Origin of the sequence: Pyxidicoccus sp. MSG2 (genome assembly GCF_026626705.1) — a bacterium.
In the GTDB taxonomy this organism is placed as follows: Bacteria; Myxococcota; Myxococcia; order Myxococcales; family Myxococcaceae; genus Myxococcus.
On sequence record NZ_JAPNKC010000001.1, the window covers coordinates 7894153 to 7951823 of the forward strand.

A 57671-nucleotide genomic window follows, 5' to 3' on the forward strand; every position below is an offset into this window, starting at 1 on the left:
CGACGCGTACGGGCCGGGAGGGTCCACCACGACGAAGGTCTTCCCGTCGCCGTAGTACATGGCGTTCTGGTTCGCGTCCTCCTGGGGCGCCATCACCACGTAGTGCCCCTTGCCGTCGGTGCATACGGAGGTGGCCTCCATCAGCATCTTCTGGCCGAGGTTCTCCTCCTTGCCCCAGGGGGGCGTGACGGGGTCGGCGGCCAGGGAGGCACCACACGCGAGGGACATCGCAACCGCTGCGAATCGCTTGAAGTTCATCGGGAAGGCTCCGGCTACAGGTTCTTCTTGAAGAACTTCGTGGCGTACGCGTCCTGGTTGCTGGCGTCCTTGTTCGTCTGCCAGATGACGCGGTCGGCCTCGACCTTCGTCTCCAGCGCGGGTCCGAAGCGGCAGCTGACCTGCTTCACCTTCTCGCGCACGGTCTGCTTCGCGACGTTGGAGACCTCGCACAGGCTCTTGAGCGATGTGAGGGGGGACTCGCAGTAGCTGGCGATGCTCAGCTCCTTGAGGAGGTCGTCGTTGACGCTGCTCCAGTCGATGGCGGCCGACACCGAGGTGCCGCACGCGTTGTTCATCTCCAGGAGCGTGTCGGCGTAGGCCTTGTCGTGCCGGGCCTGTTCACCCTTGCGGTCGAACGCCATCAGCTTCGCCAGCGTGCCGTCCGCCTGGAGCTTCTGGTACGTCGCGTAGACCTCTTCCGGCTTCAGGGCCGCCGTGCGCTTCTCGTCGAAGGTGACGCGGATGGCCTGCTGACGGCCGGGCACGTACAGCTCGTAGCGCTGGTCGCGCACGTACAGGGTCGTGTAGTCGCGGCCGTGCCACTGCGTCTTGAAGTTGTACTGCTCGGTGCTGCTGGTGCTCCAGTCGTTCAGCTCGTACGGGAAGACCTTCCCGTCGAACTCGGAGCCCGTGCCGCGCACGCGGAGGATGTACTTCTTGGCGGCTCGCGGCGCGAGCGGGACGACGGCGACTTCCTCGCCCTCGGTGCCGGAGTAGACCTTGCCTGCTTCCACGGGCGCCGCGGCCAGGCCGGTGGAGGCCCCCAGCGCGACCGCCGCGACAATCACTGCGACCATGTTTCTCAAGCGAATCACCTCGGGATGCGGGGAGGGCCTCCTTGGAAAAGGCCCTTTGGGTCAGAGAGCGGGATCGGTGTCGTGCTGCTGGCAGAACTGACGGAGCTTCGGTTTGTCCGAGGCGGGAACCTTCGACCATTCCTGCTTCGCCACGGTCAGGTTCCCCTGCAGGCAAGCGGCGCGGACGATGATGGAGTACGAGGCCAAGGGGATGATGCCGGGCTTCGCGCGCTGGCTGCGCTTGGCCAGGCGGATGGCCTCCTCGGCGTTGCCGGCCTTCAGCGCCTGCGCCGCCTCGTCCAACACCGCCTGAACCTCGGCCGGCAGCACCTCTTTCTTCGACACGGGACGGGTGGTGTCCGGCTTGTCCGTCGTGGTGGTCGCCACGGTGGGCGGTGTTGTCGTGGGCGGAGGCTGCACGGCGGTCTGCGTGTTGTTATCGGCGCCAGTCGCGGCGGGTTGCGTGCCATTGGACGTGCCGACGGCGGCCTGAGTTCCATTGGGCGTGCCCGTCGTGGGCTGCTGCACGGCGGCTTGGGGAGACGGGTTCTGCGTGCTGATGGCCGGTGCCGTGGGCGGCGTCACGGGGCGGCCCATCCACCAGACGAGGCCACCTCCCGCCGCGAAGAGCGCCACGGCGGCGGCAATCATCGGTGCCCGGCTCTTCGCCACCAGCTGCGCCACGGCCACGGGGACAGGCTGCGGCGCGGGCGCCACGGACACGGGCGCGGCGATGGGCTGCGGCGCGGCCTGCGCCGGCGGCGTCACCGCGGTGATGGGCTGGGCCGGCCGCGGGGGCACGGCGGGGACTTCCTTGGAGATGAGCGTGGGCTCCAGGCCCGGCGGGTCCAGGAGCGGCGCGCCCATGCGGCCTGTGCCACTTCCCACGGGCGCTTCGGGCTGCACCATCCCCATGCGGCCGGTGCCGCTTCCCACAGGCGGCTCGGGTTGCACCAGGCCCATGCGGCCAGTGCCCGAGCCCCCATTCCCGACCTCCACGACGCCCATGCGGCCGGTGCTGTCGGGGACGACCTTCACGCTGCCCGGGGCCACCGTGGCATCGAAGCCCTCGGCCGCGTCCTGCGAGGGCAGGGCGATGCCCGAGGGGGCCTTCGGCACCGCGCGCGGCATGGGCTGGGAGCCCGATGGCGGGGAGAGCGTGTGCAGCGGGCTGCCCGTCAGCGCCTCCACGAAGGAAGTCACATCCGGAAAGCGGTCCTCGGCCTTCTTCGAGAGCGCGCGGTCCACCGCGGCGATGGCGTGCGCGGGCGCCTCCGGGCAGAGCGGGGCGAGCGGGTCGGCCGGCTCGTACACCACGCGGAAGATCATCTGCGCGAGGCTGCCCGCGCCGAACACGGGCTTGCCGGTCATCATCTCGTAGACGATGCAGCCGAGCGCGAAGATGTCCGTGCGCGCGTCGATTTCGCGGTTCTTCCCCATCGCCTGCTCGGGCGACATGTACTGCGGCGTGCCGATGATGGTCGCTTCCTGCGTCTGCAGCGTCTCCGAGGAGAGGACCTTGGAGATGCCGAAGTCGAGCAGCTTCAGGCGCTGGCCCACCACCCCGCCTGAGTCGGTGGGCACCAGGAAGACGTTGGCCGGCTTGAGGTCCCGGTGGACGATGCCCGCGCCGTGCGCCGCCTGGAGCGCCGAGCCCATCTGCCGCGTGTAGGAGAACACCTCGGGCAGCGTCAGCGGCCCGCGCTCCAGCCGGGACTGGAGGCTCTCTCCGCGCAGGAACTCCAGCACCAGGAACGGGGTGCCGTCCTCCAGCGTGTCGTAGTCCAGCACCTCGACGATGTTGGGGTGGCCCAACCGGGAGGCGATTTCCGCCTCGCGCCGGAAGCGGGTGAAGATCTCCTGCGTCAGGTGGTCGCCGCCGCGCAGCACCTTGACCGCCACCTGCTTGCCGGGAAGCCGCAGGTGCTGGGCCAGGTACACCGAGCCCATGCCACCCCGTCCCAACACGGAGGCAATCTTGTAGGTGTTGCGCAAGACGGTGTCGGTACGGAGGTCACCGTCGGAGGGTCGCGTCATGGGTTCGGGGCTCGTGGGGTGTGACGGAATGCGGATTTTCCGCCATTCCATCCTCCCACCCCACCGGGAGGCAACCCTCCTGACGTCGTATCGGACCCGGGAAGGGGAATTGACTCGGGACGGAACCCGTGAGGGTGGGGCCGGTGTCCAAGACTCCTGGTTTCCGGACAGGGGACACGGGACGGCTGCGGAAGCGCTGGTTCCTTTCCGCCAGCCTGCTAAGGAGGCAGGCGTATGTCGATGGACAAGCCCCCGGCCACGCTCGAGGTCCGCGTCCGCCGAATCCACCGCAGGGACCTGAATCGGACCTGGGAGTTCCTCAAGCTCGTCTTCCGCGACGTCAATCGCGAGACGGTGGAATACCAGCGCCCCCGCTCCAAGCGGCGCTTCATGGAGGTCTACACCTCCGAGTGGATCGAGCAGCTTCTCTACGAGGTGGACGGGGAGATTGTCGGCTACTCGGAGTGCGCCTTCGAGGCCACGGGTGACGACAACTGGGTCAACCCGCGCTGGTTCGAGAAGCGGGGCATGCGGCCGCTCTTCGTGGAGGAGCTGGCCGTGCACCCGGACTACCAGGGGCGCGGGGTGGGCAGCTTCATGATGGATCAGCTCCAGCACCTGGCGCGCACGCGAGGCTGCACGCACCTGGTGCTGGAGGTGGCGGAGAACAACGAGGCCGCGCTGGCGTGGTACCGGGCGCGCAGCTTCTACAAGCTCGATGCCGCCATCTTCATGGCGCAGAAGGTGCCCGGCGAGCCGGACCTCCTGCCCCCGCGCCGGCTCAAGCGGCGGCAGCAGGTGGCGCCAGAGGCCGAGGCAAGCCCCAACACCGGCCCCATGCCGGAGGCGGCCCCCGCGAAGCCGGGGAGGCGCAAGGGGCGCGCGGCCGCGAAGAAGAGCGGCTGAGGCTCAGGGCTTCACGGGCGCGGGAGCCAGCGTGCGGGTGAAGAAGCGCACCGCGTCGGCGGCCAGCTCACGGTGGAGCTTCAGGCGGTCCACGCCGGGCGGGTCCATGCACAGCTCCTGCGCCTCCGGCGCGGACTCGGGCGTGCAGGGGGCCATGAAGACGTAGTGCCCCGCGCGCGGGATGAGCGTGTACTCGGGCCGCTTGGGCAGCGACGCGCGCACGTGGCCGGCGTGGTCCGCCACCGGAAGCACCTCGTCCTTCTCTGCGGCGTACAGGCGCACGGGCACCTTCACGCCCTTCAGGCCCGCCTTGTCGAAGAAGACACCCACCGGCGCCATCGAGAAGATGGCGCGGACGCGCGGCTCCGCCGTGTCCTTCAGGTCCGAGCGCGTGACGCGCACCTTCGACAGCATTCCGCAGAGCACGGTCTGTTTCTTCGCGCGGCAGTACTTCTCCAACCGGCCGAAGTCCGGCACCGCGCCCGCCAGCAGCAGCGTGGTGTAGCCACCCGCGGAGAAGCCCAGTGCGCCCACGCGGCTCGCGTCCACCGAGGGGCCCAGCGTCGCGTCCGCAAGCACCCCGTCCAGGAGCGCCTTCACTTGCAACGCACGTCCGAGCCACACCGCGTCCGTGCCGGCCGCCGGGCCATCGACGTCCTTGTAGCTGGCGCCGGGGTGGTCGAGCGACGCGACGATGAAGCCCTCGTGTGCGAGCGCCGTAGCGAGGTCATGGTGTCCCCAGCGGCTGCCGCCATGTCCGTGGGAGATGAGCACCAGCGGGTAGCGGCCGGGGACGGGCTCCAGCTCCCGGCCCGCGTCGACACGCCATATCTCCAGGGGGAGCGGCTCGGCGGTCTGCGAGGACGGGTAGAAGACGAGGCCCGTCATGGCGCCCCCGCCCACGGGGTCCTTCAACGCGAGCTCGCGGAAACCCACGCCCGCGGCCTGCGCGGCGGCGGTGGTTCCCAGCAGGAGGGCGAGGAGCGCGAGGGCTCGGGGGAGGGGAGGGCGGTGCGGTCTGGAAGTACTCATGCCTCCATCACGCGCGGAGGACGGAGCCATTGCAAGTGCCAGGTGCGGGCGACTCGCGCGCACCGCGGTGATGACGAACGCCCGTGCTCCTTTCCTCGCGGGGGAGCACGGGCGGTGGGGACTGCTTCGGAGACGTCGCGACGTCAGGCCGGCAGCGGCACGGAGGGGCCGCGCGGCTCGGGCTCCGCGACGGGGGCCGTGCTCGCGGCGGCGGGCATGTGGGGCGCCGGGGCCACGGGCAGTTCGCCCACCGTCTCGCCGTGCTGGCTCAGGTCGAGCCCCAGGTCTTCCTGCTCGCGGGTGACGCGCAGCGGGACGAAGAGGTCCACCAGCTTGTAGAGCAGGTACGAGCCCACGAAGGAGAAGACCGACACCAGCACCAGCGCCAGCATGTGCATCAGGAAGGTCCGCGTCTCCCCGTAGATGAGGCCCACGTCCTTCGCCAGCACGCCCGTCAGCACCATGCCCACCACGCCGCCCAGACCGTGGCAGGGGAACACGTCCAGCGTGTCGTCGATGGCCGTGCGGCTCTTGAAGTGCGCCGCCGCGTTGCTCACGAAGCTCGCCACCAGGCCCACGACGATGCTCTGGCCCACGGTGATGAAGCCCGCCGCCGGCGTCACCGCGACCAGGCCCACCACCGCGCCCACGCAGGCGCCCACGCCGCTCGGCTTGCGGCCGCGCAGCCAGTCGAAGGCCATCCACCCCAGCATCGCCGCCGCCGAGGCCGTGTTCGTGGTGGCGAACGCCAGCGTGGCCGTCGACGAGGCCGACAGCGCCGAGCCCGCGTTGAAGCCGAACCAGCCGAACCACAGCATGCCCGTGCCCAGCATCACGAAGGGGACGTTGGCCGGCGTCTGCGGCGCGTTCTCCACGTGCACCGTCCGCCGCCCCAGCACCAGCGCGCCCGCCAGCGCCGCGAAGCCCGCCGACATGTGCACCACCGTGCCGCCCGCGAAGTCCAGCACCCCCCACTTGCGCAGGAAGCCCTCCGGGTGCCACGTCCAGTGCGCCAGCGGCGCGTAGATGACCAGCGTGAAGAGCACCATGAACAGCACGTACGCCTTGAAGCGCACCCGCTCGGCGAACGCACCGGTGATGAGCGCCGGGGTGATGATGGCGAACTTGAGCTGGAACAGCGCGAACAGCAGCAGGGGAATGGTGGGCGCCAGGTCCGGGTGCGTCTCACCGCCCACGCCGCTGAACATGAAGAAGGTGCGAGGGTCGCCAATCAGCCCGTGGAAGCTGTCACCGAAGCTCAGGCTGAAGCCCACCACCACCCAGAGCAGGCTGATGACCGCCATGGCGATGAAGCTCTGCAGCAGCGTGGACACCACGTTCTTCAGCCGCACCATGCCGCCGTAGAAGAAGGACAGGCCCGGCGTCATCAGCAGCACCAGCGCCGTCGCCGTGAGGATCCACGCGGTGTCCGCCGCGTTGATGGGTCCCCCCTGCCGCGCCTGCGCCGCCGGACTCACCAGCAGGCCCGCCACACCCACACCCACCAGAAGGGCCACCGCCAACCACTTCTTCATTGCGCCTCCCCACGGAAGACTGACGCAATGCACTATGGACCGGCACTTGGATAATTTCAATCCCGGGTTGCCTTAATGGGCACGACTTTGGCCTAAATCCGTCGGGATTTGTGCTTCTGAAGGGGCTTTGCCGCTGATTCGCTCGCCTGCTCGGCTACTTCACCTGGACCTTGCCGTCCTTGATGTCGAGGTTCTCCCCGCCCTTGAGGACCACGTTGCCGGCGTCCGTCTGCACCGTGCAGGGGCCGGAGCCCTGGATGGTCACCGAGGCCGTCTGGCTGTGGCCGAACGTCACGCTGGTCTTCACGCCGCTGCACACCGCCGACCACGTGTAGTCGCGCGAGTCGCGGTTGTAGTAGCGCACGGTGACGGCCGCCCACGCGGCCGACGACGCGAGCAGGGCCGTCACGAGAGTCACCGCGGAGAGCTTCTTCTTCATGGCGTCATCCCCCTGGATGGGAAGCGTAGCGTCGCGCACCCTTGCCGCGTGCGGCGACGGTTGTCCACGCAGTCATACGTCCCATCCCTGACATCCGCCTGCTCGTGTGCCCAGACTCCGCGTGGAGCGAAATTTCCGGGCCTGCCAGCTTCGCGGGAAGGCTGGCGCCGCGGCGATCAGGGCGTGGAGGCGTCCGAGGGCGCGAGGAGCTGCTTCGCGGGGAGGGTGCGCTCCAGCTCCTCGGGGTGGAGGCGGAACCAGCGGGCGATGAGCATCACCTCCTGCGCCTCGTGCGCGCGCAGGCCGAGCGTCTCCGGCTCCGGGCGCTCGAAGATTTCGCGGGCCCGTGCTTCGAGGGCGTCGCGCTCCTCGGGAGTTTCTGGCGCGGGCTGTTCGGCGCGCACGCTGCCCCGCCGCACGACGTAGGTGTAGTCGTCGCCGCCGTGGCCGGGCACCGTGTAGACGAAGGAGAGCTGCTTGAGCGTCCGGCCCAGCTCGACAATCCAGCCGCGCATCAGCTCCAGCCGCTCCGCGCGGTCTCTCAGCTCGGCGGCGTATTCGAACTGGAGGCGGCGGGCGGCCAGGGCCATGCGCTCGCGCAGCAGGGTGAGCGGCGTGTCGGACGTGCCCTCCAGGAAGGCCCGGGCCTGCGCGACGCGCGCGTGGTACTCCGCGTGGCTGCAGCCTCCCGCGCACGGGGCGAGGCAGCGTGAGAGCTGGCCGCGCATGCACAGCGGCTCCAGCTTCACGGGGAAGAGCTGGAACTGGTCCGCCAGCCGCATCGGCGTGTCGGCGGGACAGTCGCGCAGCTCGAGCAGGTCACTCACCGCGCGCACCACGTCGGAGATGGAATCGCGGCCGTGGAAGGGGCCGAAGTAGTCGCCGCTCTCGCCGTTGGCTCGGCCCACCACGCGCAGCCGGGGAATGGCTTCACGCGTGAGGTGGATGAAGCAGTGGCCCCGGTCCCGCTTGTGCTCCACGTTGTAGAGCGGGCGCTGGGACTTGATGAGCCGGAACTCCTGCAGGAGCGCGGCGAACTCGCTGGCCGTGTAGTCCCACTCGACGCGGTGCGCGTGGGAGATGATCTCCGCCGCCTTCTCCCTGTCGTCCGCGCGGAAGTACGACAGCAGTCGCGTCCGCACCCGCACGGACTTGCCCACGTAGAGCAGCTCTCCCGAGGGCCCCAGCATCCGGTAGACCCCGGGGCGATTCTCGGCGTGCTCGCGGACGTGGGCGAGGAGTGAGTCGACGCGGGAGTCCATGCGCGGAAGGAGACGGGCCCCCAAGGTGAGGGCCGAACGCCCCACGGTACACCGCTCGCGTGGGCTGTTGGCGGATGCGCCCGTGAGGCGTGCCGGTGCATGGCCGGAGGGCGGGCGACCCGGCTGTCCGACGGTTTGTGAAGTTTTGTCACGGCACTTGTCTCACTCACTTAACGGCGTTAAGTGTAGGGGCGTCGTTAACCCCCACCGCCCGTGGTCTCGCGCTTCCGCGCCTGGGGATTCGTCCGTCCCGCGCCTGCCGGCGCGTGGAAGCAAAGGAGCTACCTTCATGGTTCGCGCCCCGTCGCCGACCCTCTCCGCCGCGCTGCTCGGCGGCTTCGCGGTCCTGCTCTCCGGCCTGCTGTCCACGGGCTGCTCCGGGTCGGCTTCCGCGGCCCCCACACCTGTTGCCTCGGGCGAGGCTCCCGTGCGGGTGCGGCTCGCGCCCGTCGTCACGGAGGAGGTGGCCCGCCCCGTCCGCGCCAGTGGGACGCTGGCCGGCAAGCAGGAGGTGCGCCTCTCCACCAAGGTGGGCGGGGTGGTGCAGGCGGTGTCCGCCGACGAGGGTCAGAAGGTGAAGCGCGGCCAGGTGCTCGCGGCGCTGGACCTGTCGGAGATTGGCCCGCTGGTGGCCCAGGCCCGCGAGGCGCGCGAGAAGGCGGCGCGGGATTTGGAGCGCGTGAAGGGGCTCCACTCGCAGCAGGTGGCCACGCTGGCGCAGCTCCAGGACGCCACCACCGGTTACGAGGTCGCGGACGCCGCGTGGCGCGCGGCGTCCTTCAATCAGCGGCAGGCCACGGTGCTCGCGCCGTCCGACGGCCGCATCCTCAAGCGCATGGTGGAGCCGGGAGAAGTGGTGTCTCCAGGCCAGCCGCTCTTCTTCTTCGCCAGCACCGACGGCGGCTGGGTGGTGCGCGTGGGGCTGGCGGACCGCGACGTGGTGCGCGTGAAGGAGGGCGACCCGGCCGAGGTGACGCTCGATGCGTACCCGGGCCGTACCTTCCGCGCCCGCATCAGCGAGGTGGCCAGTGCCGCCACGCCGGGCGTGGGCACCGCGGAGGTGGAGCTGGCGCTGGACGTGCGCCCGTCCCCCGGGAGCGAGGCGCCACGCCTGCTGTCCGGCCTGTCCGCGAAGGCGGTGGTGACGCCCTCCGAGCGGCAGGCGGTGCAGCTCGTCCCGGTGGAGGCGCTGCTGGAGGGAGACGGCGAGGTGGCCAGCGTCTTCACGCTCGACGGCGACGGCCGCACCGCGCGGAGGCAGCGCGTCCGGGTGGCCTTCCTCTCCGGCGCGGACGGCCGCGCGGCGCTCTCCGAGGGTCCGGGTGGCGGCGCGCGCGTCATCACCGACGGCGTGGCCTTCCTGCGCGACGGGCAGGCGGTGGCGGTGGTGGAGGCGCCCTCCACGGAGCCCACGTCGCGCCGCTGAGCTTCTTCCTCCCTTCCCAACCGCGAGACGCCCCATGAAGCTCTCCACCGCCGCCGTGAAGAACCCGCAGTTCACCCTCGTCGTGTTCGCCATGCTGGTGGCGCTCGGCGTCTCCAGCGCGCTGTCCATTCCGCGCGCGGAAGACCCGGTGTTCCCCATGCCGTCCTTCACCCTCGTCGCCGTCTACCCGGGTGCCAGCCCGAGAGACCTCGAGCAGCTCGTGGTGGACCCGCTGGAGGACGCCTTCGACGAGCTGGAGGACGTGAAGAAGGTGCGCAGCCAGATGGAGGACGGGCTGGCGCTCATCCACCTCGAGTTCGACGCCTCCGCCGACCCCGACGACAAGTACTCCGAGGTGCTGCGGCAGGTGAACGCCACGCGGCCGAAGCTGCCCGCGGACCTGGTGCGACTGGAGGTGGAGCGCTACAGCGCGGCCAACGTGAGCGTCGTGCAGTTGGCCCTGGTGGGCCCCAACGCCCCGGCGCGCGAGCTGGAGCGCCAGGCGGACGCGCTGGCCGAGCGCCTGTCCAACGTCACGGGCGTGAAGAAGGCCGAGGTGTTCGCGGTGCCGAAGCAGGAGGTGCGCGTGTCGCTGGATTTGGAGCGACTGACGCGGGCGGGCGTGCCGCTGCCGCAGGTGCTCCAGGCGCTGGGCGGAGCCAACCTCAACGTGCCGGCCGGTAGCGTGGACGTGGGCACCCGGCGCTTCAACGTTCAGACGAGCAGCGAGTTCACCTCGCTGGACGAGGTGCGCGCCACGGTGGTGGGCGGCGGCGCGCAGGGCGTGGTGCGCCTGGGCGACGTGGCCGACGTGTCCTTCCGAGACCAGGACGCGGTCCACCTGGGCCGCTTCAACGGCGAGCGCGCCGCCTTCATCAGCGTCACCCAGAAGGAGGGGCAGAACGTCTTCGCGGTGCGAGACGCGACGCTGGCCGCCGCGCGGGAGTGGGCGAAGCAGCTGCCTCGGGGCTTGCGGCTGGAGACGGGGTTCGACCAGTCGCTCCAGGTGGGCCGGCGGCTGGGCGGCTTCGCCACCGACTTCGCGCTGGCGCTTGCGCTCGTCCTGCTGACGCTGCTGCCGCTGGGCTTCCGCGCCAGCCTCATCGTCATGGTGTCCATTCCCCTGTCCCTGGCACTGGGCCTGGTGGCGCTGAACTTCGCCGGCTTCACGCTCAACCAACTCTCCATCGTCGGCTTCGTGATTGCGCTGGGCCTGCTGGTGGACGACAGCATCGTCGTGGTGGAGAACATCGCTCGCTTCCTGCGCCAGGGCATGGGCCGCGTGCGCGCCGCGATTGAAGGCACGTCGCAGATTGGGCTCGCGGTGCTGGGGTGCACGGCCACGCTGGTGCTCGCCTTCGTGCCGCTGGTGTTCATGCCGGGCACGTCCGGGCAGTTCATCCGCAGCCTGCCCATGGCGGTGGTGTTCACCATCCTCGCGTCCCTGCTGGTGTCGCTCACCGTGATTCCGCTGCTGGCCAGCCTCTTCCTCAAGGAGGATGCGCACCCGGAGGGCAACCGCGTGCTGCGCGCCTTCCATCACTTCATCGAGCGCAGCTACCGCCCGGTGCTGCACCGCGCACTGGCCCGGCCGGTGCTGACGCTGGGGGTGGCGGTGGCGCTCTTCGCGGGCAGCCTCGCGCTGGTGCCGGTGGTGGGCTTCAGCCTCTTCCCCAAGGCGGGCACGCCGATGTTCCACGTGCTGGTGGAGGCGCCGGACGGCACCAGCCTCGCCGAGACGGACCGCGCGGTGCGCTTCGTGGAGGAGGCCCTGCGCCGACGGCCAGAGGTGGCCAGCGTGTCCGCCAACACCGGGCGCGGTCATCCGTCCGTCTACTACAACGTGCAGCCGGGCGCGGAGCGGCCCAACACCGGCGAGGTCTTCGCGCAGCTCCACGAATACAAGTCGGACTCCACCCCCGCGCTGCTGGACGGCCTGCGCGCGGAATTGGACGCGTACCCCGGAGTCCGCATCGAGGTGCGCGAGTTCGAGCAGGGGCCTCCCGTCGAAGCGCCGGTGGCCGTGCGGCTGGTGGGGCCGGAATTGGAGACGCTGCGCTCGCTGGCGGTGGACGTGCAGAAGGTGCTGGAGGCGACGCCGGGAACCCTCTACGTGAAGAACCCCGTGCAGACGCGGCGCACGGATCTGGAGGTGGAGGTGGACCGCGAGAAGGCGGGCCTCGTTGGCGTGTCCGCGGCGGAGGTGGCCCGCACCGTGCGCTTCGGGCTGGCGGGGCTGCGCGCGGGTTCCTTCCGCGACGCCGACGGCGAGGACCACCCCATCCTCGTCCGGCTGCCGCTGGAGCCGGGCGCGTGGCCGGAATTGGGCGCGCTGGAGCGGCTGCATGTCGCGGGCGTCACCGGCAACCTCGTGCCGCTGGGGCAATTGGCCCGGGTGCGACTGGAGGCCAGCCCCAGCCGGATTACGCACCGGGAGGGCGAGCGCACCGTCACCGTCACCGCCAGCGTGGCCACCGGCTACAACACCGACAACGTCACGCACGCGGTGATGGCGCGGTTGGACGAGGCGCTGAAGCTGCCCTCGGGCTATCGCTGGGAGGTGGCCGGAGAGCTGGAGAGCCGCAAGGAGAGCTTCAGCGGTGTGTCCGCGGCGGCCATCATCGCGGCGTTCGGCGTGCTCGCGGTGCTGGTGCTGGAGTTCCGCACCTTCAAGAGCACGCTCATCGTCGCGTCGGTGATTCCGCTGGGGCTGGTGGGCGGCATCGTCGCGCTGCTCCTCACCGGCAACACGCTGTCCTTCACCGCCTCCATCGGCTTCATCGCGCTGGTGGGAATCGAAGTGAAGAACAGCATCCTGCTGGTGGACTTCACCAATCAGCTCCGCGCGCGGGGCGTGGGGCTGGATGCCGCCATCGAACAGGCGGGCGAGACGCGCTTCCTCCCCATCCTGCTCACCACCCTGACGGCCCTGGGCGGCCTGCTGCCGCTGGCGCTGGAGAACAGCAGCCTCTACTCGCCGCTGGCGTGGGTCATCATCGGCGGGCTCATCTCTTCCACGCTCCTCACCCGCGTGGTGACGCCGGTGGTGTACAAGCTGCTGGCTCCCGAGGTGGAGCCGGAGGGCGTGTCCACTGCCGGCGAAGGGACGGGCCCGGCGCTTCCCGGCGCACCCGCCGCGGCCGGAGGTGTGGCATGACGCGGGGTGGGTGACGCGACGTCACGGAAGGGCACCATGGGCATCAAGGAGCGGCGAGAGCGGGAGAAGCAGGCGACGCGGCAGCGCATCCTCGATGCCGCGCGCGAGCTCTTCGTCCATGAGGGCTACGAAGCGGTGACGATGCGGCGCGTCGCCGAGAAGATTGAGTACAGCCCCACCGCCATCTACGTGCACTTCAAGGACAAGGCCGCGCTCATCCGCGAGTTGTGCGCGCACGACTTCCTGCGCTTCGCCGAGGTGCTCAACAAGGTGGCTCGCGTGCAGGACCCGCTGGAGCGGCTGCGCAAGCTGTCCCGGGCCTATATCGCCTTCGCCCAGGAGCACCCCACCACCTACCGGCTCCTCTTCATGCAGCGGCACCCGCCGGACATGAACGACGCGGAGGACCGCGGCATCCAGCAGGGCAACCCGGAGCAGGACGCATACGCCTTCCTCCAGAAGCAGGTGCAGGAGGCGCGCGACGCCGGCTGCTTCCGGCCCGAGTACCAGGACGTGGACCTCATCAGCCAGACGCTGTGGGGCGGCCTGCACGGCCTGGTGTCGCTCCACCTGGTGATGGACAAGGACGAGTGGCTCACCCTGAAGCCGCTGGGGAAGTCCGCGGACCTGATGGTGGACCTGCTCCTGGGGGGCTTCGCGCGCCCCCCAGGAAACGGGACTACGCGGGCTCGATGAAGTTCAGCCGGTAGCCGTCCGGGTCGGTGACGATGACCTCCCGCGTGTGCCAGGGCTGCACCACCGGGCCCTCCACCGCGGCACCTTGAGCCTGGGCGCGCAGGAGCAACTCGTCGAGACCGCTGGCTCCCTGGGTGCGGAAGCCCACCAGCACGCCCAGGCCTCGCCGCCCCTCCAGCTTCAGCATGGGAGGAGGGGTGACGAGGTAGAGGTCCACCGCCCCCGCCCACTGGAGGTGGACGAAGGGAGGCTCGGCGCCCACGCGCTCGAAGCCTAGCGCCTCGTAGAACGCCAGCGAGCGCGCGGCGTCCGAGACGAGCAGCTTGACGAACGACGGAGTCACTTCGCGAGGCCTTCGGCCTTCAGCGCAGCCTGCACCGCGGGACGGCCCGCCACGTGCGCCATGTAGGCCTTGAGCGCGGGGAAGGACTCCAGGTCCACCTTCAGGTGGCCCGCCCAGTTCGTCACGGTGAAGAGGTACGCGTCCGCCACGGTGAAGAACTCGCCGAAGAGGTAGGGGCCCTTCTTCGACAGGATGTCGTCGACCAGCTTGAAGCGCGTCGCGAGCCGCTCCTTGTAGATCTTCTTCCCCTCGTCGGGGAACGCGGGGTTGAAGAGGGGGCTGAAGCTCTTGTGGAGCTCGGTGGAGATGAAGTTGAGCATCTCCTGGAGGCGGTAGCGCTCGATGGTGCCGTTGGCCGGGGCCAGCTTCTTCTCCGGCACCTTGTCCGCGATGTACTGGACGATGGCGGGCCCTTCCGTGAGGAGGCTGCCGTCATCGAGCTGGATGGCCGGGACATAGCCCTTGGGGTTGACGCCGAAGTAGTCCGCGCCGTGCTCGGTCTTCTTGGCGCGGATGTCGACCTTCTCGATGTCGAAGGAGAGGCCGGCCTCACGCAGGACGATGTGCGGAGACAGGGAACAGGCACCCGGGGAGTAGAAGAGCTTCATGTATGGAATCCTCGCGCCAGACGTTGAATGGCGCGGATTTCTGCACGCTTCCCGCCCACTGCGCCACCGAATCGGTGCGTGTCCGGGGCTAGCTCTTGCGGTACGAGTCCGGGTCGATGCCCAGCCGCTCGGCCCAGCGGTACACCTGGCGGCGGTCCTTGCCGAAGAAGTCCGCCACCTGCGCCATGTTGCCCTCCAGGCGGGTGAGCACCGTGTGCAGCTCGTCCCGGCCGGGGGGCCTGTCGCGCGGCACCATCACCTCCAGCGGCATGGGGGCGGCAGGGGCCGGGGTGGTGGAGGTAGGAAAGGCCCTGTCCCTCAGGCGCTCCATCAGGGGCGGCGGGAGGTGCTCGCGACGCAGGGGGCCCTGGCCCGCGCGCACCGCGGCGGCGGTCAGCACCTGCTCCAATTCGCGCACGTTGTGGGGCCAGTCATGGAGCAGCAGGGCCTCGGCGGCGTCGGCGGTGAGGACGGGCGGCTGGGGGGCACGCGAGAGGAAGCGGCGGCCGAGCGCAAGCACGTCCTCCTTGCGCTCGCGCAGCGGCGGCACGCGCACCGTCCAACCGGACAGGCGTGCGTAGAGGTCATCGCGGAAGCGGCCCTCGGCCACCATGCGACCGAGGTCCCTGTGGGTGGCGGCGACGACGCGCACGTTGGCGTGGACGGAGGCGGTGCCTCCCACGGGGCGCACCTCACCCCGGGACAGGGCGCGCAGCAGCTTGGGCTGGAGGTCCAGGGGCAGCTCGCCGATTTCGTCCAGGAAGAGGGTGCCGCCGTCGGCCGCGAGGAACAGGCCCTCGGAGCGCTTCTGCGCGCCGGTGAAGGCGCCGGCCGTGTGGCCGAACAGCTCGCTCTCCGCGAGCTGTGGGGAGATGGCCGCGCAGTTGAGGGGGATGAAGGAGCCCACGCGGCCACTGCGGCGGTGCAGCTCCTCGGCGACCAGCTCCTTGCCCGAGCCCGTCTCGCCCAGCACCAGCACGGGCAGGGGTTGCGGGGCCACCAGCGCGACTTCCGCGCGCACGCGGCCGAGGCCCAGGCTGGGCCCGGGCAGGCCCTGCGACTCCGGCTCCAGCGGGGCGTAGGCCGGCAGCAGCACGTCCTCGTAGAGCAGCAGCGACGCGCCCACGCGCACCACGGCGCCGGGCTGCAGCGGCAGGCGTCCCTGCACGCGACGGCCGTCGAGGAAGGTGCCGTTGTGGCTGCTCGCGTCCTCCAGCGCGAAGCCGCGCGCGTCGGCGTCCCAGACGACGCGCGCGTGCACCCGGCTCACCTCCGCATCGGTCAGCCCCAGGGGGCCGAACACCTGGCAGCCGGCGCGGCCGATGACGTGCGGGCCTTCCGCGTCCAGCACCTGGAGCGCGCCGCGTGACTCGCCGTGCACCACGAGGAGGCGCCGCACCCGCGTGGTGCCGGCTGCTTCCTCCGCCCCTCCGGTCAACGTCCTCGGGTCACTGCCGTTGCTCATCCCAGGGCTCCCGGCTGCTGCCAGTGAGCCTCCGGGTTTATCACGGCGACGCGACACTCCAGCCGGGGCTTCGGGCGCCCGTCCGCCGGCTCACCGCGCGGGGGCGCACAGGCGCGCACCGAGCAGCGGGTCCCGGTGGCTGGCCTCGCTGAACTCGCGGTTGGGCACCATCGCGGACAGGGTGCCGAAGTACCAGCAGCCGCCCCGGTTCACCGGCTCCGGCGCGGGGCCATCCGAGACGGTCCACTCCCAGACGTTGCCGGACAGGTCCTGCACGCCGAAGGGACTGTCGGACGCGGGGTGGCTGCCCACCATGTCCGGGCCGAAGCCTCCCGGCTGCCGGCCGTAGGTGACGTCGTGGTTGATGTCGTCCGGCGCGAGCACGTCCCCGTGCGGGTAGATGCGCGCGTCGGCGCCCCGCGCGGCGCGCTCCCACTCGAAGTCCGAGCAGGGCCGCGCGCCCGGCACCCGGCCGGTGGCGTCCAGCCAGGCGGCGTAGGCGCGCACGTCCTCCAGTGAGACGCCGGACACGGGGAAGCGGCGCCAGTCCTGCTCCGTGCGTGTGTTGCGGGCGGAGTAGCGCACCGGCTCGCCCTCGCTCGCCACGTAACGCGCGGTGGAGGGGGACAGGGTGAGTTGCCAGTGCCCGCGTGGGCCGCGCTCCAGCGCCACGCCGTTGAGGAGCTGCTGGAGCCTGGGCGCGCGGCGGGTGGCTTCCTCCGCGGGCAGCGTGTCGAGGAAGGCCATCCACTCGCCGAAGGTCGTCTCGTGACGAGCGATGAGGTACGCGTCCGTCCGCACCGGGCGCAGCGGCCAGGCGTGCAGGAAGTAGCGGCGCAGTCCCTCGTCCCCGGCGTGCCCGGACAGGAACGTCCCGGGCGGGATGTAGACGAAGCCCTCCGGCACTGTCTTCGCGAGGGGCAGTGTCAGCGACACGTGTTCCACACCCTCCGCTTCCAGCAGCAGGGGCAGCCGCACCGGCGCGTGGCCTTCCGCTTCCAGCACCAGCACCACGGAGCCGGGGGCGAGCTTCGCGTCCTTCAGCGGGGTGCGTCCGAGCTCGCCGTCGTCTCGCGCCTCCTTCCGGCCGCCCACGTCCACGTAGCGCACCACGCGCACGCGGGCTCCCGTGGGAGTGGAGACGAGGTCCACGCGCGCGGGTGCTTCCAGCCGGGCGCGGTGGCGGCCCTCCGGGTCCACCTGCGCGAGCAGGGCTCGCAGCGGCTCCGCTTCCGTCGGACGATGCGTGGCGAGGACGAAGCGCAGGCGCTCCACCATCAGCGCGGCGAGCTGCTCTCGAGCGGCCGCATCGTCCGGGGCCACTTCGCGCACTCGCTCCAGGGCTCGCTGGGCCTGGGCTCCGGCCGCGTCCGCGTCTGTCACCTTCGTCAGGGCCGTGGCCCAGAGCGCCTCGCCTCCCTGCTCGTCGAAGGCGTCGAAGCGGGCGAAGGCCGCCTGACGTGCGGCGAGGGCCTCGGTGCGCCGGGCCGCCGATTCGGCCACGGCCTTCTCCGCCACGCCGTGCAGCACCGCGAGGGAGTGTGCCTGGTCGTAGCGCGCCTTGCCCCATGGCAGCAGGGCCACCAGCAGCAGCGTGACGGCGCCGACGCTGAGCGCCCAGCGGGTGCGCAGGCGCTGACGGCGTGCCGCGAGCGAGGCTTCGAGGAAGGTCGCTTCCCGCGTGCCGAGTCGCTCGCGTGGCAGGTCCTCTGCTTCCGCCAGGGCCTTCGCGCCCCAGAGGGCCTCGGTGGGCTGGCCCAGTCGCTCCCACTCGGTGGCGGCGCGCTCCAGGCGGGCCACCGCGAGCTGGACTTCCGCGTCACCCTCGCGCCAGGCGCGCAGTGTGTCCCAGCCTCGCAGCAGCGCCTCGTGGGCCAGCGTGTACGCACCGCCGGCCTCCGCATCGAGCGCGGTGACGAGGCGGCCTCGCACCAGCGCCTCCAGCGCGGCGCGCGTCGCTGGCTCGCTGGCTCCGAGTGCCTCGGCGGTGCGCGGCGCGCGGGTGCCGTCCGGAGTGATGAGGGAGAGCAACACCCGACGCGCCGCCACGCGCTGCGCGGGAGAGAGCGAGGTCAGCACCGCGTCGGCATGCCGGGCCAGCGCGCCCTCCACGCCGCCCATGTCCTCGAGCGCGGAGGCCGTGAGCAGGCGCCGGCCCGTGTCCTTTCGCTCCCAGAGCTGCGCGAGGGTGAACTGGAGCAGCGGCAGCGTCCCCTCGCCGTGCAGCGCCGGAGCGACGAGCGCCTCCACCAGTGCTTCCGACTCGAAGGCGTGGGAGTGCGCGCGTGCCGGACCTTCGATGGCTTCTCTCACGCCGACGGCGGACAGCGGCGGCAGCGGGAAGAGGGCGCGTCCGGCCGCCTCGCCCAGGCCGGGCAGCGTGAGGGCCTGCCCGAGGAAGTCGCTGCGCACGGTGGCCAGGAGCTTCACGCCCGGCGCATCCAGGCAGAGCGCGGCGAGCGCCCGTGCCATGGCGTGCGCCTCCTCCACGGGCGCGAGCGTGAAGAGCTCCTCCAGTGGGTCCACGCACAGCAGCGCTCCCGAGGGACGGGTGCGGGACCGCAGCGCGCGGCCGACTCCGTCCGGTGCTTCGCGCAGCCCGGTCTCCAGCTCCGTCTCTGGCAGGCCCAGCACCGGCGCAAGCGCGGCGACGAGCGCGGCCAGGGGCGTGCGTCCCGGCGACAGCGTCACCCTCGTGGGCACGGGGCCCAGGGCTCCGGCGGCGAGCGCGGGAAGCACTCCCGCGCGGCACAGCGACGACTTGCCCACGCCGGACGCGGCGGCCACGAGGACGAAGGACTCCGAGCGCAACCGGTCCAGCACGGCGCGCACTTCCGGACCCCGGCCGAAGAAGAGGCCACGGTGCTCCGCCTCGAAGGGCAGGAGTCCCCGGTACGGATTGCCCGCGGGTAGGACTTCGGGGCCCGGACGCCACGCGAGTGCCTCCAGGGCCTCGCGCAGGGCGTCTCCATTCGGGTAGCGGCGGGACGCGTCGCGGTGGAGGCAGCGGTCCACCACCTCGGCCAGTCGTGGGTCCACGCCCGGGACGCGCGCGGCAAGCGGTGGTGCGTCCTCGCGCTGGAGTCGCACGGGCAGCTCCGCCAGTGAGACGTCGGCGAAGGGGACTGCACCCGAGGCCAGCTCGTAGAGGATGACGCCCAGGCCGTACACATCCGTGCGTGGCGTGGCGGGCTCTCCGCGCCAGGACTCCGGGGCCATGTAGAGGGGCGTGCCGAGGATGGCTCCCTGGCGCGTTCGTGCACCGTTGGGGATGCCAGCTGTTGGGTCAGGACCCGTGGCCACCCGGGGCCGCGCCTCGGAAGGAAGCGTCTCCGTCCCCGTGGCCACCCGGGGCCGCGCCTCGGAGGGAAGCGTCTCCGTACCCACGGCCATGGTGGGCAGCGGAGCGGGACGTGCGGGCGCCGCATCAGCGGCCTCGGCGGGTTCCGCGGGCGCAACGCCAGTCCCGGATGCGAGCGCAACGTCGCGCTCGGCCACGCCGCCGGGCTCGCGCACCGTGCCCGTCACGGGCCGAGCCATGCTCCCACCGTCGAGCAGCTTGGCGAGCCCGAAGTCGAGCAGCTTGACGGTGCCATCCTCCGTCAGCAGCGCGTTCGCCGGCTTGAGGTCGCGGTGCAGCACGCCGCGTCGGTGCGCCGCCGCCAGTCCACGCGCCAGGCCGATGGCCAGCTCCAGAACGCGCTCGGAGGGCAGGGGACGCGGCAGGGTGTACAGCGGCTCGCCGCGCAGGTACTCCGAGACGAGGTACGGCCGGCCCTCCACCGTGCCCGCGCGGAACAGCGAGACGACATTGGGATGCTGGAGCCGCGCCACCGCTCGCGCCTCCGTGATGAAACGCTCGCGCGTCTCGGGCGAAGGCCGCGCGGCGGCGATGAACTTCACCGCCACCGGCCGGCCGAGCAGCGTGTCCTCGGCCAGCCATACCCGGCCCATGGCGCCCTCACCCAGCGGGCGCACCAGCCGGTACTCGTCGAAGGTCTCCGGTGGGAGCCAGGTGTCGTCCGGCGGCTGCGGGCTGGAGTCAGCGGGGTCCATCATCGAGGCCTGCCCCGAAGTGGACCCCGTTTCCGCGTTCGCCGCCAGTCTCCGCCAGTCGGCGTCCCTCACTCCCTGGGTGGGAAGAGGTTCTGGGCGGACTCGTTGAAGAGGGGTGTCCGGCCGTCCTTCTTCAGGGCTTCCTCCGGGCTCTCGCAGTAGCGGGGCACCCGCTCGATACCGGTGGGCGTCTGGAGGTGGTCGAAGAGGTTGGGGCAGCCCTCGTAGAAGACATTGTCCGGCGCATTCGACCAGCGCTTCTCGTGCAGGCACGTGGCACCCCAAGGCATCCAGCCCGCCTCGAAGAAGTGGTCTTCCTGGGGCGCGTCATGGGTCTGGATGCCGACCGTGTCCCAGAGATTGATGGGCGTGTTGGGCTGCGTCCACGACTGGCCATTGCCGCAGTAGTCCGCGCGCGCCATGCGGGTGCAGGTCTGGTGGAGCATCGCCGCCGACAGGCCGGTGCCCTGTGCCGAGAGTTCGTCCCACGGGCGGTAGCCCCAGCGGTAGCACTTGGTGATGACGCCCCGGCCACACGAGAAGGTGAACAGGCGCGCGTCCTCGTTGCGGCTGGCGTGCTCGTCCCACCAGCCGGTGACGGGAATGGCCACCGGCAGCCCCCCGCCGTCATCCTGCGCGTCCACGTCGGCACCGCACAGCGGCTCCCACTGGCCGTCGGCCCGGGGCTCCTGCACGAAGTAGCGCCAGGTGGTGCCGGTGCCGTAGAGGCCCGGGTGGACGTACTTCTGGCCGAGCTCGTCATACACGGCCGCGATGCGCATGGAGATGACGCTCCCATCCGTCCGGATGGCCTCCACCGGCGCCCCCGCCAGCGCCAGTCCCGTCTGCACGACGCTGAAGTACGGCGCGGCCGTGGTGGTGTCCTCCGCCTCCACCGTGGACTTCAGCGGCTGGTGGCTCCAGTACGGGGCCACCAGCACGGAGAAGATGCCCGTGGACGGACAGGTGAACGTCACGTGCGCGGCACGGGTGCCACAGGCGTCGTCGTTCGAGGCCAGCTTCGCCGTCGACGCGTACTCGCACGGCGCCGAGCCCCGGCACACGCGCAGCATCGTGTCCTCCGCGCCCGATACGCCACAGGCCCCCGTGGCGAGCGTGATGCTCGCCCCTGGAGCGCACCGCCACTGGCCGCCGGACTTCCAGCCACAGCCGCGCGTCTCCCCATAGGTCGGCGTGGCGCAGGCGCCGAGGCTCGGCGTGGTGCCCGACAGCACGCTGCGCTGGACCTGGAGCGTGCCCTCGACGACGACGCCCGTGTCCACGACCGAGCCCGTGCCGCCCGCGAGGCTGCGCAGCGAGAAGCCCTTGATGACCGGCCCGCTGATGCTCCCGTCCGGGCCGGGCTCGTAGCTGCTTCGCAGGAAGCCGGAGCGCAGGTTGCCCTGCCGCTCGTAGCCCTGCGCGGTGACAGTCGTTCCGCCTCCCTCTTTCGGAAGGCCTCCCAGGACCTCTCCGGCCAGCGCCGGGGGCTCACGGGGAAGCTCGACCGGGGCCTCTCCACACGCGTACACGGCCAGGGCCACCACCAGGGCCTGGCTTCGCAACGGAACTCTCAAGGGCACACCAGCGCTCATGACGCTCCTCTGGGACGACGCCGCATGGAAGGGACACCGGCGTCGGAAGTAATAGATGCGGACCGTTTTGCAGGTCCGGGGCCAGCGGGGCGGGAGGACGCACGTCGCCCGGGAGAGATCCGTCATGGCACAGGGGTGTGACATGCCGTCACGGCTTCGGCGGCCCCGCGTCCCACCTGCGACGGCGGCTCCGTCCCACCCCGGAGCCCTACCCTGTCACACGGCGCCTGCCTGCTCTCGCGTGCGTGGAGCTACGCCCGGCGACTACAGGGGTCCTCCAGCCGGGGTGACCTGGAGCCAGCCCGGGTGATAGTTCTTCGGGACGGTCGCGCCGGCCCGGGGAGCCCGCCCGACCCCTTCATCCCAGAGACAGCCCGGCCCCGCGGGCACTCGGAATCACCCCCGGGCCTGTGCGCCCGATTCGGAAGGACCCTATGCGCTTCAATCGGTTTGTGGTGCTGCCCCTCGCGCTGCTCGCGCTGGGCGCGCTGCCGGCGTGCTCGAACGACGACAACAACGACGACGACGACAACAACCCCGACTCGGGCGTCTCCGCGGACGCGGGCACCGGGACGGACGCGGGCACCGGGGCGGACTCGGGCACCTATACCTTCCCCGACGCGGGCGCGGACCCGGGTGTCAGCCCCACCGCCACGTGTCCGACGGGCTCGCTCATCTGCGAGGCCTTCGACAAGGGCACCAACGGGTGGAGCGCCAGCTCGGACCGCGCCACCGCCGAGGTGGTGGGCGGCAGGTTGCACATCATCACCGCGGACGGAGTGGATGAGAGCAAGGCGCCGGTGGGCCAGGACTGGGATGCCATCTCGCGCTGGGAGAAGCGCATCCCCGCCTTCAGCACGCAGCTCTTCGTGCGCGCGCACGTGTACCTGCAGTCCCTGCCCGCCATCTTCGGACAGATGGGGACGTTCTTCGTGCTGACGAATCTGAATGACGACTTCGGAGGCATCGAGCTCCAGGTGATTTCGGATACCGGCTTCGCGCTGGACGACTGGTCCTTCCGCGATGGCCAGGGCTGGAACCGCCAGGGCCCTCCGGTCAGCCTGGGCATGGCCGCGGGCAAGTGGGTGTGCCTGGAGTGGGAGGTCCGCCGCGACAGCGCGTCGAGCATCCACGGCAGCACCAAGGTCTACAGGGACGGTGCCCTGGCCCACACGTTCCCCAAGATCGGCATGCGGAACTTCGACCGGTTCATCGTGGGCTACGGCTTCGTCCACCCGCAGGGCAAGTCCGCCTCCGAGGCGTGGATCGACAACGTCGCCGTCAGCAACACGGCGCGCATCGGCTGCCAGTAGCACCGCGGCGGCCAGTCGGTCTGTCAGGTTCCCCCGACAATCTTCGTGTTGTTGTGACACGAAGATTGTCGGGGAGCAGGTCATGTCGCTGAAGGGAATCGCGCAGGAGACGGTGGAGATCGTGGAGCGGGGGGAGTACGTGGCGCCGTCCGGGCAGCGCGTTTCCCTCCGGGCCGAGGTGGAGCACGCCAGGGACGGGACGGAGCTCTACCTGCCGGGTGACTTCGGACGGCGGGTGCTGCCCGAGTCCCCCGTGGGCACGGGCCGGCCCCGCATCGAGGTGACGTCGGAGAAGACGGGCGAGGCCTGTCGCAGGCTGGTGGAAGGGGAGGGCGTGGCGGGCGTCGTCGCGCTCAACTTCGCGTCGGCGAAGAACCCGGGCGGCGGCTTCCTGGGCGGAGCGAAGGCGCAGGAGGAGGACCTGGCGCGCTGCTCGGCGCTCTACGCGTGTCTCCTGACGCAGCGCGAGTACTACGACGCCAACCGCGCGGACCCCTCGCCGCTCTACACGGACCACATCATCTACTCGCCGGACGTGCCCTTCTTCCGGGACGAGGGGCTCACGCTGCTGGAGCGGCCCTTCTGCGTGTCCCTCATCACCGCGCCCGCGCCCAATGCCGGCTCGGCCCGGCGCAACGCTCCGGACCTGGTGCACCGCCTGCGCAAGGTGCTGCACGCGCGGGCCATCAAGGTGCTCCAGGTGGCGGCACGCCATGGCCACCGCACCCTCGTGCTGGGGGCGTGGGGCTGCGGCGCCTTCCGCAATGACCCGTACGACGCGGCGGACGCATTCTCCGGGGCCCTCGACTCCTTCCCGGGCGTCTTCGAGCGGGTGGTGTTCGCGGTGTGGGAGCGGGGCGGGGACGGCCCCAACCTGCGCGCCTTCCAGGAGCGGTTCGGCTGACGGGGCGCGGATTTAACTCGGTTTAATTCATCCTCCGCCGCGTTCCGCGCGACAACCCTCGTGACTGTCTCAGAGGGGGAAGTTCACATGCCGGGACCGATTGGAAGCTTCAGGCAGTTCATCAACACCGTGCTGCCTTCGAACAACGGGGCCATCAACGCCCCGCAGCAGGGGCCCGCGGGCCCGCCGCAGCAGACGGGGGGCACCACTCCAGGGGGGAGCCTGTTCACCGACAGCTTCGGGGGGAGCGCGCCGGGAACCACGCAGCGCAACCCGCTGAACGTGCCGGACGCCGCCCCGTCCATGCCCAAGGGCCCGCTGGCGACCCTCTCCCGCGAGGCGAGCGCCAAGGGCTCGATGATGATTGGACCGGGCGGCATCTCCGGGTCGGCCACAATCGAGGGCGGGGCGAAGATTGAAGCGGGCATCGTCTCGCTGTCGGTGGCCGCGTACACGCAGCTGGATGCGGGCTTCACGCGGACTCCCGGCACCACGACGTTCAGCGTGCAGGCCGAGGTCGGCGTGAAGGGGGAGCTGGAGGTGGATACGAAGTGGGCCTCTGGCAGCGTCACCGGCCAGACGGGAGTGCGGGGCGGCTACGAGGTGACGCTGCCGACCGCGGCTGCCTCGGCCATCACCACACCCGAGCAGGCCGCCGCGCAGCTCAACCCCACGCTGCCGCAGAACCTGCCCGTTGGCGCCACCGTGACGCTCACCGGCGAGGCCTTCGCGGAGGCCGGGATGTCGCTGACGTTCAAGAACATTGCCGGCCTCTTCGACTTCACGGCGGGCCTCAGCGTCGAGCGGGCGAAGGGCATGGCCCTCTCTGTCTCCAAGCTGGACGACAAGACGGTCCGCGTCACCGTCGGCCCGACGGAGGCGGTGTCGCGCAACACCGAGGCCAGCTTCGGCCCGCTGGGCGTGTCCGACACGCTGTCGGTGAGCGGGCTGTCCGCGCGGCAGGTGGACTTCGACATCTCCCGGCCCGAGGGACTGGCGGCCTACAACCGCTTCCTCGCCACGGGAGAGCTGCCGAAGAACGACCCGGCGATGGGCACCTCCAACGCGGCCACGGTGGAGATTGCCTCCGAGTCGTTCTCCCGGGAGGTGACGATGCTCTTCGACCTGGGCGAGGCCACCATCGAGAGCGGCGAGTACGTCACCACGACCTACGACGCCGGCGGCCCGACGGAGTTCCAGTACACGGGTACCAAGGGGCCCGTCACCTTCACCGTCAGTGGCGAGTGGAAGGACCCCGAGGACCCGTCCGGGTACACCTATGCGGTGACGCTGCCGGACCTGATGCCCGGCACCATCGAGGCCACGCAGGGCCTGTACCCGGGCGCAACGGGGAGCGGCGAGACGGTGTCGGTGTCCTTCACCAATGCCGAGGCCCAGCAGGTCCAGCAGATCGTGAAGGACTACATGGCGGCCATCGATTTGAACCAGGGCGCCAACGGCTTCCCGATGCCGACGGACGTGAAGAACGACGTCCTGCGGAGCGTCGCCGACGCCGCGACGCCCGAGGAGGCCATGGCCATCCTGCTGACGCCGACGGCAAACAACGACACCACCACGGTGATGTACCGGCTGCACGAGCTCGCCAACTTCGACCGCGACCACGGCAGCGGCGGGCCGATGCCGGGGACGATGACCCTGTTGCCGGAGTGAGCTTCCAGGGGAGGAGGGCTGGCGAGGCTTTCAGCGGCCCAGTCGCGCCAGCTTCTCCTTCACGGTGTCCGAGGCGGGGCCGTTGGGCAGGAGCGCGAGGTAGCGCCCATATGCCTTCGCCGCGTCCGGCTTACGGCCCAGCTTGTCGTACGCGTCGCCCAGGTTGAGGAAGGCCACCGCGCGCTGCGGGTCCAGCTCCAGCGTCTTCTCCAGCCACTTCACCGCCTCGGCGTACTCGCCCCGGCGGAAGTGGACGAAGCCCACGTTGTTGGTGGCCTGCGCGTCCTTCGGGTCCAGGCGCGCGGCGGCCTGGAACTCGGCCAGGGCCTCCTCGTAGCGCTTCTCGCGGTAGAGCGTCATGCCGCGGTCGCCGCGGCGGCGGGCCTCTTCCTGGGGCGTGGCGGCCGGCACCGGCGTGGCCGCCACGGTGGTCGCGGTGCCGGCGTCCTGCAGTTGTGACAGCTGGCTCTTCGCCGCCTCCAGCTCGCGCGCCAGGGCCTGGTTGCGCGCCGTCTTCGCGGCGATTTCGGAGCGCACGCGCTCCAGTTCCGCATTGAGTTGGATGGCCTCGGTGTCGAGCTGCTCGGAGCTCTCGCTGAGGAACTCGCCCTCGTGGGACAGCTCGAGGACGAACTCGCCGCCCTCGCTGCCGGGCATGCTGCCGAAGGCGGGCGTCTGCTTCGACAGTGAGGACACGGTGGGGCCCACGTACGCGGCCAGTTCAGACGCGGTGACGTAGCCGTCGGTGTTGAGGTCCGCCTGCCCCTCCATGCCCTGGAGCAGCGTCCACGTGAAGATGGAGTGCCCGTTGGGGCCCTGGTCCGCCACCTGCTCGTCGGCGCCGCCCGCGGTGAGTACCTGGCGCACGCTCCGCCGCGTCACCTCCTGGAGGTACTTGCGCACGTCGCCGCCCGTCGGAGCCCCGCCGCGCGTCAGCGCCAGGCCGCTGTAGCAGGCGTCCATGACGAAGAAGGCGTGCTTGGCGGGCATGGCCTCGCTGATGTCCTGGAAGTTGGTCATCGAGATGGCCGTGCTCTGGTAGTTGGACGTGTCCGCGTCCACCGGGACGATGTAGCCGAGGCTCTTCCCGTTGGGCAGGCGGCGGGTGATGCCGTGGCCCGCGAAGAAGACGAAGACGCGGTCCTCGCGCTGCACCTTCTTCGGGTCCGCCAGCGAGTCCCCGAGCACGGAGAGGATGCGCTCGCGCGTGGCCTCCGCATCGAGCAGCACGGTGACGTTCTCCGGCTTGAAGCGGTACTTGCGCACGAGCAGGTCGCGCACGCCCTCCGCGTCGTTCACCGCGTAGGAGAGCTTGGGCCACTTCTGGTACGCGTTGATGCCGATGACCACCGCCCAGCTCTCGCGGTACAGCGCGGCGGGCGCGGGGGCGGGCGTGGCCACCGCGGGCACACCGCCGTCCGCCGGGTCGCCGACCATCTGCGTGCCGTCCCAGAGGACGAAGCGGTAGCCGCGCGTCTGGAGCGTCTCCAGGATGAGCGGGAGCGCCTCCGTCGTCTGGCTGTGCACGTCGTGCAGGAGGATGACGCCGCGGCCGTTGGCCTCCACCTGCTGCACCACGCGGTTGGCGATGGAGGTGGGGATGGGGTCGCTCCAGTCGAGCGCATCCACGTTCCACAGGAAGGCCCTGAGCTGCCGGGCCGCGAGGGCCGCGGCGACCTTCTCGTTGCGCGCGCCGTAGGGCGGACGGAAGAGGGCGATGCGGCTGTTCGTCACCTCCTCGATGATGCGCTTCGACTCGTCGATTTCCGTCTCCAGCCGCGCGTCGCTGAGCTTGGGCAGAAAGGCGTGCGTCAGCGAGTGGTTGGCGAGCAGGTGCCCTGCCTGGAGGATGCGCTCGGAGTACGCGGACGCCTCGGTGCGGTTGAGCGTGCCCGCGTCGCCCGCGCCCTTGCCGCGCACGGCGACGTTCTGCCCCACCTCGAAGAAGATGGACTTCACGCCGTACTTCTCCAGCGTGGCGAGGATGGACGGGGTGAACTTCGGGTGCGGGCCGTCGTCGAAGGTGAGCACCAGCGTCTTCGGCGGCAGCGAGTTGCCGGTGATGATGGCCGGGTCCTCCTTGCGCGGGCCCTTGCCGCGCATGCTCCCGTCCAGCGAGCCCAGCGTCTCGTCGAAGGACTTGAGGATGGACTCGCGGGTGAAGCGGCCCTTGAGGAAGGTGACGTAGGTCTCCCAGGCCTCGCGGCGCACGGCCATGCCGCGCGTGTCGAAGCGGCCGAAGACGGCCTGCATCTCCTTCTCGTAGAGGGCCTGGATGGCCTGGAGCGCGCGCTGGTCCTCCTCGACGCGGGCGAGCAGCGGCGCCTTCCACGCGGGCGCGGAGGGCAGGGCGGCGAGCGTGTCGCGCACCTCCGCCAGCGTGTCCTTGAAGGCGAGCTTGTCCGCGTCGTGCAGCTCGGCGTCCTTCTCCAGCCAGTCCAGGAACGCGGTGACGGGCGCGGGCTCGGTACCGGAAGTGAGCGCACCGTGCAGCCGCTCGCCGAGGGACTCCAGCGCGTGCCGATTCTCATCGAAGAGCATGCGCCCGACGATGGCCGCGCGCTCGCGGGTGTCCTCGTCCAGGGCGGCCTCGTCCGCGGCGAGGACGATGTTCTGCCGGTAGCGGGTGAGGATGCCGGCCAGCTCCTCACGCGTGGCCGCGTCGTCCTTCTCGGGGACGGCGGCGGTGCTCGTAGCCGGGGCCTGGGGCGCCGGGGTGGCGGCCGCGGGCGCGGCGGGCTCGGGCTTCGAGGCAGTGGCCGAAGCAGGCGCGGACGCCGAGCCCTTGCAGGCGACGAGGAGGAGCGCGGTGAGCCAGGGCAGGGCGCGGTGCCAGGGCTTCCGGCTCGCCGCGAGGCGGTGGGCGTCGGAGCGCGAGGCGTGGGGCCGGAGGAGGTCAGCGGAAGGACGGGTGCTCATGTGTGGGCAGAATCCGCCCGGAGCATGCCCGTCGAGGCCTGGGGACGCCAATCCGCGCGGACCCCACCGCCCTCTTGAGTAGGGAGAGGTGCTACCCGCTGCCGTCCCGCGCCCGCGTGCGGACGGGAAGGCGGGCAGCCAGCCGAGCGCCCATTGGGGGAAGGCCTGCCCATGCGCATCGTCTCCCAGGGGCTGCCGGGACGGGGACTCGACTCGACAAGGGGGAGACATGGCGACGGGAGCACTGCGAGGACCCGACCTGCGACGCGTGACGCACGCGGGGCGGCAGGCCGGCAGGAGCGGCGTGGAGCTGGCGGCCCGGGTGGGCTACGCCGCCCGCGCGGCCGTCTACGCGGTGATTGGTGTGCTGGCGCTGATGCTGGCCCTGGGGCAAGGCGGCCGCGCAACGGACCCGCGCGGCGCGGTGCTGGAGGTGGCGCGTCAGCCCTTCGGCTCGGTGCTGCTCGTCCTGCTCGGCCTGGGCCTGCTGGCCTTCGCCGTCTGGCGCTTCGTGCAGGCGGTGCTGGACGTGGAGGGCAAGGGCCGCTCCGGCAAGGGGCTCGTCGCGCGCGCCGTGCCGGCCATCAGCGGGGTGATTCACGCCAGCCTCGCGCTGTTCGCCTTCAACCTGCTGCGCGGCCATGCCAGCCGGGGCGGGGGTACGAAGAGCATGACGGCGGAGCTGATGTCGAAGCCCTTCGGCCAGGTGCTCGTGGGCGCGGTGGGCGTGGGGGTGATTGGCTTCGCCGTGTACCAGTTCAAGCAGGTGGTGAAGGGGAAGACGCTGGAGAAGCTGAGCCTGACGGGCCTGGCCGCGCGCCAGCGCACGTGGGTGGAGCGCATCAGCAAGGCCGGCGTGCTGGCCCGCGCGGTGGTGTTCCTGCTGGTGGGCACCTTCTTCATCCAGGCCGCCGTGGACGCGGACCCGGGCGAGGCGGGCGGCCTCGGTGAGGCGCTGGGCACGCTGGCGGCGCAGCCGTTCGGCCCGTGGCTGCTGGGCCTGGTGGCGCTCGGGCTGGTGGCCTACGCCGTCTACCAGCTCCTGGAGGCGCGCTACCGCCGCATCGCCACTCCGTGAGGCGGTGACGGGAAGACTTGCCTCCCCGGAGGCCGGCGCATATCCAACGCGCGCCAGACCTCCTGGGAGGCGTCATGTCGGGACACGAGCACCGCTACAAGGTGGCGTTGAAGTGGACGGGCAACACGGGCGCGGGGACCGCGAGCTACCGCGGCTACGAGCGCGCCCATGAGCTGAGCGTGGAGGGCAAGCCCGTGATTCCGGGCTCGTCCGACCCGACCTTCCGTGGAGACCCGAAGCGGTGGAACCCGGAGGAGCTGCTCGTGGCCTCGCTGTCGGCCTGTCACAAGCTCTGGTACCTGCACCTGTGCGCCACCGCCGGCGTGGTGGTGATGGACTACGTGGACGCGGCCGAGGGCCTCATGTCCGAGGACGCGGATGGCGGTGGCCGCTTCACCGGCGTGGTGCTGCGCCCGCGCGTCACGCTCGCCGCGGGCTCCGACCGGGAGAAGGCCCACGCGCTCCACCACGAAGCGCATGCGAAGTGCTTCATCGCCAACTCGGTCAACTTCCCCGTCACGCACGAGCCCACCACGCTCCTCGCGTCAACGCGCGCGTAGCGCGGGGGCGGGCGGTAGCGTGGGTCAGAGTCGGGGTTCGTAAGCAGCAACGGCCGGCAGCATCGCCTCGGGAGCCATCTGGGGCTGCGGGCGGACCAGCGCCGGGTAGGCTTCAACGGGGGCGGCACAGCCCACCACGAAGTCGGCGGCCTCGCGCAGCTTCGACAGCGCGAGGTCCGTGCAGTGGATGGTGATGATGGGAAGGAAGCCCGGCTCGCTCATCCACTTCACCGCGTCCGAGAGCTGGTGGGTGTCCAGGAAACCCATCACGGCGTCTCGGAGGGCCCGTCCCTCGCTCGCCGCCATCTTGAGGACGTTCCGTCGGTCTCGCTGCGGCGCGGGGATGTAGGACTCCAACTCCTCGCGCGGCATGATGATGGTCTCAATCCACATCGGAGCGCCTCCGGACGGCGGGCCCGATGACACCGTGGCGACTCCAGCAACGAGCCCCGGGCATCGGATGATGGCAGGCATGATGCGCGATTCGGCCGCGGTGGGTTTCACTCCCGGCGCCAATTCCTTCTGAGAAGGCGCCGCGTGTACGAAACTGGAGTGTGCACGCCTCGCACCCCGTTGCCGAAACGAGCCTCCGGTGCGGTACGTCCGGGGGCCCGGCCCCGCATGTATACGGGAGCCGACAGAGGCGCCTGACGAGCGGCCTTTCGGGCCCGTCAACGCTGTGACTGCCAGCGCGGGTCATTCCGGCCCTACAATGGTTCTCCAATGCACACGTCGTCTCGTCAGGGGCTCGGGCCCCCCGCTGTCTTCGTGGGCCGTGCCGAGGAGGTGCAACGCCTCGGAGGCATGCTGCGGCGCGTGCGGACCGGCGTCGTCTACGGCCTGCCCGGCGTGGGCAAGTCCGCGCTGGCGGCGGCGGTGGCGGCGCGCTACCGGGGCCCCGTCGTGCACCGGCGCGTGCGTCCCGGCGACACGTTGGACACCGTGGTGGACGACGTGCGCCGCCTGCTGAGCGACGCGCCCGTGGCCCAGGCGCTGTCGGATGCCTCGCGCCTGGAGGACCTGGCCCTGGCGCTGGAGGCGCGCCGCGCGCTGTGCGTGCTGGACGATTTGCACGGGCTGAAGCCGGCGGAGCGCGCCGCGCTGGTGGAGGAGGTGGGCGGCCGCCTGCGGCAGGGGGCGCTGCTGGTCACCTCGCGCGAGTCCGTGCCCCGGCGCGCCGCCAGCCCGGACCGCTTCGAGCTGCGCCTGGACGGCCTGGCCGAGTCCTCGGCCCGCGCCCTGTGGGAGCAGCTCGACTCGCTGTACGGCATGCGCGAGGGCTTCGACGCCGCGTGGGCCCGCTCGCGAGGCGTGCCCTTCCTGCTGCGCCGCGCCCATGCCGGTGACGCGGGGGACGAGGAGCCGGTGCGCGCGGCGCTGGCGGCGCTGCCCGGGGACGAGCGGCGGCTGGCCGCGGTGCTGGCGCTCAGCGAGGTGCCGCTGCCGCCCGGCGCGCTCCAGGACGTGCTGCCCGGCGGAGAGCCAGACGGGCCCGGCGAGGCGCTGCGGCGGCTGGGCGCGAGGCTGCTGGTGGAGACGGACGCACAGGGGCGGCACGGCCTGCACGACCTGGTGCGCGAGGCCCTCACCTCGCTGCTCACCCCGGACGAGGCGCGTGCCGCGCACGAGTCGCTGCTGGCGCTGCTCGAGCGCGAGCCGCTGCCCGCCGTGGTGCGCGTGCGCGCGGTGTGCCGTCACCTCCAGGCCCTCGGCCGTCGCGAGGCGCGCGCGGCCTTCATCGTCGAGCAGGCGGAAAGCCTGGTGCGCCTGGGCGCCGCCGCGGAGCTGCTCTCGCTGCTGGACTCGCTGCCCCCGGAGCTGCGCACCGCCGACGTGCGGCTGGCCCGGGCGCGGGCGCTGGTGCGACTGCTGGATTTGCGCCACGCCCTGGCCGGGTTGCTGGAGCTGCGCGCCTCCCTGGAGGATGCGCCTTCGGAGGAAGGGGACGCGCTGCGCGAGGACGTGGGCACGGTGCTGGTGCGCGTGGCGCTCTTCTCGCTGGAGGTGGACACCTGTGAGCGGACGCTCGGGTCCATGCCCATGCCGCGCCAGCCGGAGGTGTTCCTCCAGCAGCTCCTCGCGTGGGCGGCGCTGCGCTTCTTCCAGGGCCGGCTGGACGAGTCGCTGGAGATGCTGGACTCCGCCGCGGCCGCGTCGGAGGACCGGCGCGTGCTGGGCTGGTGCGCGTACGCGCGCGTGCTGATGCTCTGGATCGAGGGCCGTGACAGCGAGCTGGCGGAGCCGCTGGCGCAGTGCGTGTCGCTGCTGGAGGGCGCGCCGCTCGACTCGCGCGGGCCGATGGTGACGGCCCTGTCCGCGGGCATCCTCAGCCGGCTGGGCCGGATTACGGAGGCAGAGGCCGCGCTGGCGAAGGCGCGCGAGCGGCTGGGCCGGCTGGGCGCGCCCCGGCTGGCGCTGGAGCTGGACTGCATCGCCGCGTGGTGCCGGGCGGACCGCGGCGAGCGGCGTGCCGCGCTCGCCGCGCTGCGGGAGACGGAGGCCCGCGCCGAGCACGCGGGCTACCTCTTCATCCGTCACCTCTCGCGCCTCGGCGCCGGGCGCATGCTGCTGGAGCTGGGCCGGCGCGCGGAGGGGCTGGCGCTGCTGGACCTGGTGGAGTCCGACGCCCTCGCCCGGGGCGCGAACGGGCTGGCCCGGGCCGCGGAGGTGGCGCGCGCCGCGGACGTCACCCGGCAGGTGGCGCTCCCCGCCGCCGTGGAGCCGCGCGAGGTGCGCCCGGGAGTGGCCGCCCGCCAGCGCGCCCTCGCGGCCCTCCATGCCGCCATGCAGGGGGACAGCGTGCGCGTCACCGGGCTGCTCGCGTCGCTGGACCCGCTGGCGCGCGGCGAGGACTTCGCGCTGGAGCGCGCGCTGGGCCACCTGTCGCGAGCCCTGCTCCATCAGCGGGCGGAGCGGACCCTGGACGCGCAGGCCGCGCTCGAGGCCGCCGCGCGCGAGGCCTCGGCGGGCGAGGTGGACCCGGAGCTGATTCCGGAGCTGGCCCGCGCGCTGGCCCCACGGAGCGCGATTGCGGCGGGCGATGCGCCGCCCGGAGTCGCGGAGGCGGTGGTGGTGGACGCGCGCCAGCACGAGCTGCGCGCCTCGGGGCGCACCGTCTCCCTGGCGAAGCGGGTGCTGCCGCGCCGGCTGCTGTACGCGCTGGCCCGGCAGCCGGGGCGCACGCTGCCGAAGGAGGCGTGTGTGCGCGCCATGTGGGACGCGGACTATGACCCGCGCCTGCACGACAACTCCCTGCGCGTGCACGTGAGCTTCGTGCGCGAGCTGCTCGAGGGCACCGGCGCGCGCGTGGTGTTCGAGGACCCCGGCTACCGGCTCGACGCGTCGGAGGGATTTGCCTTCATCAGTGACGAGCCCTGACACCGTGGCGCACGGCTACAGCGACAGCTCCACCACGAAGGCCGCGCCGCCGCCGGGTGCCTCCTCCACGCGGACGCGTCCGTGGTGCGCCTCGACAATCTGCCGGACGATGTAGAGCCCCAGCCCCAGGCCGCCCTTGTGCACGGCGTTGGGGTTCTGTGCGAAGCGCTCGAAGATGCGCTCGCGGTCCTTCTCCGCCACGCCGGGCCCGTAATCCCTCACCACCAGCCGGACGGTGCCTTCCTCGCAGGTCAGCGTCAGGCGCACGGGACTGCCCGCGCCGTAGCGCAGCGCATTGGCGAGCAGGTTGCTCACCACCTGCTCCATGCGCAGCCGGTCGAAGCGACCCCGCGCCGGCCCGTCCACCTGCGCGCTCAGGGTCACGCCCGCCTGCCGCGCCTCGTCCGCGAAGCGCGCCACGAGGTCCGACACCGCCGCCGCCAGGTCGCCTTCCGTGAACTGGAAGTCCAGCTTGCCCGTCTGGATGCGGCTGACGTCCAGCAGGTTGTCCACCAGCGCGCCCAGCCTGCGGAGCTGGCGCTCGGTGGTGTCCAGCTTCGCCACGACTTTCGGCGCGGCGAGCGGCTCCCCCGGCACGGTCTCCGCCATGCGCCGCAGCATCTGGAGCTGCAGGCGCAGCGAGGTCAGCGGCGTGCGCAGCTCGTGGCTGGCCAGGGACAGGAAGTCGTCGCGCGTGCGCACCGCCTCCTGCAGCGCCGTCTCCGCCTCCTTCAGCGCGGTGACGTCGAGGATGGCGCCGCGCACCACCACCACGTGCCCCGCCGCGTCGCGCAGCGCCTTCGCGCGGCTGATGAGCCAGTGCCACGAGCCGTCCGGCCACCGGGTGCGGAAGGTGGAGGCATAGGCATCCATGCTGCTGGAGAAGAGGGCGGCGACCTGGGACTCCACCTCGGGCCGGTCCTCCGGGTGGATGGAGGCGAGGAAGCGCTCGTGGGTCCACTCCGGCAGGGGCTCCGGGTAGCCGTAGAGCCGGTCATGCCCCTCGGAGCGGAACACATGGCCGGTGGCGAGGTTCGTCTCCCAGACGGCCATCTGCGCGGACTCCAGCGCCACCTGGAAGCGCTCGCCCATCTGGCGGAAGCGCTCCTCGGTGCGAGCCACCTCGGTCTCCGCCTGCTGGCGGCGGGTGATGTCGGCGGCCAGCACCCACGTCTCGTCGCCCACGGCGCGGACCGTCACCTCCAGCCACATGCGCGAGGGCAGCTCCGCGAGGAAGCGCCCGCCCTCGCGAGTGGTGAGGGCCGTCATCAGCCGCTCGTGCAGCACGGTGCCCGCCAGCTCGGGCCAGGCACCCCACGGCTCCTGCCCACGCAACTGCTCGGCGGGTTGGCCCAGCAGCGCGGCGGCGCGGCCGTTCAGCTCGCGGATGCAGCCATGGGCGTCCAGGGAGATGAACGCCTCCTCCATCATCTCCTGCAGCACGCACAGGCGTGCCTCGGGGGACAGACCCGCCTCGTCGGCGGCAGCCGCGGGCAGGGGCGCACGTTCGGTGGAGCGGCGCTCCTGGGACTTCACGGAGAGAGGCGGCACGGGACCCATTGATACATTGAACGTCTCCCGCATCACCGGGGGCGTCAAGACGTCCGCGGACTTCGCCTGTCCGGAGGCCGGGGGGGCGTCTGCCACCCCCCGTGTCGCCTGCTCGTGGCGGCCCCGGTGCCGCGAACGTCCCATGGGGCTAGTCCCCCGAGGAGGGGGCCGTGGGGTCCACCAGGGGCTCCGGCATCACCCACAGCCCCTCCGGCTGGAGGTAGGCCGCGTCGAAGGCGTAGAGGATGCCCGTCCAGCGGTCCCAGAAGACGGCCCAGCTGTACTCCGTGGGCGGAGAGGTGAGTGGATTGCCGTCCCGGTCCGGCAGGCTGTACGCGTAGTCGGCGTAGTTCCACTCCACCGTGCCGAAGTCGGTGGTGAGCAGCGGGGTGAGCGCCTGGAGCAGCGCGGCCCGGGACACCTCGTCCGCGCGGGGCGGGGAGGGCGTGAAGACGGGCTGCGCCATGTCGTGCTGCTCGCGCCAGGCGATGTAGTTGTTGCCCATGGCGATGAGCGCGTCGCGCCCGGCCGGCGTGGGCGCGAGGCGGGCCTGCTCGTACACGGCGAAGGCGGCCACCAGCAGGCTCTTCCAGTGCATGCCCGGGAAGAGGACGTCGAACTCATATGGGCGCGGCGTGTCGTGCGCGTGGGCCACCGCGAAGTCATACGCCTGTCGCGACTCGGCCGGCACCGCGCCCGGCAGGGTGAACTCCGTGAGCACGCGCTCCGGCGTCACCGAGCCCGCGCCCTGGCGCCAGTCGAGGTAGAGCCGCCCGGCGCCGCCGATGTCACCGAAGATGGCCAGGTTGCCCTCGTGCAACGTGCGCTCCAGCGTCACCACCACGCGCTCCGCCTTGTCCAGCGGGAGCAGGGCGGGCGCGCTCGAGTAGATGGCGGCGAAGCGCGACGCGGTGGCGACGAGCGTGCGCGGGTCCGCCAGCGCGTCCCAGTTCATCGCCGTGGCGAGCGACGCGAGCGAGGCGGCCGCGTCGACGGGCAGGCCATACAGCACCAGTTGCAGGCCGAGCCGCTCGGCGGAGAGCTCGGCGTCGCCGGTGAGGCCCACCCGCTGGAGCGCTCCCGGCACGGACTGCGAGGGCTGCCCGCGCGCGGCGTCGAGGATGCTCCGGGCGATGGCCGTGCCGAGCATGCCCTCACCACCGGTGCGCGAGGCGTGTGGTGCGAAGACGTACCAGTTGGGACGGACGCTGCTGGTGCCGCCAGGCTGGAGCGTCGGGTCCAGCACGGCGCCCATCTCATAGGCGAGCTGGATGTAGCCCTCGGTGATGCGGCGGTTGTCCTCCAGCGGCGTCGCGGCCCGTGCCCGGGACGGCAGGGTCAGCAGCACGGTGGCGAGGAGCAGCACGGAGGACGCGCGGAGCGGACGACAAAGCAGGGATGTGTGCATGGGAAACCGGGGGCTGCTGCGGGGTCTCATGGAAGTAGTCACTGTCCGGAATCTTCCAAGTCATTCGACGGTGCACTCCCGCGCATCTGTCCGGCGGAAGACCCTCGCGGGCACACGTTTCCGGATGCTCCCGTTCATCGCGTCAAAGACAGGCGCCAGGGCAGCCGAGCCGTGCCATGCGCCCGCGTGTTCGTCGAGCGACGCACGGCCTGTCGCTGTTGGAATGGAAGCCTTGTTCCTCGGTACAGGTCCGGTGCTCGGACGGAAGGCAGCCGGGTATCCCCTTCATGAGGGGTTCATCGCGCTCCTGCCCACTCCGGCCCACCCCTTCGGATGGGGCAGGGTGCCTCGTCCGGTGTCCACGAAGACTCGCACGAGGAAATGCATGCCCCCCATTGGAATGCACAAGCGGAGAGTGGGAGTGTGTCTGGCGTTGCTGGTGCTTCTCACTGCCTGCGTCCCGACCCAGACGCCCGAGGCGTTCGAACCCCCTGCACGCACCGGGAGCACGGACCAGGCGCTTCAAAGTGACAATGGCCTCTCCGTGAATGGGCTGTCGTTCAATGGGCTGTCGTTCAATGGGCTGTCGTTCAACGGCCTGTCCTTCAATGGGCTGTCGAGCAGCGCCTTCACGTCCTGGTTCGACGAGGATCCGACGCTCGCCAGCATGGTGATGCGCTACGTGGTCCGCTGTGCCGTGCCGGCGGGCGAGGTGCGCAGCTACACTGCGGAGGGACAGACGTACACCTGGCCCGGAAGCCTGGGGCTGGCGCCCGGGTGGGCGTCAGGCGTGGCGGCCACGCTCCGGGAGCAACAGGTGGTGTCCGCATGCCTGGCCGCGCATGCCAACAAGTACAACCAGCACGTGCCCATCTCCGTGTTGGGACGGCGTGCGGATGGAAGGGCCATTCCCGTCACGGACGAGGAGCTGAAGCAGTACCCATGGCGGGAGTCGTGTTTCTTCGGCAACCTCTTCACGAACGAGGGCGTCCAAGTGGGCCGCGACAAGGGCCGGCTCAAGCCGCGCGAGAGCTCGTCGCGAGCCTGCTCGGTGGTGGCCAGCCGGGGGGACAAGGAGGACGAGGTGGCGGAAGCGCTCGACTCGGGCGACACGTCCGCGGACGACTCCGCCGAGGACCTCGAGCTCAACCGCCGCCGGTGCGCGCCGCTCGTCTACGTCGGCCGGTGCGAGCGGCACTGCGAGCTGGATGACTCGAAGTCCTTCTACGCGTCCTGCACCTGGAACGGGGTGAAGTACCCGGCCCTCACCACGCGCCTGGACAAGCGCAGCCTCTACAAGTGCGGTGATGGCATCTGCCAGCCCACCGAGTCCTGCGGGGAGAAGAACGACTACCTCACCTGCAGGGACGACTGCGGCACCTGCGGCTGAGCCCTCGCGGGGGCAGCGCCGCCGACGCTGCCCTCCACCGCCCCCGACTCAGGGGCAGGAACCGCAGTCCAGGCCACAGTTGTCATAGCGGGTGGAGGTGCCACACCGCTCCGTGGCCTGGCACACGGTGTCTCCGCACGCATGGACATCCTGGACTCGCAGCCGCGTGGTGAGGGGCCGGTGGTAGGTGATGCCGTTGTACGTGCACGACTCGAAGTAGAGCCCGCTGGAGTGCAGCGTGCAGTACGTCGTGCAGGCGCCCGCGTAGACCAGGGGCCCGCAGGAGGCGGTGGCCTCGCCGCCACCGTTGAGCAGGGCGCCGCACGCGCGCGAGGTGCTCTCGGCGGGCCCCAGCGGCTCGCGCTCGGCTCCCACGAAGAGGCCCTGTCCGGCGAAGAGGTTGCCGAAGAAGCAGGACTCCCTCCGCGAGTGCGACGTCAATTCCGCCGCCGAATAGGGAATGGCCGCGCCCGCCGCGTCCCGGCCCAGGATGGAGATGGACACCTCCTCACCGAGCCGGTTGGCGTGCGCGGCCAGGCACGCGGACACCGCCTGCTGCTCGTACAGCGTGGCCGTCTGTCCGGTGGCCCAGCCGGGCGCCAGCCCCAGCGCGCCGGGCCACGTATACGACTGTCCCGTGGAGGGCTCCGTGTACGAGCGCGTCTGCCCCGAGGGGACGGCGCAGCGGACCACGTAGCGCATCACCTGGTTGGCCACGGCCGGGTTCGACTGGAACCACGTGTTGAACGAGCTCGTGGTCAGCCCGTCGAAGGACAGGCCGTTGAAGGACAGGCCATTGAACGACAGGCCGTTGAACGACAGGCCATTGAAGGACAGGCCGTTGAGGTCTTCCTGCGCCTGCTCCCGCTGCCCGAGCGACGGTGGCACTTCCTCCACCACGGGACCGCAGCCCGCGACGAGCAGCAGCACGGGGATGAGTCCGCGACACTTCCGTTTCAACCGTCTTGCTTGCATCGGCTCCTCGGTCTCCAGCAATCACCGGACGGCTCACGCGGAGCCCGCTCCGTGAAGGCCACCCCGGGAGCACGTGCACGGTGTTGGTGGCCCTCTGTGCGGGAAAGTTGCACCTGTATTGCGCACGCGGAAGCTGGGGGGCCCTGTGGGTCTACGTGCTCGTCGACATTCAGTGCGTGGGCCCGGCGACGGGAGTGTGCGCTGTCATCGCGCAGGAGAAGTCCTTCGCGCACGGGTGTCACGCGACTCGCGGTGCGGAGCGGTGGACATCGGCTCCTGGCATCCCGGGGCAGTTGGCGCGTGACGTGGTGGACGCTGCTTCGTGCATCCGTCCGTTGCAGGATGCTGGTTCCGTCAGCGCCACGCGCATGCGGTCGTCACGGATGGGCGGCGTGGGGGACGCGTGATGAGATCCATTTCCAGGTGACGGGCAGGGCCGTCCCGGGGGTCCCCGACTGGCGCAGCGGGAGAGGGCGATGGGAGATGTCTTGCGAAGGCTGACTCTTCCACCCTCGGGCACGCTGCGAGCCCTGCCCGGGCACGAGCCGTCGTCTCCGGCCGCGCCTCCCGAGGGCACGGTGGCGCTGGTCTTCACCGACGTTCAGGGCTCCACGCGGCTGTGGGAGCGGGGCGACGCGAGCATGCGCGCCGCGCTGGAGGTGCATGACGAAGTGCTGCGCTCGCTGCTCGCGGGCACCACCGGCTACGAGGTGAAGACGCAGGGTGACTCCTTCATGGTGGCGTTCCCCTCGGTGCAGGAGGCGCTGCGCTGGTGCCTGGAGGCGCAGGAGGCGCTGCTGCGCGCTCCCTGGCCGGCGGACCTCCTCGCTCTCCCGGAGGCCGCGGAGGAGCAGGGCCCGCGCGGGACACTGCACCGCGGGCTGCGCGTGCGCATGGGCGTCCACGTGGGCGAGCCCGAGTGCCGTATGAACGAGCAGACGGGACGCATGGACTACCTGGGCCGCATGGTGAACGTGGCGGCGCGGGTGACGTCGGCGGGCCACGGCGGGCAGGTGCTGGTGAGCGGCGGCGCGTGGGCACAGGTGGCGCCGGCGGTGGAGTCGCTGGGCCGGCCCGCGGTGCGCCCGCTGGGGGCGTTCCGCCTGAAGGGCATCGACGACGCGGTGGCGCTGGTGGAGGTGCTGCCGGCGTCGCTGTCGGACCGGCGCTTCGGCGCGCCCCGGGCGCCGCGCGACAGGCAGGGCAACGTGCCCGTGGCGCGCGAGGGGCTGGTGGGCCGGGGCGAGGAGCTGGCGACGCTGAAGCGCTGGCTCGAGGAGGGCGTGCGGCTCGTCACCGTGCTGGGCCCGGGCGGCATGGGCAAGACGCGGCTGGCCACGCACTTCGGCGCGCTGGAATTGGAGTCGGGCGCGTGGGAGGGCGGCGTCTGGCTGTGCGAGCTGGCGGAGGTGCAGTCGGCGGACGCGCTCTGCCACGCCGTGGGCCAGGCGCTGGGCGTGGCGCTGCGGCGCGACGGTGACCCCACCGGGCCGGTGGAGCGGCTGGGCCGCGTGTTGGATGACTGCGGGGACGTGCTGGTCATCCTCGACAACCTGGAGCAGGCGGTGCGGTACGTGCCGGCCACGCTGGGGCGCTGGATGGCGATGGCCCCGCGCGCGCGCTTCGTCACCACCTCGCGCGAGTCGCTGCGCCTGCCCGGAGAGCGCCTGCTGGATTTGACGCCACTGGCGGTGCCGGACGAGGGGGCTTCGCGGCTGGAGGAGATTTCGCGCTCGGACGCGGTGCGCTTGTTCGTGCAGCGGGCGCGCGAGGCGCGGAGCGACTTCGAGCTGACGGCGGAAGAGGCGCCCCGCGTCGCGGACATCGTGCGCCAACTGGACGGCATCGCGCTGGCGCTGGAGCTGGCGGCGGCGCGCATGTCGCTGTTGAGCGTGAGCCAGCTGCGCGAGCGGCTGTCGCGCCGCTTCGAGCTCTTGCGCGGGGGACGGCGGGACGCCAGCGCGCGACAGGCCACGCTGCGAGGCGCCATCGACTGGTCCTGGAACCTGCTGGAGCCCGCCGAGCAGACGGCCCTGGCGCGCTGCTCGGTGTTCAGCGGCGGCTTCACCCTGGAGGCGGCGGAAGCGGTGCTGGGGCTCCCGGAGGATGCGCCGGCGTGGGAGGTGCTCGAGTCGCTGCGCGCCAAGTCGTTGCTGCGGGTGCTGGAGCCGGAGGACCCGGGAGGGGAGCCGCGGCTGGGGCAGTACGAGAGCATCCGCCAGTACGCGGCGGCGAAGTTGCCCGAGGTGGGTGGTGCGGAGGCGCTCGCGGAGCGGCACGCGGACTGGTACCTCGCGCTGGCGCGGGGACTGCGTGCGCGGGTGCGCAGCCCCGGTGGCGCGGAGGCGCTGCGGCAGCTGGCGCAGGAGCGGGAGAACCTGCTTGCCGCCTGTGACAACGCGCTGCGCGTGCAGCCCGCCACCGCAAGCTCGGTGGAGCGCGCGCTGGAGGCGCTGGTGGCGCTGGAGCCGGAGGTCGTCACGCGCGGGCCGGTGAGCCTGTTGCTGGCGCGGCTGGACCAGGCGCTCGCGAAGGCGTGCACCGTCGCGGCCTCGCCGCTGCTGGTGGCCGAGGCGCTGGCGGCGCGCGGCCGGGTGCTGCTGGAGTCGGGAAGCCTGGAGCTGGCGCGCAACGACCTGGAGTCGGCCCGCACGGCGCTGCAGGCGCTGGGGGCGGTGGCGGGGGAGAAGCGCGTGCTGGTGGACCTGTCCATCGTCGCGCGCCACGAGGGCGTGGTGCCGCGCGCCTGGGCGCTGGTGCGCGAAGCGCAGCGCCTGCCGTCGGGAGAGGACCGCTGGCTGGAAGCGTACGCGGTGGGCAACCTGGGGCTGGTGGAGCAGGCGCGCCGTGGCGCGGAGGCGGCCATTCCCCACCTGCGCGCCGCGCAGGCACTGTTCCGCGACGTGGGGGACGTGACGTTCGAGGTGGGCTTCCTCACCAACTGCGCGGTGGCCATCGGCGAGGCGGGGCGCACGCGCGAGGCGCTGGCGCTGCTGGAGGAGGCGATGACCCGCGCGGCCAGCGTGGGAGACCGGGCGGGCGTCGCGGTGGCGCGCCTCAACCTGGGCTGCTTCCTGCTGGAGGATGGCCGGGCGCTGGATGCGCGCGAGCACCTGCTGGCGGCGGGGCGCATGGGCCGGCAGCTGGGCCAGCGGCTCCTGGAGGGCACGGCGCTGGGCGAGCTGGGGCGCGCGGAGGCGGCGCTGGGCTCGTTCGAGGAGGCGTGGGCGCGGCTGTCGGAGGCGGTGTCCGGCCTGGGCCGCGTGTCGCGAGGGCAGGCGCTGCGCTTCGCCATCCACCGGGCCGCGGTGGAGGCCTTCCTGGGGGACGCGTCGGCCGCGGAGGCGAGCTTCGTGGTGCTGGAGGGCGCTCCCGAGCTCCGGGAGGACCCGGTGCTGCGGGAGCTGGCCGCATTGCTGCGGGGCGCGGTGGACGTGGCCGATGCGAGGGCCACACCCGAAGACTCCGAGCGGGTGCGGCAGGCCCGTGAGGCGGTGCGCCGCCGCATCGAGCGGGCACGCTGTTCTCCCGCGGAGGCGGCCTCGTCCGACCTGCGCGGCGCGCTGCGCTCCCTGGAGGACGCACTGGACACATGCCACGCGACGCGGGAGCCGAGCCCGCCCGCCACGGCCTGAGAGAAGGCGTGGAGCACGTCGTGATTTCCGCACGCGAGCGTGGCCCCGTGCGCCCACGGGCACCCCATGCTCCGGGCGTGTTAAGCACGGCGCATGGCGAGATTCAGGGTGCGTTGGGGCCGCCTGCTGGGGTCGCTGTTCGTGGTGGGCCTGCTGGTGGGCGGAGTGAAGCTGTTCACCGCGGAGCTGCCTCCCGCGCCGCCGCACGCGCGCGCGGTACCGGACTTGAAGGCGCTGCCGCCGGTGGAGGTGTGCTGGCTGGAGCTGTCGCGGAGCGATGTGTGGGGCCAGCTCGGCACCGCGGGCCTCACGCGCACCGGCACGTGGAAGAACACGGCCTCCTCGCTGCTGGTGCGGCATCCGAAGGGGGACGTGCTCATCGACGCGGGCTACAGTCCGAATGTGCGCGAAGAGGTGAAGCAGCGGCCGTTCCTCGCACGCTTCTTCAACGAGTCGGCCCTCAATGGCGCGCGCGACTGGTCCACGCTGACCGCGGCGCTCCAGAAGGTGGGTGCCTCACCTGGAGGACTGAAGTGGTTCATTCCCTCGCACGCGCACCTGGACCACCTGGGCGGCATGGTGGAGCTGCGCGAGGTGCCGGTGCTGCTGCCCGCGGAGGAGCTGTCGCTCATCCAGAACTGGAAGACGCGCTCGGAGGTCTTCCCCGAGCACGCCCGGGCGGTGGAGGGGCGCATGACGGCCATGGCCTTCGAGCCCAAGCCCTATGAGAATTTCGACGAGCGCTTCGATGTCTTCGGAGACGGCGCGGTGGTGGTGGCGCGGATTCCCGGCCACACGCCCGGCAGCATCGCCACCTTCGTGAACCTCTCGCCCGAGCGGCGCCTGGTCCACGTGGGCGACACCGTCAACCTCGTGGAGTCGGTGGAGCGGCGCCTGCCCAAGAGCACGGTGCTCCAGCTCTTCACGGACACGGACGCGGAGGCCGCGGGAGGGCAGGTGGCCCGGCTCTCCCAGCTCCACGAGTTGGCCCCCGAGCTGCAATTCCTCCCCGCGCATGACCGCGACGCCTGGGAGAAGTTCTTCGGCAGTCCCTGGAGCTGCGTGAAGGCGCGGTAGTCCGCACGGGCCCGCCCGTTCGGAAGTGGGAGGAGGCACCGGTGAGGGATGCGGAGGTGGCTCGGAGACTCGAGGAGGCGGTGCGTGCCGTGGTGTCGGAGGCTCCCGCGCCCACGGAGGCGACGCTCCTGCGGGAAGACGTCCTCCCGGTGGCGCATGGCTGGCTCCTGCTGTGCCTGCTGCGACAGGTCAGCCGGCAGCGCTGGGTGATGCGGATGGTGAAGGAGCGCCTCCGCGGCCGCGAGCCCGACGACGAAGATGAAGGGGCGGTGCCGGGCTATGCGGGCTGGCGGTACAGCTTCCACGGCATCGGCTGCTGCTTCGAGGGCCCGGGCGAGCTCATCGACATGGACTTCCACGACGAGGAAGGTGCGTCCGTCGACGCGTACTTCTTCGCCCGGCGCATCCAGTCGCTCACCGCGCCAGGGCTGCCCGAGTCCCGCCTGCGCGCGATGCTGCCCGGCGCGTCGCTCCTGGTGGACGCCATCGATGACCTGCGCGCGGGAGGACTCTTCGGACGGCCCGAGCCGCGCGATGCCCTCCGGCTCCCCGCCGGCCTGGAGGCCCTCGCGGAGGAGGCGGCGGCGCTGGACCTGTCGGGTGACGAAGCCACCACGCGGAGCCTGAAGCACCTGCGCGACTTCGAGGCGCTGGCGTCACGCCCGGGCGGCGAGGTGTTCCAGGAGAAGGCCCTGGTGGCGCGGCAGTCCCGGCGCGACTGGCTCCTCGCGCACGCCGGGACACCCGGGACGGCGAAGGAGGCGCTCGCGGCCCTGGAGGGGCTCGCCACGGACGAGGACCTGGTCCGTGTCTGCACGCGCATCATCGACGGTCCGGTGTCCTCGGCGACGGCGGATGCGGTGAACCGGCTGGACGCGATGCCGGGGGCCGCCGGGAGCGAGGCCGTGCTGCGGCTGGCCCTTCAGCGGCTGTCCCCCAGCGAGCATCACCCCTATCCCATGTACGCCGCCGCGACGTACCTGCTCGCGCGGAACCTCGAGCGGGAGCGCGTGCTCGCGGCGATGCTGGCCTTCGCGCGAGTGGACCCGGTGAAGGGCTACCGTGGCAATCCGTACATCGGAGACTTCGCCCTGCTCGCGCTGGAGCATGCGCACGAGCACGCGCTGGAGCTGGTCCGCCTGGCGCTGCGCTCCTCCGTCCCCGCCGCGCGGCAGCTCGTCACGGCCGTGCTCTTCGTGCTGGACCGGCCCTGGTGCCACCATGAGCTGGCGGCGGCCCTCCACGAGGCGGAGCGGGAGCCGGGCGCGCTGATGATGGCGGTGGCGCTGTCCCGGAGCCGGTCGGACCTGGCGCACGCCATCGCCGCCCGCTGGCAGAGGGAGCACCCGCTTCCCCCGTCGGAAGGACCGGGCTTCACCTGGGCGGAGGTGGAGGATGCGAACGCCTCCGGCTGGTTCGACGCGGAGGTGGAGAAGGCGCGCAAATGGGTGGCGCGAGCGGGGACTCGCGTCCCCGAGACGCTCGCCTGAGGCCGGCCTGCTAGCGGCCGGTGCGCGCGGCGGTCAGCAGGTCCGTGTGCAGGTAGCGCGCCTTCGGCTGTCCTGGCTTGAAGACGAACACCCACTCCTGTCCGTCCTCGCTGCGGAAGCCGTCCTGCCGCGTGCGCTGGAGCGGCTTCGCGCCGTCCGTCGTCACCACGAGCCGCTTGCCATCCCACGACACCGCGAAGCGCACGAGGTCCGCGTGCGCATACGTCCCCGTATAGCGCTCCGCTTCCGCGGCGGTCAGCGGCGGGTCATCCGGCAGCGGCGCGGGCGGGTCCGGCAGGCCGAAGACGGTGCGAGAGATGACGTCGAGGGACTTGCGCAGCGTGACGCCATTCTTGTTGGTGAGCAGCAGCACCGCGCCCTGGCGCTCCGGGAGGAAGCGGAAGTGCGAGCCATACCCGCGGCGCACGCCGCCGTGCTCGAACACCTCCGTTCCGTCGAGCCTCATCCGCACCAGCCCGAAGCCGTAGCGCGCGTCCTCCGGCCCGGCGCCGGGCAGCGGCACCTGCGCGGTGAAGAAGTCCCGCACGGCGGCTTCGGGCAGCACGCGGCGCTCGCCGTCCAATCCACCGCGCACCAGCACGGAGGCGAAGCGCTCCAGCTCGCGGGCGGAGGAGAAGGCAGAGCCCGCCGGGTACATGGCGGTGTTCTCCGCCATGGGGCGGACGACCTTCAGCTCGCTCCCGTCGCCCTCGTGGCCCTGGGCGAAGTCGGAGGTGATGGCCTCCAGCGGGCGCAGCGTGCTGCGCGCCATGCCGAGCGGCTGGAACAGCACCTCGCGCATCGTGTCCGCGTAGGGCTTGCCGTGGACGCGCTCCAGCACCAGGCCCGCCAGCCAGTACCCGGGGCCGCTGTACGAGAAGACGTCGCCGGGAGGCGCGAAGAGGTAATCGCCCTTCCAGCCGCGCACCATCCGCCCCAGCCCCTCGTCGTCCTTCGACTGCACGGAGGGAGAGGCCTCACGCATGCCCGCCGTGTGTGACAGGAGCTGGCGCAGCGTCACCTTCCCCAGCGCCGGGTGCACGTCCTTCACGTACGTCCGCACCGGGACGTCCAGGCCGAGCCGCCCCTGTGCCGCGGCGTCGAGCGCCACCAGCGAGGTGAGCATCTTGGTGGTGGAACCGAGGCGGAACAGCGTGTCCGGAGTGACGGGCGTGCGCTCCTCGCTGCTGCGCACGCCGAAGGCCCGCAGATAGACAGTCTCTCCGCCCCGCACCACGGCGACGGCCGCGCCCGGAGCGCCGGACTCGCGCAACTCGTCCTCGACGGCGCGGGTGATGGCCGCTTCCTGCTCCGGCGTCAGGGGGCCGCGCTCAGGCTCCTTCGCGGCGGCTCCGGCGCGCAGGGTGGCCAGCAGCAGGACGAGCGCACCTGTCCGGAAGACCTGTCTCACCGTGTCCGGCTCCTCGCGAGGTTGGCGGGCACCTCGACACTGGAGGCCCGGCCTGCATTCCCGACCCGCGCGAGGCTCCCGGCCTCCCTTGGCACCTGGACGGTCGTGACTATCTTCCCGCGCACTTTCCGGCTCCGGGGTCTTTGGGACCTGGGGCCTTGCACGAGGAGGAATCCATGCAGGTGAAGACGCTGCTGGCCGTGACGCTGGGCGCGCTGGTGTTGGGTGTGGGCTGCCACCGCAACACCCGTGAGAGCGCGAAGGACGACATGGAGCAGGCGGCGGACAAGACGGAGGACGCCGCGGAGAAGGCGGCCGACAAGACGGAGGACGCCGCCGAGAAGGCCGCGGACAAGACCGAGGACGCCGCCGAGACCGCGGGCGACAAGATCGAAGACGCCACCGACAAGTAGTCTCGTCGGAGTGACAGCGGCCCGCTCCCGGAAGGGGTCCGGAGCGGGCCGCGCTCAGCTCACCGGGCCAGCCTCAGAAGCCGGTGTCGGAGGTGTAGTCGTAGTAGGACGACGTGGAGCCCCACCGGAACCAGGCGCCAGACGAGCGACCCTGACCGCCGATGACGTTCCATTTGGCCGGCTCGCTGTAATACGTGTACTCGAAGTCCTGCACCGAGCGGTCCGACTGTGCGTCCTCGCTCGTGGTGATGAAGTGGGACTCCGCCGCTTCGGCCGTGGCCCCTCCGCCCCCGGCCATCAGCATTCCGGCGGCCAGCAGCGCGCTTCCGATGACGTTCCTTGCCTGCATGCGTGCCTCTCGAACCGAGCTTCGGGGTGTCACTGCTTTTCGAGGGTAACGCAGCAAAACGGCATGGCCAGGCGCTCAAGGAAGAAAGACGGGCACACGACGTGGCGCGTGCCCGTCTTCGGTGTCATGCGTCAGATGACGGTGCCGGTGGCCATGAAGACCACCTCCACCGCTTGCACCACACCCAGCGAGGTGTAGCTGGCCGAGTCCACCAGCAGCGTCCACTCGCCCAGCAGGCTCCGGTCATAGAAGGCATTGTTGGCGGGGGTGGAGCCGTCCGGTGCCACGCTGCACTCGTCCGAGAAGGTCGCTGTCTGGAAGGCGGTGGAGCACGACGCGTCGTTCAGGTTGCACACGGGCGGGCGGGACACGCAGGCGGTGAAGGGGATGTAGTGCAGCACCTGCCGCGTGGCGCCGGAGGGGTACCGGTCCTGCTCCACCAGCTCGAACTCCGCGCGGTAGTTGCCGAGCTTGAACGCATCCAGCGTGTCGCGCACCAGTACGGCCGGCACGGACTCCTTCGTGCCGCTGGCGTTGACCACGTTGATGCGCACGTTGCGCACGCGGTGGCCGTTGCGCAGCGACAGCTCCGGAGAGGCGGCCAGCTCGGCCGCCGTAATCTGGAAGCGCGCCCCCACGTACGTCTTCGTGCCGGAGACGAGCTCTCCCAGCGACTTCATCCGGCTGAGCTCGTCCGCCGTCAGCGGGTGGAAGCTGCTGCCCGGCAGGCGCTGGTAGTACTTCGTGCTGCTCAGCACGTAGTGCGTCTTGAGTCCGTCCAGGTCCACCAGCCGCGTCATCATGTCCGGGTAGGTGAGCAGGTTGAAGTCGTACTGCGACCGGAAGGACGCCGGAATCGCGCTGTCCCCGTTGGACGGGTCGAAGGGCAGGTACTGGTACTCCGCCACGCGGATGAGCTCCCAGTAGCGCGAGGTGAGCTGGTCCAGGGTGCGCACCGCCGTGCTGTAGACCTGCTGCCCGATGAGGAGCTGGTCGAACTGGCGCAGCTCCGTGCCCGTGCCGAAGGCGAGGATGGAGTTGAGCGCGTCGCGCGCCGCCACCGCGTTGCGCTGGCGCAGGAGCACCGTGTCCCGCTCCATCTGCGCCAGCTCGTACTCCGCCTGGGCCTTGCTGAGCTGGGCCTGCAAATCCAACAGGTCCAGGGTGATTTCCACCTGCGACTGGCTGAGGATTTCCTTCTTCACTTCGTCCGCCAGCACGCTGCGCGCCGGCTTCTTCTGGTTGCCGTTGACGATGTCCCACAGCTCCGTGCCGCCGCTCTTGAGCTTGTCCTTGAAGGGCTTGCTCTTGGCCGCGTCGGTGGCGGCCGTCTTCAGGGCCTCCCACGCCGCGGCCTGGAACGAGTTGCTCTCATTGCTGGGCGGGCCCGAGCCCGACACCGGCGAGGCGCTCGTCTCCGACTGGAAGCTCTTCTTCACCTCGCCCCACAGCGCCTCTCCCGCCTTGCCGCCGATGGCGCTGGCGAACTCGCCGCCGTAGGCCTTGGCCACGGTGCCCAGCAGGTCCAGGACGAAGTCCCCGAAGTCCTTGCCCGCGGCGTTGTAGTGCTCCTGGATGCGGGTGTCCGTCGTCTGGATGGCCTCCGTCAGCGAGGCGATGGCGGCCTTGCGGTTGTTCATGGACTGCGTCAGCGCGTTGAGCTGTGCGGTGGCCACGGCGATGCGCTGGTCCGCCACGTCGCGCTCCTGGCCCAGCGCCGTCACCTCGTTGTTCAGCTCCGTCTGGTGCGCGGCCATCCACGCGGAGAGCTGCACGGTGGTGGAGAGCGTCAGCCAGTGGCCCACCGAGCTGTCCAGCACGCCGTAGAGATAGTCGAACTGCGAGCGGAGCGCCTCGTAGCGCACGTGCGGGTTGAGCAGGGAGTCCTTCGTCAGGCCGTGGAAGTTGCGCTGGCCCTGGATGAAGCTGAGCTTCGTCACGTCGTGCGCCATCAGCGGGCAGAGCGCGCCGTACAGGTACACGTCCGCGAAGGGCCGGCCGGTGGGCGCCACGTCGCAGACCAGCCCCGCCTGCGCGAGGATGCCGCCCATCTCCGCGATGTTCTGCGTGTACGCGAAGGCGGCCTGTTGCAGCTCCCCGCGCTTGAAGTGGGCGTTGCCCTGCGCCTGGGCCACGCGCCAGGTCTGGGGCGCCAGCAGCGCGCGCAGCATGTCCACGTCGCGCCGCATCGCCCGCAGGGTGCGCACCGTGCCGACGGTGCCCGCGGCCCCGGCGGTGCCCGCGGTGGCCTTGGTGCCCACGAAGCACGTGCGCGTCTCCTCGCGAGGCACGCAGAGGTAGTCGTCGTAGAACTCGCACGAGCCGGGAGGCGCTTCCCGCACCACCACCGTCACCGGCTTGGAGGCGCGGTTGCCGGCGAGGCCCTTCTTGCCGCCAATCGGCGCCGCGTTCAGGAACTCGGCGCGCGTGTCCGTGTAGCGCCCGTTGTAGGGCTCGGACATGGAGATGTCGTGCCACGTCGCCAGCTTCTGCCGGCACAGCAGGTCGCCGTAGAACGGATTGGCGGAGCAGTTGGGGTCACTGCAGTCGATGACGAAGTCCCCGTCGTTGTCCACGCCGTCCGTGCACTGCGCGACGGTGTTCTCGGTGCTGCCGCAGACGGTGCCGGCGAGCGGGCTGTTGCTGCACTGGTAGTCGTAGCAGTCCTTGTAGCCGTCCGCGTCGTTGTCCAGGCCGTCGCTGCACGTGGCCGCGGTGGCCTCCTGGAGGAAGGGATAGGTCTCCGGCTCGCACACCTTCGCGTAGGGGTTGCCCGAGCACCCGGAGTCGTTGCAGTCCACGTTGCCGTCCCCGTCGTTGTCGATGCCGTCCGAGCAGTTCACCGGCGTGCGCTCGCTGCCACAGGCGCTGGTGACCTTGGGGTTGATGCGGCACTCGCGGTCCGCGCAGTCCACATCGCCGTCCAGGTCGTTGTCGACGCCGTCGGAGCACGCCGCGTCGCTGAGCTCCTCGAAGCCGCTGGTGAGCGCCAGCACGGGGCCCCGCGCGCAGGCGGCCAGGGGCATGCAGCCCGGGTCCGCGCAGTCGCCCAGCCCGTCCCCGTCGTTGTCGAGCAGGTCCGAGCACTCCTCGTCGCCTGCCTCTCCGGAGTAGTTCACACAGCTGTAGTCCTGGCTGTCCTTGTAGCCGTCGCCGTCGTTGTCCTTGCCGTCCGCGCAGAGGTCCTCGGCGAACTCGCTGTTGGAGGGGCGGCTCTGCTGGCAGAAGCCGCGCATGCCGCACTGCGGGTCGGCGCAGTCCGTCTTCCCGTCGCCGTCGTTGTCCTTGCCGTCGCTGCACGCCTCGGCGGAGGACTCCTTCGCCAGGGGGGACCAGGTGGCCTCCGGGCACACCGTCACATGGGGGTTCTTGGAGCAGGCGTAGTCCTGGCAGTCCTTGTAGCCGTTGTGGTCGTTGTCGATGCCGTCGGAGCACTGGGCGTTGTCGGCCTCGGTGAGCACGTCGCACAGGGCGATGGCCGGGTTCCACCGGCAGCGCAGGCTCTGGCAGTGCAGGTCGTCGTCCATGAAGCACTGCTCCGCCGTCACCGGCGCGGACTTGTAGGGCTCGTTGATGAGGCCGGGCCCGGTGAGCGAGGTGTAGCGGATGAGGACCTCTCCGCCCTTGCCGCCCTTGCCGCCGTTGCTCCCGTTCTGCGCCTGGCGGGTGATGGTGGGCACCGTGCAGCTCACGGTGGGGTTGGGGCCGTTGTTGCCGGAGATGGTGGTGGTGATGCCCTCGGCCTGGGCGTCCAGGCCATTCCAGCCGTCATCGCCCTTCTCGCCGGTGACGTTGACGCGCGCGCCGTTGAGGACGTTGGTGTAGAGGACGAAGCTGCCCGCGTTGCGCCCGTCGCGCCCGGCAGGAGGGGCCGGCGGGGTGGACCCGGTCGGGTCCGGCGGCCGTACCGCGGGGTTGCGGAAGCCCGGGGTGGTGCTCAGCGGGAAGCCGTTGGCGACGTAGTCACCGGCGGCGATGACGAGCGTCGTGCCACCGGTGTCCACCGGGCCCGCCAGCTCCACGCGGGGGGCCACGATGACGATGGCCGCATAGGGCTGGAGGGCGAGGTCCTCCGTCGAGGGCACGTAGAGCTCGGCGCACGCGTGGGTGGTGCTGCACGCGTTGCCGGCCAGCGTCTGCGCGGTGACGACGGGGGACTGCGTGGCGAAGACGCCGTCCGCCTGGGGCAGCAGGGCCTGGTTGCCACGGAGGAAGACGGGGTAGTTGCGCGCGTACGACGTCAGCAGCCGCACCTTGTCGGTGGTCTTGTGCCGGGTGGAGAGCACCCCGCGCAGGTCGTCGAAGCGCGGGGAGGGGAGCACCCGCAGCAGCTCGGCCACCGTGGTGTCCATGGTCGCGGGCGGCGGGGGCAGGCCCCGCAGCTCGCTGAAGTCCATGGGGGAGGAGAAGGCCAGCGGCTGGGCCGAGGTGGCCGTCTCCAGCCCGGAGGGGGGCTGCTCGTCGGGGAGGCCGGATTCACCACAGGCGCTCAGCGCCAGCGCGCACACCAGGGCCCAGGCCCCACGCGGGCGGAGGCTTCGGAAGGACTTCATGTTCGTCTGCTCCTTTGTTGGCGAGCAGAACGGGGAAGCCCGGTTTCCTTCGCCCCATGGCTCCGGAATGACTCCGGCCCGGGTGGGCGGCTACCGCCCGACGCGCAGCGTGTACGTGTAGTCGATGGGTGCGCCGAAGGGGGCGAGGGCGCGGACCTTCACCACGTGCTCGCCCGGCGCGAGCTGGAGCATCAGCCACCAGCCATCCGTCACGCCGCGCTGCTCGCCGCCGGTGAGGCACGGGTCGGGAATCTTCCCGACGAGGCTCGGGTCGCCGTCGAAGGTGAAGAGGCCGCTGGTGTGACGGTGGCGGCGGACGTCGATGCGCCGCCCGTCGAGGGTGACGACGAGGTCCTGCGTGCCGTTGTTGAAGTCGATGGCGCCCTGGCGGAGGAAGTCCTCCAGCGTCTGGCCCGGCGCGGGCTCGAAGGACGGGTCGGGGCAGGGGTAGTCGTTGATGATGACCCACAGCGGCACGAGCACGGGCCGGTTCTTCGGGACGCGGCAGGTGCGCTGGAACGTGGTGTCCAAATCGTAGACGGGCACGAAGAAGACCGGAGCGTCCTGGTCCACGTCGCAGTCCTGCTCCAGCAGCAGCATGGGGCTGCGGTCCGCGGGGACGCGGAAGTGCCAGCGGTACCACTCCTTCGCCCACTCCGTCACCGTGCGGCCCCGCACGCGCGCGTGGGGAGGGAGGACGACGGCGCCCCGTGCGCCCAGTTCGTCGTCCACCTGTGCCGTGTTCAGCTCCGTCGCGGTGGCGGTGGGCTCCGCCTTCTCCTGGGGAGGTTCCTCCCCCGCGCAGCCCGCGAGCCAGCCGGTGAGCATTGCCACTGCGATGATGTCGCCCCTCATGTGTGGACCCTCCTGAAGTGAGGGTTCCAAATTAGAGAGGCGAGGCGACCCCGTATTGTACGGGCTTGCGCTGTCCGCGCCCCGCGAGCGCCGCGGCCCGGTAGGCCCCCGGTGTCACGCCCAGCGTGCGGCCGAAGTGTTTGATGAGGTGGCTCTGGTCCGTGAAGCCGCACGCGAGCGCCACCTCGGCCATGGGCAGCGGCCCGGCCAGCAGCTCCTGCGCGCGACGCAGACGCAAGGCGCGCTGGTACACCTGCGGCGTCTGCCCGAGCTGGCGGTGGAAGGCGCGCACCAGGTGCCAGGGGCTGAGCCCGGCGACGCGCGCCAATTCCTCGAGGGTGACGTTGCGGGTGGGGTCCGCCTCCAGCAACTCACGCGCCCGCCGCACGCCCGGGGGACACGCCGGAGCGCGCCGGCTCATCCGCGTCAGCCCCGCGTGGCGCCGCAGCAGCACCACCAGCAGCGCGAGCAGGTGCTCCTCGCGCTCCAGCGCCGCCGCCGCGCCGTCTTTCAGGGCGTCGAAGGTGCGGGTGAAGGACTCCAGCAGCTCCGGGTCCTCGAACACGGGGGAGGCGAAGCCGGGCAGGCTCCCCGCCGGTGCTCCGGCCTCCTCGGCCGCGCGGGTGAGCAGCGCGGCGGGGACGTAGAGGATGCGGTACGCCCAGCCGACGCTCGAGTCCGCGGCCCGGCCCTCGTGCATCTCCCCGGGGGCGATGGCCAGCAGGCTGCCCGTCGAGGCCACGACATGCTGCCCTTGCAGGTGCAGCGCATGGGCGCCCGCGTCATAGGCGACGAGGGAGAAGACGTCGTGGGAGTGCTTCGGGAAGGTCCACCGGGTGTACGCCGCCTGATGCAGCTCCAGTCCGGGCATCTCCGGAGCCACCCAGTAGCCGTCGCCTGTCTCCCGAGCCGTCCGCCGCGTGTCTCGCCGCATCGCTGCTCCTGTCGTTCGGGGACGGGCGCACGGGGCGCGCGTCCCTGCCAGGCAAGAGAACGCTCGGCGTGGGGGAACGTACCGGCGGAAGGCCTACAACCCCGTGCATGGGAGGCGCGGACGGCGTATGGAACGGCACGTGAGCCCTGCTGACTCCCGCGGAATCCTCTTCGACCTCGACGGCACGCTGGTGGACTCGCTGCCGGACATCATCGACAGCTTCCTCCACGGCTTCGCGCACCTGGGGCTGCCGGCGCCCGCGTACGCGGAGGTGCGTGCCCTCATCGGCCAGCCGCTGGACATGATGTACACGCAGTTCGCGCCCGAGCACGTGCCCGCGCTGTGCGCCGCCTACCGCGAGCACTACCCGCGCAACTTCCTCAACCGCTCCCGCACCTTCCCCGGCGTGGAGCAGGTGCTGCGCACCCTGCGCGAGCGGGGCTACCTGCTGGCCGTGGCCACCACCAAGCGCAGCGACATGGCGCGGCGCTTCGTGGACGCGCTGGGGCTGGGCGGGCTGCTGCACCACGTGCAGGGCACGGACGGCTTCCCGCACAAGCCGGCGCCGGACGTGCTCCACCGGGCCCTCGCGGCGCTGGGCACCGGCGGGCTGTGGATGGTGGGTGACACCACGTTGGATTTGCACGCGGGGCAGGCCGCGGGTCTGCGCACCTACGGCGTCACGTGGGGCACCCACTCGCTGGACGAGCTGGCCAGCGCCACCCCCGACGAGCTGCAGCCCGACCTGGAGCGACTGCTGGCGCACCTGCCGCCACTCCGTTGACGGAGTCATGGACAGAACGGAAGCTGGCTCCCGCCGCTCGGAGGCAGTCCCGTCTCGACGGGGGCGTGGGAATGTCGGCGGCCTGGCCGACGTGCTCGCGCACCTGACCTCTTCCCTCGCTGCTCCCGGAGTCTCCATGAAGAACACCTGCGCATCCCTGCTCGCCCTCGTGTTGTTCGCGCTCGTCACGGGTTGCAAGAGCGGCGACAAGGAACCCGCGGAGGGCGCGGCGAAGTCCGAGGCGAGCGCGCCGCAAGCAGGGGGCACTTCACTCACCATCAAGGGGAGTGACACCATGGTCATCCTCGGCCAGCAGTGGGCCGAGGCCTTCATGAAGGCGCACCCGGACCAGCGCATCCAGGTGACGGGCGGCGGCTCTGGCACGGGCATCGCGGCGCTGCTCAACGGCACCACCGAGATTGCGATGTCCAGCCGCCTCATCAAGCCGGCCGAGGCGCAGCAGGTGCAGGCGCGCCACAAGGTGGAGGCGAAGCAGACGGCGGTGGCGAGGGACGGCGTCACCTTCTACGTGAACGAGGTCAACCCGCTGCGCGCCCTCAGCCTGGAGCAGCTCCAGGCCATCTACCTGGGCGACGTGAAGAACTGGAAGGAGGTGGGCGGCCCGGACGCGCCCATCGTCGTCTACTCGCGTGAGAACTCGTCGGGCACCTACGTCTTCGTGAAGGACGAGGTGCTGAAGGGGGAGGACTTCACCTCGGAGGCGCTGACGTTGCCGGGCACGGCCGCCGTGGTGAATGCGGTGTCGAAGGAGAAGTACGGCATCGGCTTCGGCGGCGCGGCCTACGGCAAGGGCATCCGGGAGCTGGCGGTGAAGGTCGGCAATGACGAGGTGGCGCCGACGGAGGCGAACATCCAGAGCGGCCGGTACCCGCTCAGCCGCGACCTCTTCTTCTACACGCGCGGCGAGCCCTCGGGCCGGGCGAAGACCTTCATCGACTTCGCGCTCTCTCCCGAGGGCCAGGCCATCGTCACGAAGGTGGGCTACTTCCCGCTGAAGAAGTAGGGAAGGCCCGCTCAGTCCTCCGCCTGGACGTCCTGGGGCTGCACGCCCCACTCCTCCAACACCTGCGCCTCGTCCTGCGCGCTGCGCGTCTTCTTGAAGCGGGCGCCCGGCACGCCCTTCACGCGGCGCTCGCACGCGGCCCAGGTGGCGTGGCGCTTCACGGCGCGGCCCACCTCGCTCAGGTAGGAGTACGCCTTGCTGGAGCCCGAGCGCTCACCGGGCTTCTTCTCCGGGACGGACGTGTCGTCGGGGATGTCGCTCACCGCGATGCCATACCCCTGCAGCGGGCCCGAGTAGAGCAGGGGGCTCTTGCGCTTGGAGTAGGCGACGGCAATCTCGTCCACGCGCTCGTTGCCGGGCACGCCCACGTGGCCGCGGACGTACTTCCACTCCACGGCGGCGTCTTCGCCGGAGAAGGTCTTCTTGCGCTCGGCGAGCAGGGCCATGAGCCGCTTCCAGTAGGCGGCATTGGCCACGTCACCGCCGTCGGCGGTCTTCCACCCGCGCTTGCTCCAGCCAAAGGCCCACCTGGTGATGCCCTGGATGACGTAGGTGGAGTCCGTGAGGATGTGCAGCGGCCCCGGGGTGCGCTCCAGGTGGCGCAGCGCCTTGCCCGCGGCGGTCAGCTCCATCCGGTTGTTGGTGGTCTCCGCCTCGTGGCCGCCCAGCTCCGTCACCTGGCCGTCGGGCGTGACGATGATGACGCCCCAGCCGCCAGGGCCGGGGTTGCCGGAACATGCACCGTCGGTGAACACCAGCGTGGCGCGACTCTCCATGCCGCCACCCTATGCGGCCGTGGCCCGGGGCCGCCAGGGAGACGAGTGCCGGAGGTCGTCTCCGGAGCATCGGGAAGGCGGCTCCCGCGCGCCAGGTGCGGGGAGCCGCCGTGGGACTCGCGCGCTAGGAGCGGGCGACCCTGGTGGGCGGGGTGCCCGGCGTCCCGGTCGTCGTGGCGCCGAGCTGCTCGGGGCGGCTCACCTTGAGCTGGTTGTGGACGTCCTTCACTCCGAGGACCTCTTCGACGATGTCCTCGATGACGCGCTTGTCGCGGCGCTCATCGACGAAGCCCGTCAGCGTGACTTCGCCGGCCTTCACCTGCACCTCCACGTCCTCGGCATTCACCCACCCGTGCATGAGCCGGTCGTAGATGTCCTCACGGACGCGGTCATCCGAGCGCGTGTACGCCTTGGGTCCCTTGCCCAGCTTGCGTACGCCCTCGCGGAACCGGTCGCCGAGCCGCTCGAAGGGGCCACGCTCGTCGACGTCACGGCGGAAGTGGAGCCCGTCGGTCCTGTCTCGCGCCACGTAGGTGCCGAAGCCCCGGTCGTGGCCGAGGTCCCGCTCGGACATGCCGCCGAAGGTGCCCGGCATGCTGTACTGCCCGTAGCCCGGGCGGGCATTCCAGTCGTTCCCGGTGTAGCCCATCGAGCGCCCCTGGCCACCCGGATTCCCCTGGAGGTTGACGCCAGGGTTGTAGTTGTAACCGCTGATGTAATCCCGGTTGTAGTCGCGGTCCGGGTCCCGGTTGGAGTCACGGAGGTTGTAGTCGCGGGTGTAGCGGGGGATGTCCTCGCGCATGCCCCGGCCGTAATCCTCGTAGCCGCGGCCGAGGCCGCCACCCACGTACCCCTGCCCGCCCTGCCACGGGCCACGCTCCTGCCTTGGCCCCGGGTCGCTGCCCCGGTAGCCATCGTCCATGTCCCGCTCCCGGGCTCCCCAGCGGTCCCGGTCGTCTCCGAGGAAGCGACGGTTCTCGTAGTCCCTGTACGCCATGGCGTGCATCTCCTTCGAGCGTGCGGATGCGTGTCACGTGACGGTGACGGGTGCGGTCCGGTGTCTTGTCGGTGTCACGTGGGGCCCGCGGCGCACGGAGGCTCGCGGGTCCTCGGCAAGACTGGGACGTCAACGCCGTGCGGCAACGGGTGACCGGGGACGCGTCGGCAGTCCGCTCGCTGGGCAGTCACCAGCCCGCGAGGCGCGCGGGCCCGGAGAATAAAGCGCGGCTCACTTCAACCGCTCGAGGTCCGCCACGGTGTCCACGTCCTCACCTCCGCCGGCGAGGGAAACCTCCGCCACGCGCGAGGGCTCGCGGGCAATCACCCCACGCGCGCCCTGCTCGGGGCGGAGCGCCTCCAGTTCCGGGAACACGGCGCGGGAGAACAGCGCGGGCACGCCCCGGGTGCCGTCGTACGTGGACGCCACCACGGCCGCGCCGGTCCGCCGCCACGTCTCCACGAGGGCCTTCAGGTGCGCGGCGTCCACGCGGAGCTGGTCGCACAACATGACGAGCACTGCGTCCACGGACGGAGCCTCGCTCATCCGGGTGAGCGCGCGCACTCCCGCGACGAGCGAGCCGCCGGGCCCCG

The 57671-nt window shown here is 71.4% G+C and carries 42 protein-coding genes (2 of these 42 only partly in view); 17 read left to right on the forward strand and 25 right to left on the reverse strand.

The window, feature by feature from the left end:
• The 3 genes in view from OV427_RS30985 to OV427_RS30995 are tightly spaced (at most 60 nt apart) and all read right to left on the reverse strand, a layout consistent with a single transcriptional unit that may run on beyond the window.
• Window positions 1-258, reverse strand: partial view of a hypothetical protein gene (locus OV427_RS30985; RefSeq protein WP_267859810.1) — the 5' portion only. It extends 567 nt beyond the left edge of the window; 258 of the gene's 825 nt are visible here — the first part of the coding sequence; its start codon is at window positions 256-258; the stop codon falls past the left edge of the window.
• A gap of 14 nt (window positions 259-272) precedes the next feature.
• Window positions 273-1076: a hypothetical protein gene (locus tag OV427_RS30990; protein WP_267863509.1), complete on the reverse strand. Its 804-nt coding sequence runs from the start codon at window positions 1074-1076 to the stop codon at window positions 273-275.
• Between the two features lie 60 nt (window positions 1077-1136).
• On the reverse strand, window positions 1137-3113 hold the full coding sequence (locus tag OV427_RS30995; RefSeq protein ID WP_267859811.1) for a serine/threonine-protein kinase: 1977 nt from the start codon (window positions 3111-3113) through the stop codon (window positions 1137-1139).
• Window positions 3114-3347: 234 nt separating this feature from the next.
• Here OV427_RS30995 and OV427_RS31000 point away from each other — a divergent pair, with 234 nt between their 5' ends.
• Window positions 3348-4019, forward strand: a complete 672-nt coding sequence (locus OV427_RS31000) for a GNAT family N-acetyltransferase (RefSeq protein ID WP_267859812.1) — start codon at window positions 3348-3350, stop codon at window positions 4017-4019.
• Window positions 4020-4022: 3 nt separating this feature from the next.
• Here the strand turns inward: OV427_RS31000 and OV427_RS31005 are convergent, their stop codons facing one another.
• The 4 genes from OV427_RS31005 to OV427_RS31020 form a co-directional block, all read right to left on the reverse strand.
• A complete protein-coding gene (locus OV427_RS31005) occupies window positions 4023-5051 on the reverse strand; it encodes an alpha/beta hydrolase family protein (protein ID WP_267859813.1) in 1029 nt (342 codons plus the stop codon).
• 143 nt (window positions 5052-5194) lie between these two features.
• Window positions 5195-6586, reverse strand: coding sequence for an ammonium transporter (locus tag OV427_RS31010; RefSeq protein WP_267859814.1), 1392 nt, complete (start codon window positions 6584-6586; stop codon window positions 5195-5197).
• Window positions 6587-6740: 154 nt separating this feature from the next.
• Complete coding sequence (locus OV427_RS31015) at window positions 6741-7025, reverse strand: hypothetical protein (protein ID WP_164000487.1); 285 nt, start codon at window positions 7023-7025, stop codon at window positions 6741-6743.
• A 176-nt stretch (window positions 7026-7201) separates the two neighbouring features.
• Window positions 7202-8287: a UvrB/UvrC motif-containing protein gene (locus tag OV427_RS31020; RefSeq protein WP_267859815.1), complete on the reverse strand. Its 1086-nt coding sequence runs from the start codon at window positions 8285-8287 to the stop codon at window positions 7202-7204.
• Window positions 8288-8576: 289 nt separating this feature from the next.
• Between OV427_RS31020 and OV427_RS31025 the strand changes: the two genes are divergently transcribed.
• The 3 genes from OV427_RS31025 to OV427_RS31035 are packed head-to-tail and all read left to right on the forward strand — an operon-like array spanning window position 8577 to window position 13566.
• Window positions 8577-9713: an efflux RND transporter periplasmic adaptor subunit gene (locus tag OV427_RS31025; RefSeq protein WP_267859816.1), complete on the forward strand. Its 1137-nt coding sequence runs from the start codon at window positions 8577-8579 to the stop codon at window positions 9711-9713.
• A 34-nt stretch (window positions 9714-9747) separates the two neighbouring features.
• Complete coding sequence (locus OV427_RS31030) at window positions 9748-12870, forward strand: efflux RND transporter permease subunit (RefSeq protein ID WP_267859817.1); 3123 nt, start codon at window positions 9748-9750, stop codon at window positions 12868-12870.
• 36 nt (window positions 12871-12906) lie between these two features.
• The gene (locus tag OV427_RS31035; RefSeq protein ID WP_267859818.1) at window positions 12907-13566 is read left to right on the forward strand and encodes a TetR/AcrR family transcriptional regulator; all 660 of its coding nucleotides are present in this window, start codon (window positions 12907-12909) and stop codon (window positions 13564-13566) included.
• Here OV427_RS31035 and OV427_RS31040 read toward each other — a convergent pair.
• The 5 genes from OV427_RS31040 to OV427_RS31060 all read right to left on the reverse strand — a co-directional run bounded on the left by OV427_RS31040 (window position 13550) and on the right by OV427_RS31060 (window position 21603).
• On the reverse strand, window positions 13550-13909 hold the full coding sequence (locus OV427_RS31040; protein ID WP_267859819.1) for a VOC family protein: 360 nt from the start codon (window positions 13907-13909) through the stop codon (window positions 13550-13552). The genes OV427_RS31035 and OV427_RS31040 overlap by 17 nt on opposite strands.
• On the reverse strand, window positions 13906-14517 hold the full coding sequence (gene gstA / locus OV427_RS31045; RefSeq protein ID WP_267859820.1) for a glutathione transferase GstA: 612 nt from the start codon (window positions 14515-14517) through the stop codon (window positions 13906-13908). The genes OV427_RS31040 and gstA overlap by 4 nt, the downstream gene beginning before the upstream one ends.
• 88 nt (window positions 14518-14605) lie before the next feature.
• Window positions 14606-15982, reverse strand: a complete 1377-nt coding sequence (locus tag OV427_RS31050) for a sigma 54-interacting transcriptional regulator (protein ID WP_267859821.1) — start codon at window positions 15980-15982, stop codon at window positions 14606-14608.
• 90 nt (window positions 15983-16072) lie between these two features.
• The gene (locus OV427_RS31055) at window positions 16073-20041 is read right to left on the reverse strand and encodes a bifunctional serine/threonine-protein kinase/formylglycine-generating enzyme family protein (protein WP_267859822.1); all 3969 of its coding nucleotides are present in this window, start codon (window positions 20039-20041) and stop codon (window positions 16073-16075) included.
• Between the two features lie 65 nt (window positions 20042-20106).
• Entirely contained in the window at window positions 20107-21603 is a 1497-nt protein-coding gene (locus OV427_RS31060; protein WP_267859823.1) for an ADYC domain-containing protein, read from the reverse strand.
• 464 nt (window positions 21604-22067) lie between these two features.
• Between OV427_RS31060 and OV427_RS31065 the strand changes: the two genes are divergently transcribed.
• The 3 genes from OV427_RS31065 to OV427_RS31075 all read left to right on the forward strand — a co-directional run bounded on the left by OV427_RS31065 (window position 22068) and on the right by OV427_RS31075 (window position 25521).
• Window positions 22068-22946: a hypothetical protein gene (locus OV427_RS31065; RefSeq protein ID WP_267859824.1), complete on the forward strand. Its 879-nt coding sequence runs from the start codon at window positions 22068-22070 to the stop codon at window positions 22944-22946.
• Window positions 22947-23028: 82 nt separating this feature from the next.
• Complete coding sequence (locus OV427_RS31070) at window positions 23029-23850, forward strand: TIGR02452 family protein (RefSeq protein WP_267859825.1); 822 nt, start codon at window positions 23029-23031, stop codon at window positions 23848-23850.
• A gap of 87 nt (window positions 23851-23937) precedes the next feature.
• A complete protein-coding gene (locus OV427_RS31075) occupies window positions 23938-25521 on the forward strand; it encodes a hypothetical protein (RefSeq protein ID WP_267859826.1) in 1584 nt (527 codons plus the stop codon).
• A gap of 30 nt (window positions 25522-25551) precedes the next feature.
• Here the strand turns inward: OV427_RS31075 and OV427_RS31080 are convergent, their stop codons facing one another.
• Window positions 25552-28440 carry a polysaccharide deacetylase family protein gene (locus OV427_RS31080; protein ID WP_267859827.1) on the reverse strand — a complete coding sequence of 963 codons (2889 nt, stop codon included), beginning with the start codon at window positions 28438-28440 and terminating at the stop codon, window positions 25552-25554.
• A gap of 229 nt (window positions 28441-28669) precedes the next feature.
• On the opposite strand from OV427_RS31080, the gene OV427_RS31085 reads away from it, so the two are divergent.
• Window positions 28670-29518: a DUF1206 domain-containing protein gene (locus OV427_RS31085; RefSeq protein ID WP_267859828.1), complete on the forward strand. Its 849-nt coding sequence runs from the start codon at window positions 28670-28672 to the stop codon at window positions 29516-29518.
• A gap of 74 nt (window positions 29519-29592) precedes the next feature.
• Window positions 29593-30078 (forward strand): OsmC family protein, encoded by a 486-nt coding sequence (locus OV427_RS31090; protein ID WP_267859829.1) that lies wholly within the window; start codon window positions 29593-29595, stop codon window positions 30076-30078.
• 24 nt (window positions 30079-30102) lie between these two features.
• On the opposite strand, the gene OV427_RS31095 is transcribed toward OV427_RS31090, so the two are convergent.
• Window positions 30103-30471 (reverse strand): hypothetical protein, encoded by a 369-nt coding sequence (locus OV427_RS31095; protein WP_267859830.1) that lies wholly within the window; start codon window positions 30469-30471, stop codon window positions 30103-30105.
• 330 nt (window positions 30472-30801) lie between these two features.
• On the opposite strand from OV427_RS31095, the gene OV427_RS31100 reads away from it, so the two are divergent.
• Window positions 30802-33456, forward strand: a complete 2655-nt coding sequence (locus tag OV427_RS31100; RefSeq protein WP_267859831.1) for a winged helix-turn-helix domain-containing protein — start codon at window positions 30802-30804, stop codon at window positions 33454-33456.
• A gap of 15 nt (window positions 33457-33471) precedes the next feature.
• On the opposite strand, the gene OV427_RS31105 is transcribed toward OV427_RS31100, so the two are convergent.
• Window positions 33472-35016, reverse strand: a complete 1545-nt coding sequence (locus tag OV427_RS31105) for a PAS domain-containing sensor histidine kinase (RefSeq protein WP_420718293.1) — start codon at window positions 35014-35016, stop codon at window positions 33472-33474.
• 139 nt (window positions 35017-35155) lie between these two features.
• On the reverse strand, window positions 35156-36415 hold the full coding sequence (locus OV427_RS31110; RefSeq protein ID WP_267859833.1) for a hypothetical protein: 1260 nt from the start codon (window positions 36413-36415) through the stop codon (window positions 35156-35158).
• A 544-nt stretch (window positions 36416-36959) separates the two neighbouring features.
• On the opposite strand from OV427_RS31110, the gene OV427_RS31115 reads away from it, so the two are divergent.
• The gene (locus tag OV427_RS31115; RefSeq protein WP_267859834.1) at window positions 36960-37805 is read left to right on the forward strand and encodes a hypothetical protein; all 846 of its coding nucleotides are present in this window, start codon (window positions 36960-36962) and stop codon (window positions 37803-37805) included.
• Window positions 37806-37853: 48 nt separating this feature from the next.
• Here OV427_RS31115 and OV427_RS31120 read toward each other — a convergent pair whose 3' ends face one another.
• Window positions 37854-38765 (reverse strand): hypothetical protein, encoded by a 912-nt coding sequence (locus tag OV427_RS31120; protein WP_267859835.1) that lies wholly within the window; start codon window positions 38763-38765, stop codon window positions 37854-37856.
• A gap of 491 nt (window positions 38766-39256) precedes the next feature.
• Here OV427_RS31120 and OV427_RS31125 point away from each other — a divergent pair, with 491 nt between their 5' ends.
• The 3 genes from OV427_RS31125 to OV427_RS31135 all read left to right on the forward strand — a co-directional run bounded on the left by OV427_RS31125 (window position 39257) and on the right by OV427_RS31135 (window position 44982).
• Window positions 39257-42415, forward strand: coding sequence for an ATP-binding protein (locus OV427_RS31125; protein WP_267859836.1), 3159 nt, complete (start codon window positions 39257-39259; stop codon window positions 42413-42415).
• Window positions 42416-42508: 93 nt separating this feature from the next.
• On the forward strand, window positions 42509-43492 hold the full coding sequence (locus tag OV427_RS31130; protein WP_267859837.1) for an MBL fold metallo-hydrolase: 984 nt from the start codon (window positions 42509-42511) through the stop codon (window positions 43490-43492).
• Window positions 43493-43548: 56 nt separating this feature from the next.
• Entirely contained in the window at window positions 43549-44982 is a 1434-nt protein-coding gene (locus OV427_RS31135) for a DUF6896 domain-containing protein (protein ID WP_267859838.1), read from the forward strand.
• A 10-nt stretch (window positions 44983-44992) separates the two neighbouring features.
• Here the strand turns inward: OV427_RS31135 and OV427_RS31140 are convergent, their stop codons facing one another.
• Window positions 44993-46393 (reverse strand): serine hydrolase domain-containing protein, encoded by a 1401-nt coding sequence (locus tag OV427_RS31140; protein WP_267859839.1) that lies wholly within the window; start codon window positions 46391-46393, stop codon window positions 44993-44995.
• Window positions 46394-46569: 176 nt separating this feature from the next.
• Here OV427_RS31140 and OV427_RS31145 point away from each other — a divergent pair, with 176 nt between their 5' ends.
• The gene (locus OV427_RS31145; protein WP_267859840.1) at window positions 46570-46806 is read left to right on the forward strand and encodes a YtxH domain-containing protein; all 237 of its coding nucleotides are present in this window, start codon (window positions 46570-46572) and stop codon (window positions 46804-46806) included.
• 73 nt (window positions 46807-46879) lie between these two features.
• Here the strand turns inward: OV427_RS31145 and OV427_RS31150 are convergent, their stop codons facing one another.
• The 4 genes from OV427_RS31150 to OV427_RS31165 form a co-directional block, all read right to left on the reverse strand.
• Complete coding sequence (locus OV427_RS31150; RefSeq protein WP_267859841.1) at window positions 46880-47155, reverse strand: hypothetical protein; 276 nt, start codon at window positions 47153-47155, stop codon at window positions 46880-46882.
• Window positions 47156-47286: 131 nt separating this feature from the next.
• Window positions 47287-51708 (reverse strand): hypothetical protein, encoded by a 4422-nt coding sequence (locus tag OV427_RS31155; protein WP_267859842.1) that lies wholly within the window; start codon window positions 51706-51708, stop codon window positions 47287-47289.
• Window positions 51709-51798: 90 nt separating this feature from the next.
• Entirely contained in the window at window positions 51799-52563 is a 765-nt protein-coding gene (locus OV427_RS31160; protein WP_267859843.1) for a hypothetical protein, read from the reverse strand.
• 31 nt (window positions 52564-52594) lie between these two features.
• A complete protein-coding gene (locus tag OV427_RS31165; RefSeq protein ID WP_267859844.1) occupies window positions 52595-53497 on the reverse strand; it encodes an AraC family transcriptional regulator in 903 nt (300 codons plus the stop codon).
• A gap of 139 nt (window positions 53498-53636) precedes the next feature.
• Between OV427_RS31165 and OV427_RS31170 the strand changes: the two genes are divergently transcribed.
• Both OV427_RS31170 and OV427_RS31175 read left to right on the forward strand, forming a co-directional pair.
• Window positions 53637-54281: an HAD family hydrolase gene (locus OV427_RS31170; protein WP_267859845.1), complete on the forward strand. Its 645-nt coding sequence runs from the start codon at window positions 53637-53639 to the stop codon at window positions 54279-54281.
• Between the two features lie 136 nt (window positions 54282-54417).
• On the forward strand, window positions 54418-55305 hold the full coding sequence (locus tag OV427_RS31175) for a phosphate ABC transporter substrate-binding protein (protein WP_267859846.1): 888 nt from the start codon (window positions 54418-54420) through the stop codon (window positions 55303-55305).
• A gap of 11 nt (window positions 55306-55316) precedes the next feature.
• Here the strand turns inward: OV427_RS31175 and OV427_RS31180 are convergent, their stop codons facing one another.
• The 3 genes from OV427_RS31180 to OV427_RS31190 all read right to left on the reverse strand — a co-directional run.
• Window positions 55317-56081 carry an RNase H family protein gene (locus OV427_RS31180; RefSeq protein WP_267859847.1) on the reverse strand — a complete coding sequence of 255 codons (765 nt, stop codon included), beginning with the start codon at window positions 56079-56081 and terminating at the stop codon, window positions 55317-55319.
• 124 nt (window positions 56082-56205) lie between these two features.
• The gene (locus OV427_RS31185) at window positions 56206-57078 is read right to left on the reverse strand and encodes a BON domain-containing protein (RefSeq protein ID WP_267859848.1); all 873 of its coding nucleotides are present in this window, start codon (window positions 57076-57078) and stop codon (window positions 56206-56208) included.
• Between the two features lie 231 nt (window positions 57079-57309).
• Window positions 57310-57671, reverse strand: partial view of a nucleotidyltransferase family protein gene (locus tag OV427_RS31190; RefSeq protein ID WP_267859849.1) — the 3' portion only. 226 nt of this gene lie beyond the right edge of the window; 362 of the gene's 588 nt are visible here — the last part of the coding sequence; the start codon falls outside the window, past its right edge; its stop codon occupies window positions 57310-57312.

What these genes read in the sequence shown, in the direction of transcription:
- OV427_RS30990 (WP_267863509.1), bottom strand. Translation starts at nt 1,076, where the DNA reads ATGGTCGCAGTGATTGTCGCGGCGGTCGCGCTGGGGGCCTCCACCGGC.
- OV427_RS30995 (WP_267859811.1), bottom strand. Translation starts at nt 3,113, where the DNA reads ATGACGCGACCCTCCGACGGTGACCTCCGTACCGACACCGTCTTGCGC.
- OV427_RS31000 (WP_267859812.1), top strand. Translation starts at nt 3,348, where the DNA reads ATGTCGATGGACAAGCCCCCGGCCACGCTCGAGGTCCGCGTCCGCCGA.
- OV427_RS31005 (WP_267859813.1), bottom strand. Translation starts at nt 5,051, where the DNA reads ATGAGTACTTCCAGACCGCACCGCCCTCCCCTCCCCCGAGCCCTCGCG.
- OV427_RS31010 (WP_267859814.1), bottom strand. Translation starts at nt 6,586, where the DNA reads ATGAAGAAGTGGTTGGCGGTGGCCCTTCTGGTGGGTGTGGGTGTGGCG.
- OV427_RS31015 (WP_164000487.1), bottom strand. Translation starts at nt 7,025, where the DNA reads ATGAAGAAGAAGCTCTCCGCGGTGACTCTCGTGACGGCCCTGCTCGCG.
- OV427_RS31020 (WP_267859815.1), bottom strand. Translation starts at nt 8,287, where the DNA reads ATGGACTCCCGCGTCGACTCACTCCTCGCCCACGTCCGCGAGCACGCC.
- OV427_RS31025 (WP_267859816.1), top strand. Translation starts at nt 8,577, where the DNA reads ATGGTTCGCGCCCCGTCGCCGACCCTCTCCGCCGCGCTGCTCGGCGGC.
- OV427_RS31030 (WP_267859817.1), top strand. Translation starts at nt 9,748, where the DNA reads ATGAAGCTCTCCACCGCCGCCGTGAAGAACCCGCAGTTCACCCTCGTC.
- OV427_RS31035 (WP_267859818.1), top strand. Translation starts at nt 12,907, where the DNA reads ATGGGCATCAAGGAGCGGCGAGAGCGGGAGAAGCAGGCGACGCGGCAG.
- gstA (WP_267859820.1), bottom strand. Translation starts at nt 14,517, where the DNA reads ATGAAGCTCTTCTACTCCCCGGGTGCCTGTTCCCTGTCTCCGCACATC.
- OV427_RS31050 (WP_267859821.1), bottom strand. Translation starts at nt 15,982, where the DNA reads ATGAGCAACGGCAGTGACCCGAGGACGTTGACCGGAGGGGCGGAGGAA.
- OV427_RS31055 (WP_267859822.1), bottom strand. Translation starts at nt 20,041, where the DNA reads ATGATGGACCCCGCTGACTCCAGCCCGCAGCCGCCGGACGACACCTGG.
- OV427_RS31065 (WP_267859824.1), top strand. Translation starts at nt 22,068, where the DNA reads ATGCGCTTCAATCGGTTTGTGGTGCTGCCCCTCGCGCTGCTCGCGCTG.
- OV427_RS31070 (WP_267859825.1), top strand. Translation starts at nt 23,029, where the DNA reads ATGTCGCTGAAGGGAATCGCGCAGGAGACGGTGGAGATCGTGGAGCGG.
- OV427_RS31075 (WP_267859826.1), top strand. Translation starts at nt 23,938, where the DNA reads ATGCCGGGACCGATTGGAAGCTTCAGGCAGTTCATCAACACCGTGCTG.
- OV427_RS31080 (WP_267859827.1), bottom strand. Translation starts at nt 28,440, where the DNA reads ATGAGCACCCGTCCTTCCGCTGACCTCCTCCGGCCCCACGCCTCGCGC.
- OV427_RS31085 (WP_267859828.1), top strand. Translation starts at nt 28,670, where the DNA reads ATGGCGACGGGAGCACTGCGAGGACCCGACCTGCGACGCGTGACGCAC.
- OV427_RS31090 (WP_267859829.1), top strand. Translation starts at nt 29,593, where the DNA reads ATGTCGGGACACGAGCACCGCTACAAGGTGGCGTTGAAGTGGACGGGC.
- OV427_RS31095 (WP_267859830.1), bottom strand. Translation starts at nt 30,471, where the DNA reads ATGTGGATTGAGACCATCATCATGCCGCGCGAGGAGTTGGAGTCCTAC.
- OV427_RS31100 (WP_267859831.1), top strand. Translation starts at nt 30,802, where the DNA reads ATGCACACGTCGTCTCGTCAGGGGCTCGGGCCCCCCGCTGTCTTCGTG.
- OV427_RS31105 (WP_420718293.1), bottom strand. Translation starts at nt 35,016, where the DNA reads ATGGGTCCCGTGCCGCCTCTCTCCGTGAAGTCCCAGGAGCGCCGCTCC.
- OV427_RS31110 (WP_267859833.1), bottom strand. Translation starts at nt 36,415, where the DNA reads ATGCACACATCCCTGCTTTGTCGTCCGCTCCGCGCGTCCTCCGTGCTG.
- OV427_RS31125 (WP_267859836.1), top strand. Translation starts at nt 39,257, where the DNA reads ATGGGAGATGTCTTGCGAAGGCTGACTCTTCCACCCTCGGGCACGCTG.
- OV427_RS31130 (WP_267859837.1), top strand. Translation starts at nt 42,509, where the DNA reads ATGGCGAGATTCAGGGTGCGTTGGGGCCGCCTGCTGGGGTCGCTGTTC.
- OV427_RS31145 (WP_267859840.1), top strand. Translation starts at nt 46,570, where the DNA reads ATGCAGGTGAAGACGCTGCTGGCCGTGACGCTGGGCGCGCTGGTGTTG.
- OV427_RS31150 (WP_267859841.1), bottom strand. Translation starts at nt 47,155, where the DNA reads ATGCAGGCAAGGAACGTCATCGGAAGCGCGCTGCTGGCCGCCGGAATG.
- OV427_RS31155 (WP_267859842.1), bottom strand. Translation starts at nt 51,708, where the DNA reads ATGAAGTCCTTCCGAAGCCTCCGCCCGCGTGGGGCCTGGGCCCTGGTG.
- OV427_RS31160 (WP_267859843.1), bottom strand. Translation starts at nt 52,563, where the DNA reads ATGAGGGGCGACATCATCGCAGTGGCAATGCTCACCGGCTGGCTCGCG.
- OV427_RS31165 (WP_267859844.1), bottom strand. Translation starts at nt 53,497, where the DNA reads ATGCGGCGAGACACGCGGCGGACGGCTCGGGAGACAGGCGACGGCTAC.
- OV427_RS31175 (WP_267859846.1), top strand. Translation starts at nt 54,418, where the DNA reads ATGAAGAACACCTGCGCATCCCTGCTCGCCCTCGTGTTGTTCGCGCTC.
- OV427_RS31180 (WP_267859847.1), bottom strand. Translation starts at nt 56,081, where the DNA reads ATGGAGAGTCGCGCCACGCTGGTGTTCACCGACGGTGCATGTTCCGGC.
- OV427_RS31185 (WP_267859848.1), bottom strand. Translation starts at nt 57,078, where the DNA reads ATGGCGTACAGGGACTACGAGAACCGTCGCTTCCTCGGAGACGACCGG.